Here is a 57,671-nt window from a genome sequence, read left to right on the forward strand (position 1 = left end):
GATTGGCGTTGGAAAATATCGCTGATCTTTGGGAAAAAGCATTGTCCGTGATTGAAAAAAAGATCAGTAAACCCAGCTTTGACACCTGGCTGAAATCGACGAAGGCATACTCGCTCAAAAACGATACGTTTGTCATTTCCGTGCCGAATGAATTTGCCAGGGATTGGCTGGAGGGCCATTATATTCCGCTCATCACAACGGTCTTGTACGACATAACCGGAGAAGAGCTTGAAATTAAATTCGTTATTCCGCAACAGCAGGACAGTGATGAACCGGAACTGTTCCCGTCCCCGAAAAAATCAGCGGAAAAATTGAATGATACCCGCGACTATCAGAGTATGTTGATTCCAAAGTATACATTCGATACCTTTGTCATTGGTTCCGGTAACCGTTTTGCACACGCTGCTTCCCTTGCCGTTGCCGAAGCGCCGGCAAAAGCCTATAACCCGTTGTTCATATACGGCGGGGTGGGCCTTGGAAAAACGCATTTAATGCATGCGATCGGCCACTATGTACTAGAGCATAATCCAAAAGCCAAAGTGGTGTATTTGTCTTCTGAAAAATTCACGAATGAATTCATCAATTCCATCCGGGACAATAAAGGAGGCGAATTCCGGAACAAATACCGGAATGTGGATATCCTTCTGATAGATGATATTCAGTTTCTCGCCGGAAAAGAATCCACGCAGGAAGAATTTTTCCATACATTTAATGCGCTGCATGAGGAGAGCAAGCAAATCGTCATTTCAAGCGACCGGCCCCCGAAAGAAATCCCGACGCTTGAAGAAAGGCTGCGTTCGCGGTTTGAGTGGGGATTAATCACAGACATCACACCGCCTGACCTTGAGACGCGCATCGCCATTTTGCGAAAAAAGGCGAAAGCGGACGGTTTGGATATTCCGAACGAAGTGATGCTTTACATCGCGAATCAAATTGACACGAACATCCGTGAACTGGAAGGCGCATTGATCCGTGTTGTCGCCTATTCTTCGCTGATCAATAAGGATATCAATGCCGACCTTGCCGCAGAAGCACTGAAAGATATCATCCCAAGCGCCAAGCCAAAAACGATTACGATCGAGGACATTCAAAAAGTTGTCGGGGAAGAATACCATGTGAAAATGGAAGATTTTAAAGCGAAAAAGCGCACGAAATCCGTTGCATTTCCGCGCCAGATTGCCATGTATTTATCAAGGGAACTGACGGATTTTTCGCTGCCGAAAATCGGGGAGGAGTTCGGCGGGAGAGATCATACAACCGTGATCCATGCCCATGAGAAAATTGCCAATTTGATTCAAACGGATGCGCAATTTCAAAAGAAAATTGAAGAACTGCAAAATTTGCTGAAAAATGGGTAGCCCACGGTTCAAAAAGCGGGCTAGAGCATATTGTGCATAACAACGGATAATGTATGAACAGTCTGTCCACATGTGGATAGACTGTATTTCATTGCACCGGCAACGTTATCCACATGTTCACAACCCCTATTACTAGTACTACTGTTTTTTAAAAAAAGATTAAGTATAAGTATATGCGTCACACGATGGAGGAATAACCATGAAATTTTCTATTTTGCGGAACCGCCTAATCGAAAGTGTCCAAGATGTGTCAAAAGCCATTACGTCCAGAACCACGATTCCGATTTTAACCGGCATTAAAATTACCGCTTCAGAAGAAGGGATCACGTTTACAGGCAGTGATTCCGATATTTCAATTGAGTCATTTGTGCCAAAAGAAGAAGACGGGGATGAAATTGCTGTCATTCAGCAAACAGGCGGCATTGTGCTGCAGGCAAAAATTTTTGGGGAACTGGTCAAAAAGCTGCCAATGGATATTGTGGAGATAGAAGTGGCCAATCAATTCCAGACCATCATCCGTTCAGGCAAATCCAACTTTAATTTAAACGGGCTTGATGCGGAAGAGTACCCGCATTTGCCGCAAATTACGGAAGACAAAGTGATCCGAATTCCGGCAGATATTTTAAAAAATCTGATCCGGCAAACGGTATTTGCCGTTTCCACCGCGGAAACCCGCCCGATCTTGACAGGTGTAAACTGGAGCATTAAAGGCAGCAGGTTGAACTGTATTGCAACAGACAGCCACCGCCTGGCGCAAAGGACAGCGGAAATCGAAACGGCCGCAGATGCCGAGTATAATATTGTAATTCCGGGGAAAAGTTTAAATGAGTTGAATAAAATTTTGCCGGATTCGAATGAACCGGTGGGAATTGTCATAACGGATAATCAGGTTTTATTTAAAGCAAAGCATTTATTGTTTTTCTCTCGTCTGCTGGAAGGAAATTACCCGGATACATCACGGCTGATCCCGACAGATGGAAAAACGGAAATCGTTGTGAATACAAAAGAGTTTCTGCAAGCCATTGACAGGGCATCGTTACTCGCAAAAGAGGGGCAAAACGCAAATGTCGTGAAACTTTCATCCGTTACGGATATCCCGGGCACGATTGAAATCACATCCAATTCGCCGGAAATCGGGAAAGTGACGGACAGGGTAAACTGTAAATCCATTGAAGGGGAAGAATTAAAAATCTCGTTTAGTTCCAAATATATGATGGACGCGTTAAGAGCGCTCGAGGGAACGGAAATCACCATCCGTTTTACCGGTGCGATGAGGCCATTTATCATCCGGCCGGTAAATGATGATACGACATTGCAGCTGATTTTGCCGGTAAGGACGTATTGATGAAAAATGCCTGTTGAAAAACAGGCTTTTTTCATCTCCGTTGCATGAGAAAAATAGCGGGCGGCAACGGGAATTCCTTGTTATGCTTTGTGTTTCTGCCTGATTTTTAGTAAAATAATATGTTAGTGAGTACATGAAAAGAGTGAAGAAATGGCAAAAAATGTAAAAATCTCAACAGATACCATTACGCTTGGCCAATTTTTAAAATTTGCGGATATCATTCAAAGCGGCGGAATGGCAAAATGGTTTTTAACCGAACATGAAGTGCTCGTCAATGGAGAACCGGAGCAAAGAAGAGGGCGGAAACTGAAAGAGGCGGACCGGGTTGAAATTGGCGGAATCGGTATGTTTCAAATTATCCGCGGTTGACCGGCGCTTTTTCCGCATAAAGGATGTTGGCATATGTACCTGCAGGAACTGGAACTTCACAATTACCGCAACTATGAAACATTAACCATTCCGTTTGAAAACAAAGTCAATGTGATCCTCGGGGAAAACGCCCAGGGAAAAACCAACCTGATGGAAGCCATTTATGTTTTGGCATTGGCGAAATCCCACCGGACGTCAAATGATAAAGAACTCATCCGCTGGGACGCAGAATATGCTAAAATAAAAGGGAGACTTCACAAAACGCATGGTTCTGTCCCCCTTGAATTGACCATCTCCAAAAAAGGCAAAAAAGCAAAGTACAATCATATTGAGCAAAAAAAACTAAGCCGGTATATCGGCAATATGAATGTGGTCATGTTTGCGCCCGAAGACTTGAATCTTGTAAAGGGGAGCCCGCAGGTCAGGCGCCGCTTTATCGATATGGAGATCGGGCAAATTTCGCCGGTTTATCTGTATGATATGAGCCGGTTTCAAAAAATATTGCAGCAACGGAACCATTATTTGAAGCAGCTGCAAATGAAAAAACAGACAGACCAGACGATGCTCGATATTTTAACCGAACAGTTGATTGAACAAGCCGCTAAAATTGTCATGCGGCGGTTTGAATTTGTGCGGATGCTCGAAGAATGGGCACGCCCGATCCACCATTCGATTTCCCGCGGCTTGGAACAACTTGAGATCCAATATAAACCCTCTGTGAATGTATCAGAAGAGCTCAATTGGTCAAAAATGATAAAATCATACGAAAATAAATTTGCTGAAATAAGGGAGCGGGAAATTGACAGGGGCGTGACGATGGCCGGCCCGCATCGCGATGATTTGGCTTTTGTCGTGAACGGCAGAGATGTCCATACATTCGGATCGCAGGGGCAGCAGCGGACAGCCGCATTATCTGTTAAGTTGGCTGAAATTGAACTGATTTATTCGGAAATCCGGGAATATCCGATCCTGCTACTGGATGACGTACTGTCGGAGCTGGATGACTACCGCCAGTCCCATCTGCTGAATGCGATTCAGGGAAGGGTGCAGACATTTGTGACAACGACAAGCGTGGATGGGGTTGATCATCAAACGTTACGGGAGGCATCCATGTATACAGTGAAGGCAGGACAAATTGTCAGGTGAGGTGTGCCTATGTATCTCCATCTCGCAGAAGATGTCATGATTCGAAGTGATGACATTATCGCTATTATGGACGAGAGATCGCTCAATAGCTCCGGGATCAACAAAGCTTATTTGCAGGCTTTCAAAAAAGCCACAGTCAATTTGGCAAAGGGCAGCTTTAAATCGGCCGTGATTACCCAAAATGCGGTCTATTTATCGCCTTTTTCCCCCGGCATTCTGTTCAAACGGGCAATCGGCCTTTCTCCGGCCGGGTTTATAACCGAACATTTTACCGGAAAACCGGTTTAACATAAGAGAATGTTGCTTACTCAACCGGTGCTTGCTTGTAACACCCGTTACAGGTTGAACCGGCTTTATGCAAGGCGTGTTTTTTGGCACGTCTGTTTCCGGCTAACCGCAAAAAGTGGCGGGTGCAATCTGCCGGGATAACCAGTAGGTGCTAAAGTATCCGCAAATCCCGCAACATCCATCGTGAGCGGTTCAATTTAAGAGAGTGCAGGTGGTATAATTGGAACAAGAACAATTACAGAAGCAGTCTTATGATGCCGAGCAAATCCAGGTTCTTGAAGGGCTGGAAGCGGTGCGCAAACGTCCGGGGATGTATATTGGCTCGACAAGTGCGAGAGGTCTTCACCATCTTGTCTGGGAAATTGTCGACAACAGCATTGACGAGGCACTGGCCGGTTTTTGCGATGAAATCAATGTTTTTATTGAAAAAGACAACAGCATTACCGTGAAGGACAACGGACGCGGCATCCCGGTCGGCATCCAGGAAAAAGTGGGCAGGCCTGCCGTTGAAGTCATCATGACCATTTTGCACGCCGGCGGGAAATTTGGCGGTGGCGGATATAAGGTGTCCGGCGGTCTGCACGGGGTTGGTGCGTCTGTTGTGAATGCCCTGTCTACAGAGCTCGATGTCTATGTCCACCGCGACGGGCATATTTACTACCAAAAATACCGCCGCGGCAAACCTGCCTTTGACTTAAAAATCATTGGCGAAACGGATCGTACCGGCACAACGACTCACTTCAAGCCGGATCCGGAAATTTTTACGGAAACGACCGAGTTCGACTTTGATATTCTTACAACCCGGCTCCGTGAACTTGCCTTTTTAAATAAAGGGATCAAAATCACCATTGAGGACAAACGCGAAAAAAATCCGCGCAAACAAGAATACCATTACGAAGGCGGGATCAAATCGTACGTGGAGCATTTGAACCGCTCGAAAGAAGTGCTCCATAAGGAACCGATTTATGTAGAAGGCGAAAAAGACGGCATAACCGTTGAAGTATCCCTTCAATACAATGACGGGTTTGCCAGCAATATCTATTCTTTTGCCAATAATATTCACACCTACGAAGGCGGCACACATGAGTCCGGTTTTAAAACGGCTTTAACGCGCGTCATCAATGATTATGCCCGGAAAAACAATCTGATCAAAGAAAATGAAGCCAATTTAACGGGCGAAGATGTCCGGGAAGGCCTCACTGCGATTGTTTCCATCAAACACCCGGATCCGCAGTTTGAAGGACAAACGAAAACGAAGCTTGGAAATACAGAAGCAAGAACGATTACAGATGCGGTATTTTCCGAGACGTTTGAGAAGTTTATGATGGAAAATCCTCAAGTGGCGCGGAAAATTGTCGAAAAAGGGCTGATGGCTGCCCGGGCAAGGATGGCTGCGAAAAAAGCGCGCGAACTGACACGGAGAAAAAGCGCGCTCGAATCGACAAGCCTACCGGGCAAACTTGCAGACTGCACATCACGCGACCCGGCTGAGAGCGAGCTCTACATTGTCGAAGGAGACTCGGCCGGCGGTTCTGCCAAGCAGGGAAGGGACCGGATGTTTCAGGCGATCCTGCCTTTAAGAGGGAAAATTTTAAACGTAGAGAAAGCGCGTTTGGATAAAATTTTGTCAAATGCGGAAATCCGGACCATTATTACCGCGCTTGGCACAGGTGTCGGAGAAGATTTTGACATCTCGAAGGCGCGTTATCATAAAGTCGTGATTATGACGGATGCGGATGTCGACGGTGCCCATATCCGCACGTTATTATTAACGTTTTTCTACCGCTATATGCGTCCATTAATCGATGCAGGCTATATCTATATCGCCCAGCCGCCGCTTTATAAAGTGCAGCAGGGAAAAAGGGTCGAATATGTATACAGCGACCGCGGTCTTGAGGAATTGCTTAATACGCTACCCGCCCAGCCGAAGCCCGCTATCCAGCGTTATAAAGGTCTCGGCGAAATGAACCCGGAACAGCTTTGGGAGACGACGATGGAACCTGCCAACCGGACGATGCTGCAAGTGAGCCTTGACGATGCGATTGAAGCGGACGGCACATTTGAAATGCTGATGGGCGATAAAGTGGAACCGCGGCGGAATTTTATCGAAGAAAATGCCATTTACGTGAAAAACCTGGACATTTAAAGAAAAGGAGGTTGCATAAATGGCTGACACACCTGAATCGAAAATTGTGGAAGTAAACTTAACCCAGGAGATGCGCACATCTTTTCTTGACTATGCGATGAGCGTCATCGTATCCCGGGCTATTCCGGATGTACGGGACGGATTAAAGCCTGTGCACCGGAGAATTTTATATGCGATGCACGATCTCGGGATGACCCCTGATAAAGCGTATAAAAAATCGGCGCGTATCGTCGGGGAAGTCATCGGGAAATACCACCCGCACGGCGATTCGGCCGTGTATGAAACCATGGTGCGGATGGCGCAGGATTTTAGCTACCGCTATATGCTGGTTGACGGGCACGGCAACTTCGGGTCTGTTGACGGCGACCCGGCTGCTGCCATGCGTTACACGGAAGCGCGCATGTCAAAAATTTCCCTTGAACTGCTGCGCGATATTAACAAAGATACGATTGATTTTCAGGACAACTACGATGGTTCGGAAAAAGAGCCGGCTGTCCTGCCATCCCGTTTTCCGAATCTGTTGGTGAACGGTTCCTCCGGGATTGCGGTCGGCATGGCAACGAACATTCCGCCGCATCAGCTCGGTGAAGTCATCGACGCGATTCTTGCTTTAAGCAAAGACCCGGATATTACGATTCAGGAATTGATGGAATATATCCCCGGGCCGGATTTCCCTACGGCCGGTTTAATTGTCGGAAGAAGCGGCATCCGCCGTGCTTATGAAACGGGAAGAGGCTCTATCACACTCCGGGCAAAGGTGGAAATTGAACAAAAATCAAATGGCAAAGAATCCATCATTGTGACCGAACTGCCTTACCAGGTCAACAAAGCCAAATTGATCGAACGGATTGCAGAACTCGTGCATGAAAAGCGGATCGATGGCATTACCGATCTGCGTGACGAGTCCGACCGCAACGGCATGCGGATGGTGATTGAAGTCCGCCGTGATGCAAATGCGAATGTGATTTTGAACAATTTGTACAAGCATACCGCCATGCAGACGACATTCGGCATCAACCTGCTGGCACTTGTTGCAGGCCAGCCAAAAGTGCTGAATTTAAAACAGGCGCTTAAGTTTTACCTTGACCATCAGGAAGAAGTGATCCGCCGCAGAACGGCTTTTGAACTGAAAAAAGCGGAAGCGCGCGCCCATATTTTGGAAGGTCTGCGCATTGCACTCGACCATATTGATGCGATTATCCAGCTGATCCGTTCCTCGCAAACAACGGATATTGCCCGCAACGGCTTAATGGAGCAATTTTCCCTGTCCGAAAAGCAGGCACAGGCAATTCTCGATATGCGGCTGCAACGTTTGACCGGACTGGAACGCGAAAAAATTGAAGAAGAATACCAGGGTTTGATCCAACTGATTGCAGAACTGAAAGCCGTTTTGGCAGACGAAGAAAAAGTGCTTGAAATCATCCGTGAAGAGCTGCTCGAAATTAAAGAACGGTTTAATGATGAACGGCGCACGGAAATAATTGCAGCAAGCGTTGACCAGATTGAGGACGAGGATTTGATCCCGCAGGAAAGCATCGCCATCACCCTGACCCATAACGGCTATATCAAACGCCTGCCGATTTCGACGTACCGGAGTCAGAAACGCGGCGGCCGCGGCGTGCAGGGGATGGGCACGAATGAAGACGATTTTGTTGAACATCTCTTAACGACATCAACACATGATACGATCCTTTTCTTCACAAATAAAGGAAAAGTCTATAAGAAGAAAGGATACGAAATCCCGGAATACGGCAGAACGGCAAAAGGCATTCCGATTGTCAACCTGCTTGAAATTGACAGGGATGAATGGATCAATACGATGATCCGTGTGGAAGATTTCGTAGAAGACTGGTTTTTATTTTTTACCACAAAAAAAGGCATTTCAAAACGCACGCCTGTAACTGAATTTGCCAATATCCGGACGAACGGCCTGATTGCCATTCATCTGAAAGAAGAAGATGAGCTGATTTCCGTAAAACTGACGGACGGCCATAAAGAAATCATTATCGGTACGAAGAACGGCATGCTGATCAGATTTCCCGAAACGGATGTCCGTTCAATGGGAAGGTCGGCAACAGGGGTAAAAGGCATTACCTTAAGCGGCGATGATGAAGTGGTCGGCATGGAGATTCTGGAAGAAAACGATGATGTGCTTATTGTGACCAAAAACGGCTATGGAAAACGGACAAAGGGAAGCGAGTACCGCATCCAGAGCCGGGGCGGAAAAGGTTTGAAAACCTGCAATATCACAAGCAAGAACGGCCCGCTTATTGCTGTGAAGACGGTAACGGGAGAAGAAGATGTCATGCTCATTACAGCGGGCGGCGTGCTGATCCGGATGGCTGTCGGGGATATTTCGGTGCTCGGCAGAAATACAATGGGCGTCAAACTGATCCGTCTTGGTGACGAAGAATATGTTGCCACAGTCGCAAAAGTGGAAAAAGATGAAGAAGAAAATCATGCTGATCCGGTGGAAGAAACCGGAGAGGAATAAGAAATCTCGGGAAGCATTGCACACAATGCTTCTTTTTTTTGATAAAATATGGGCAGCACAGTTGCTTGTTGACGGAGGGAGAAAAACTTGAAGATAAAAGTAGTCGATCTCGTCCCCGGCTATTGTTTGGCTGAGGATGTTATGGGGAAAACGGCTCACCCCATTATGCCAAAAGGAACCCTTTTAACGCAGAAAATGATTCATGTTTTGAAAGCATTCGGGATAGAAGAAGTGGATGTGGGCCGTTCCAATAGCCGTAAAGAGACGAAAGAGAGCACGAGGGAAGAAAGTCAGGAAACGGCAACAGTGCCAGAAGCATTCCGGGAGCAGTACACGGCTGCGGTTGGCAGTTACAAGAAAATGTTTCAAAGCTGGCAGTCCGGTTCCAAAGTCAGTGTAGGGGAAGTGAGGGATTTTTTTATTCCGCTTTTTGAATTGATCGAACAGGATCCCGGGAAAATCCGCATTATTCATCAATATGCAACAAAAGAGGAATACATCTATCATCATGCCGTCTCGGTCGGACTGTTAAGCGGCGCAATCGCCCAAAAACTGCAACTCGGGAAGGGAACTTGCTATCAGGCTGCATTGGCGGGCTGCCTCGCAGATGCCGGCATGGCAAAAATCCCTGCGCCTTTGCTGAGAAAATCAGCCTCCTTAACAGAAGAAGAATACGAAGAAATCAGGAACCATCCTGTATACGGGCTAAAAATGGTCCAGCACTCGCCCCTTTTGAAATCCGAAACGAAACTCGCAATTTTACAGCATCATGAACGTCTTGACAAAAGCGGCTATCCATTTGGTGAAAAACCGGACAGAATTCCGATCCTGTCAAGAATTGTTGCCGTTGCGGATGTATACCATGCCATCGTATGCGACCATATTTATAAAAAGAAGAAAATCCCGTTTCAGGCCATTGAAGAGCTGCTGGAGGATCACTTCGGAGAGTTCGATATTGCTGTGATCCATGCATTAATTAGCCTTGTTGCCCATTTAACGATTGGATCAAAGGTCTTTTTATCCAACAATGAAGAAGCAGAAGTGCTTTACATGAAACCGTCCGCTCCCATTAAACCGCTTGTAAAAATTTTAAGCAGCAATGAAATGGTGGATTTGGAAAGCCGGCCTGATTTGTTTATTACAGAATTAATCCGGTGAGGTTTGAAAAGCAGAAACCGGCCAAAATAGAAGCCTTATTATATTTTGTTTGGATAACCCTTAGACACCGATGCCGTATTTATTGTCGTACCAGCGGAAGCCTTCAGGAGAGATAAATTTATTACTTTATGTATTGCCAGAAACAATATCTATCCGGAGCATAATTGATTTTACGTAAAAACCTTAAGTTCAATTTATTTAGATTATGTGCATTGTATAGGATTTTGTTGCGCGAACCGAAAAAAGTACTTGCAATTTACTGCATAACGAGTATAATAGAAATTGTGCTTTTTATGGTTGCTTGTTGATTTGCTTTTTTTGTTGACACAAGCTGCCGGATATGTTATGATATAAAAGTCGTCACAAGATGTGATTGTTCCTTGAAAACTGGACAAAACGAAACGTCAAATTCTTTTTGAGCTTTTATCAAACATCTTTACTGAGAGTTTGATCCTGGCTCAGGACGAACGCTGGCGGCGTGCCTAATACATGCAAGTCGTGCGGACCTTTTAAAAGCTTGCTTTTAAAAGGTTAGCGGCGGACGGGTGAGTAACACGTGGGCAACCTGCCTGTAAGATCGGGATAACGCCGGGAAACCGGGGCTAATACCGGATAGTTTTTTCCTCCGCATGGAGGAAAAAGGAAAGACGGCTTTTGCTGTCACTTACAGATGGGCCCGCGGCGCATTAGCTAGTTGGTGGGGTAACGGCTCACCAAGGCAACGATGCGTAGCCGACCTGAGAGGGTGATCGGCCACATTGGGACTGAGACACGGCCCAAACTCCTACGGGAGGCAGCAGTAGGGAATCTTCCGCAATGGACGAAAGTCTGACGGAGCAACGCCGCGTGAGTGAAGAAGGCCTTCGGGTCGTAAAACTCTGTTGCCGGGGAAGAACAAGTGCCGTTCGAACAGGGCGGTGCCTTGACGGTACCCGGCCAGAAAGCCACGGCTAACTACGTGCCAGCAGCCGCGGTAATACGTAGGTGGCAAGCGTTGTCCGGAATTATTGGGCGTAAAGCGCGCGCAGGCGGTTTCTTAAGTCTGATGTGAAATCTTGCGGCTCAACCGCAAGCGGTCATTGGAAACTGGGAGGCTTGAGTGCAGAAGAGGAGAGTGGAATTCCACGTGTAGCGGTGAAATGCGTAGAGATGTGGAGGAACACCAGTGGCGAAGGCGGCTCTCTGGTCTGTAACTGACGCTGAGGCGCGAAAGCGTGGGGAGCAAACAGGATTAGATACCCTGGTAGTCCACGCCGTAAACGATGAGTGCTAAGTGTTAGAGGGTTTCCGCCCTTTAGTGCTGCAGCTAACGCATTAAGCACTCCGCCTGGGGAGTACGGCCGCAAGGCTGAAACTCAAAGGAATTGACGGGGGCCCGCACAAGCGGTGGAGCATGTGGTTTAATTCGAAGCAACGCGAAGAACCTTACCAGGTCTTGACATCCTCTGACCTCCCTGGAGACAGGGCCTTCCCCTTCGGGGGACAGAGTGACAGGTGGTGCATGGTTGTCGTCAGCTCGTGTCGTGAGATGTTGGGTTAAGTCCCGCAACGAGCGCAACCCTTGACCTTAGTTGCCAGCATTGAGTTGGGCACTCTAAGGTGACTGCCGGTGACAAACCGGAGGAAGGTGGGGATGACGTCAAATCATCATGCCCCTTATGACCTGGGCTACACACGTGCTACAATGGATGGTACAAAGGGCTGCGAGACCGCGAGGTTAAGCCAATCCCAGAAAACCATTCCCAGTTCGGATTGCAGGCTGCAACCCGCCTGCATGAAGCCGGAATCGCTAGTAATCGCGGATCAGCATGCCGCGGTGAATACGTTCCCGGGCCTTGTACACACCGCCCGTCACACCACGAGAGTTTGTAACACCCGAAGTCGGTGAGGTAACCTTTACGGAGCCAGCCGCCGAAGGTGGGACAGATGATTGGGGTGAAGTCGTAACAAGGTAGCCGTATCGGAAGGTGCGGCTGGATCACCTCCTTTCTAAGGAAATTAAGGAAAACTTCGTTTTCCAAAATTAAGTTTGATGTTTCCGTTTTGTTCAGTTTTGAAGGTTCAATCCTTCCTTATATTTCCTTTCATTAAGGGCCTGTAGCTCAGCTGGTTAGAGCGCACGCCTGATAAGCGTGAGGTCGATGGTTCAAGTCCATTCAGGCCCACCATTCCTTAATGATCGGGGCCTTAGCTCAGCTGGGAGAGCGCCTGCTTTGCACGCAGGAGGTCAGCGGTTCGATCCCGCTAGGCTCCACCTTTATAAATGTGTTCTTTGAAAACCGGATAGGAGAAACAAACCAAGTAAACCGAGAATCGCTTATTTTTGGATTTAAACCTTTTTATGGTTAAGTTAGAAAGGGCGCACGGTGAATGCCTTGGCACTAGGAGCCGATGAAGGACGGTACAAACACCGATATGCTCCGGGGAGCTGTACGTAAGCTTTGATCCGGAGATTTCCGAATGGGGAAACCCCCTGTCTTTAATCGGACAGGATTCCTGCCTGAATCCATAGGGCAGGAAGGGCACACCCGGGGAACTGAAACATCTCAGTACCCGGAGGAAGAGAAAGCAATTGCGATTTCCCAAGTAGCGGCGAGCGAACAGGAAACAGCCCAAACCGGAAGGCTTGCCTTCCGGGGTTGTAGGACACTCATATGGGAGTTACAAAAGAACAGGTTAAGTGAAGCGGCCTGGAAAGGCCTGCCGGAGAAGGTAAAAGCCCTGTAACTGACACTTCGTTCTCTCCCGAGTGGATCCTGAGTACGGCGGGACACGAGGAATCCCGCCGGAATCCGGGAGGACCATCTCCCAAGGCTAAATACTCCCTAGTGACCGATAGTGAACCAGTACCGTGAGGGAAAGGTGAAAAGCACCCCGGGAGGGGAGTGAAAGAGATCCTGAAACCGTGTGCCTACAAGTAGTCAGAGCCCGTTAACGGGTGATGGCGTGCCTTTTGTAGAATGAACCGGCGAGTTACGGTCTCATGCAAGGTTAAGCTGAAGAAGCGGAGCCGCAGCGAAAGCGAGTCTGAACAGGGCGAAAGAGTATGAGGCCGCAGACCCGAAACCAGGTGATCTACCCATGTCCAGGGTGAAGGCAAGGTAACACTTGCTGGAGGCCCGAACCCACGCACGTTGAAAAGTGCGGGGATGAGGTGTGGGTAGCGGAGAAATTCCAATCGAACTTGGAGATAGCTGGTTCTCTCCGAAATAGCTTTAGGGCTAGCCTCAAGCGAAGAGTTTTGGAGGTAGAGCACTGTTTGGACGAGGGGCCCTCATCGGGTTACCGAATTCAGACAAACTCCGAATGCCAAAAACTTATGCTTGGGAGTCAGACTGTGAGTGATAAGATCCATGGTCGAAAGGGAAACAGCCCGGACCGCCAGCTAAGGTCCCAAAGTATACGTTAAGTGGAAAAGGATGTGGCGTTGCTTAGACAACCAGGATGTTGGCTTAGAAGCAGCCATCATTTAAAGAGTGCGTAATAGCTCACTGGTCGAGTGACGCTGCGCCGAAAATGTACCGGGGCTAAACGTATCACCGAAGCTGCGGATGGACACCGTTTGGTGTCCGTGGTAGGAGAGCGTTCTAAGGGCGTTGAAGCCGGACCGGAAGGACCGGTGGAGCGCTTAGAAGTGAGAATGCCGGTATGAGTAGCGAAAGAAGGGTGAGAATCCCTTCCACCGAATGCCTGAGGTTTCCTGAGGAAGGCTCGTCCGCTCAGGGTTAGTCGGGGCCTAAGCCGAGGCCGAAAGGCGTAGGCGATGGACAACAGGTTGATATTCCTGTACCGCCTCTTCACCGTTTGAACGATGGGGGGACGCAGGAGGATAGGGCAAGCGCGACACTGGTTGATCGCGTCCAAGCAGTTAGGCCGGTGCGGAGGCAAATCCTTCGCGCCAAGGCGGAGCTGTGATGGCGAGGGAAATTTTAGTACCGAAGTTCCTGATTCCACACTGCCAAGAAAAGCCTCTAGTGAGGTGAAAGGCGCCCGTACCGCAAACCGACACAGGTAGGCGAGGAGAGAATCCTAAGGTGAGCGAGAGAACTCTCGTTAAGGAACTCGGCAAAATGACCCCGTAACTTCGGGAGAAGGGGTGCTTTTTGGGGTGTATGCCCCGGGAAGCCGCAGTGAATAGGCCCAGGCGACTGTTTAGCAAAAACACAGGTCTCTGCGAAGCCGCAAGGCGAAGTATAGGGGCTGACACCTGCCCGGTGCTGGAAGGTTAAGGAGAGGGGTTAGCCGTAAGGCGAAGCTCTGAACTGAAGCCCCAGTAAACGGCGGCCGTAACTATAACGGTCCTAAGGTAGCGAAATTCCTTGTCAGGTAAGTTCTGACCCGCACGAAAGGTGTAACGATCTGGGCACTGTCTCAACGAGAGACTCGGTGAAATTATAGTACCTGTGAAGATGCAGGTTACCCGCGACAGGACGGAAAGACCCCATGGAGCTTTACTGCAGCCTGATATTGAATTTTGGTACAGCTTGTACAGGATAGGTAGGAGCCTTGGAAACCGGAGCGCCAGCTTCGGCGGAGGCATCGGTGGGATACTACCCTGGCTGTATTGAAATTCTAACCCGCACCCCTTACCGGGGTGGGAGACAGTGTCAGGCAGGCAGTTTGACTGGGGCGGTCGCCTCCTAAAAGGTAACGGAGGCGCCCAAAGGTTCCCTCAGAATGGTTGGAAATCATTCGCAGAGTGTAAAGGCATAAGGGAGCTTGACTGCGAGACTTACAAGTCGAGCAGGGACGAAAGTCGGGCTTAGTGATCCGGTGGTTCCGCATGGAAGGGCCATCGCTCAACGGATAAAAGCTACCCTGGGGATAACAGGCTGATCTCCCCCAAGAGTCCACATCGACGGGGAGGTTTGGCACCTCGATGTCGGCTCATCGCATCCTGGGGCTGTAGTCGGTCCCAAGGGTTGGGCTGTTCGCCCATTAAAGCGGTACGCGAGCTGGGTTCAGAACGTCGTGAGACAGTTCGGTCCCTATCCGTCGCGGGCGCAGGAAATTTGAGAGGAGCTGTCCTTAGTACGAGAGGACCGGGATGGACGCACCGCTGGTGTACCAGTTGTCTTGCCAAAGGCATCGCTGGGTAGCTATGTGCGGAAGGGATAAGTGCTGAAAGCATCTAAGCATGAAGCCCCCCTCAAGATGAGATTTCCCACAGTTTATACTGGTAAGATCCCTGAAAGATGATCAGGTTGATAGGTCCGGGGTGGAAGCGCGGCGACGCGTGGAGCTGACGGATACTAATCGATCGAGGACTTAACCAAATAGAAAAGCGAAGGGCGCCTTGAAAAAGGTGCACTGGAGCTAGACAATTCTCAAAGTTAGAAACGCGTTCTCCGTTTACAGTTTTTTCTCCCATCCGGTTTTCAGGGAACACATCCCAAAAATTATACAGGTCCGGTGATGATGGCGGAAAGGTCACACCCGTTCCCATCCCGAACACGGAAGTTAAGCTTTCCAGCGCCGATGGTAGTTGGGGGTTTCCCCCTGCGAGAGTAGGACGTTGCCGGGCCAAAAGAGAACCGCAGACAAATGGTCTGTGGTTTTTTTATTTCTTTTACCATCCTCGCTTCAATCGTATGAAGGACGTAGCCCAACGATAAGGGAAGATAAATGCCGAGTATATGTAAAATTTTACTCGGAGGGGCAGATAAGTGAAAAAATGGGAAGACACTCTATTATCTAAATGTACACCTTGAAATGAACATCTAGAGAGAGGTTTCCCATGGATATGATATTACGTACAGGAACGGGAATTTTTAGAGTAACGAAAGGAATTAAGAAAACATCTCAAAAAGTGCAAAAAGTAAATTGAACATAGAGCCCGTCTACGTTAAGGAAGCGTCGAAAAACGAAGGCCTTTCTTTACATAGAGCCCCTCTATGTTAAGGAAGCAAACAAAAACGAAGGTCTTCCTTCACATAGAGTGTGTCTACGTTAAGAAAGCGCGGAAAAACGAAGGTCTTTCTTTACCTAGAGCGCGTCTACGTTAAGGAAGCAAACAAAAACGAAGATCTTCCTTCACTTAGAGCGCATCTACGTTAAGGAAGCGCGGAAAAAAGGCGGTCTTTCTTTACCTAGAGCGCGTCTACGTTAAGGAAGCAAGCAAAAACAAAGGTCTTCCTTAACATAGGGCGCATCTACATTAAGGAAGCGCGGAAAAAAGGCGGTCTTTCTTTACCTAGAGCGCGTCTACGTTAAGGAAGCAAGCAAAAACAAAGGTCTTCCTTAACATAGGGCGCATCTACATTAAGGAAGCGCGGAAAAAAGGCGGTCTTTCTTTACCTAGAGCGCGTCTATGTTAAGGAATCAAACAAAAACAAAGGTCTTCCTTAACATAGGGCGCGTCTACGTTAAGGAAGCGCGGAAAATTGAGGGCCCTCCTTCACATAGAGCGCGTCTATGTTAAGAAAGCAAGCAAAAAAGACGGCCTTCCTTCACATAAAGCCCGTCTACGTCAAGGAAGCAAACAAAAACGAGTCTCTTCCTTCACATAAAGCCCGTCTTCGTTAAGGTTTGCTGAACGAATCCGATTCTGAGTTTGTACCCAATTTGTCAGCAAGCTCTTTCTTATCGCGTTCTTTTGAGACATACACACACCTGAAAAACCGGCATACGATACCATACATCATTTCGCTTTCTCGTTGCAACATTTGAAAAAATCTCTTTGATTGTGAATAGTCCGCGGAAATGATGGCAATTATAATGAGCAGGGGGTGGAGCAGATGGATCGGAGTGCCCTGAGACATGAACCGGAAATGTGCATTGTTTGTGAGAAATTGAAACATAACGGCATCCATCTTTATACATCATTTATCTGCAGTGACTGCGAAAAGGAAATGGTCCGTACCGATACGGGAGATCCGCGTTATTCCTATTTTGTCCGACAGTTGAAAGCAGTTCAAAGCCCAAAATGTATACATGACCAAGCATATTAAAACAGGCTTGGTTATTTTTTTGTTCTGCCCGTGTAAATGCTACTCTATGAAAAGATACTCGGACAATCGGAAAAACTTCAATCACCCATTTCCTGCCCGCTTTTACCCGTTTATAGTAAAATAGAATAAGTAAACTCGGGGCCGGTTTTTACAGGCGGCTCCGTATGATAAGGGGTACGGAGATGGATCAAAATCGAATGCCATTATTTGAAGCGCTATGCCGCTATCAACATAAAAATCCCGTTTCGTTCCACGTGCCGGGGCATAAAAACGGCTTGTTGATTGAGCCGTTGTTAAAAGAAAGCGCGTCTTTTTTACAATATGATGCAACAGAATTGTCCGGGCTGGATGATTTGCACCATGCTGAAGGAGCCATTCAAGAAGCACAGGATTTGCTGGCTGCTTATTACGGCAGTGAAAAGAGCTATTTTCTCGTAAACGGAAGCACCGTTGGCAACCTCGCCATGATCCTTTCTGTATGCCGGCCGGGGGATCGTGTGCTTGTGGACCGGAACTGCCATCAATCGGTTTTGCATGCCCTCAGGCTTGCCAGGGCAAATCCGGTTTTTGTTTTTCCTGAAATCGATAAGGAACGCCAAATGCCGGCAGGATTTTCAGAAAGATTATTTGTACAGGCGTTCAGGAAATACCGGGACGTGAAAGCGTGTATTTTGACTTATCCGACTTATTATGGCATCACCTACGATTTGCGGGCTGTGGCTGACATCGCACATCAAAACGGCGCTTATGTGTTGGTGGATGAAGCCCATGGTGCGCATTTTCAGATTGGCTCCCCGTTTCCGGAGACGGCGCTTCACCAGGGGGCAGATGCCGCTGTCCAGTCTGCCCATAAGATGCTGCCGGCTATGACAATGGGGTCTTTTTTACATATCCGTGCGCCGCATTTTCCGTTTGAAAGACTTGGATTCTATTTATCGGCACTGCAATCGAGCAGCCCGTCGTATCCCATTATGATGTCGCTCGATTACGCAAGGTGGTATGCCGCCAATTTCAGCCGTGAAGATATCTGCTATACCCTGACACAAAGGGAGCAATTTTCCGCGCGGCTCAGCAAGATGTTAAAATGGGAGAAAAAGGAGGGGCAGGATCCGCTGAAATTGCTGGCGACATTTCCCGGCCTCTCCGGGTTCAAACTTCAGTCCGTGCTTGAAGGTGCCGGTGTGTACACAGAAATGGCGGATTTACAACGGGTTGTCTTTGTGCTGCCGCTTTTAAAAAACGGTATGCCTTTTCCGTATGAGGATGCTGCCGGGCGGATCGAAGCAGCACTGTCCGGAGTATCTCCACAAGCCGAGAATGAATCCCTGCTGAAACGGGTGGAGCAAAAACAGGCGTCCGGATATAGCCGGATGGAAACAGCAGGCTTGGACGTCCTGCATGGGTTAACGGAACTCCACCTTGCTTATGATGAAATGGAAGAAAAAGAGGTAGAATGGGTATCATTTGCAGAAGCGAAGGGGCGGATTGCGGCAAAAATGGTTACGCCGTATCCGCCCGGTGTGCCGCTTCTTGTGCCGGGTGAACAGGTTAGAGACGCCCATATTTACCAAATCCAACAACTGCGCGCTTGCGGGGCAAGGTTTCACGCGGATGCTCCGTTTTTTGAAAACAGGCTGGCAGTTTATAAATAGAGAGGGAGAGAACATGAAAGGAATTTTTATTACAGCAGAAGGACCGGAGGGTGCGGGGAAAACGACCATTACCGGGATGATTGCCGCACACTTAAAGGAAAACGGCTATCCCGTTGTGTTGACGCGGGAACCCGGGGGCATTAAAATTGCCGAGCAGATTCGGCACATCATTTTGAACCCGGAAAATACGGAAATGGATGCGCGGACGGAAGCTTTGCTGTATGCGGCAAGCCGTCGCCAGCATCTTGCAGAGAAGGTCTTGCCGGCACTAGAACAGGGGCGCATTGTCCTGTGTGACCGGTTTATTGACAGTTCGCTCGCGTACCAGGGCTATGCGCGAGGAATCGGGATAGAGGAAGTATACCGGATCAATCAGTTTGCAACGGGCGGGCTGCTGCCGGATTTGACGCTCTATTTTGATGTAGAAGCAGAGACAGGCCTCAGCCGGATTGCCAAAAATCACAACCGTGAAGTAAACCGCCTTGATCTGGAAGCCATCGACTTCCATAGAAAGGTAAGAGAAGGGTTCCAAATATTGTTAAAACGGTTTCCGGAGAGAATACATGCCATTGATGCCAATAAAGAGGTAGAATATATATATCATACCGCTTTGCAAAAAGTGCTGGACGCCATTTTCCGACATTACGGGAAAAATTTCCCCGGATAAAAGGAAATTCACATACAGGAGCAGAATTTCATATATAACGGTAAATGGAAGATGATATAATGAGGGATAAATATACGGTTGAAAATTCAGGAGGGGAAAAAATGAAACTGATCGTCGCAGTCGTACAGGACCAGGACAGCAACCGGTTGATGAAAGCCATGGTTGATCATAATTTTCGTGTGACAAAACTTGCATCAACAGGCGGGTTTTTAAAATCAGGCAATACGACTTTTCTGATTGGGACGGAAGAAATTCGTGTCAATAAAGCGCTGCAGGTCATTAAGGAAAATTGCAAATCGAGGGAACAGTTTATTACCCCGGTTTCACCGATGGGCGGAAATGCCGACAGCTACATCCCGTATCCGGTCGAAATCGAAGTGGGGGGCGCGACAGTATTTGTCCTGCCAGTAGATGAATTTCACCAGTTTTAACGGGGGAATAAGGGATTGAAAATACAACAGGATTTGCGTATTGGTTTGGACAAAACGGCCCGCGAAGCAAAAAGCATGGTAACGGGCACAACAAATTTTGCCGAAATGATGGACACAAGCAGGGAAAAGCTGCAAATGAATGAATTTCACCAGCTATTGTCGCAAATTGACGAAGCCGGCAGCCGACTTGCCCGTTCGCGCAATCTTAAAGATTTGTCCAAATTCAAGTCGCTTGTAAAACAATTTGTGAAGCAAACTGTCGAATACGGGATGAAAAATAAACAGTCACAAAGCTTCGACCGGTTCGGGGAAAGCCGCAAATTGAATATAGTGGAAACCATAGACAAAAAACTGGCGGATCTTACCGACGCCTGTCTCAGAAAAGAGCAGCCCGCTCTCGATATACTGGGGAAAATCGGCGAGGTAAAAGGTTTGCTGATTAATTTATATACTTAAGAGAGTGGAAGAAGCCATGACATGGGAAGCATTTGAAAGTATTCAGCCTGTTGCAGCAACTTTGCTGAAACACAGCATCAGGCGCAGCCGGATGGCGCATGCTTATTTATTTGAAGGCGGACGCGGCACAGGGAAAAAAGAAGCTGCACAGCTACTGGCGAAAACATTATTTTGCCTGCAGCCTGTGGATGATTTTTTCCCATGCGAAAGCTGTTCGAATTGCTTAAGAATCAGCCACGGCACCCATCCTGACGTTCATCTGGTTGAACCGGACGGCCTTTCGATCAAGAAGGAGCAGATTAAAGCGTTGCAGCAGGAGTTTTCCAAACGGGCAGTGGAGTCGAAACGGAAACTGTATATGATTGTAGACGCTGAAAAAATGTCAACAGGCGCCGCCAACAGCCTGCTGAAGTTTCTGGAAGAGCCGAATCCTGGTACGACGGCTGTGCTGATGACAACCCAGCTGCACCGGATCCTGCCGACCATTTTATCCCGCTGCCAGGTTGTTTCATTCAAGCCGGTCCCACCCGCCATACTGAAAAAACAGCTGATTGAAAACGGGGTCAGCCCCGATTTGGCCCCGCTTCTTTCCCATATGACAAGCCACTTGGAAGAAGCGCTTGATTTAAGCAAAGATGAGTGGTTTGCACAAGCCCGAAAAATCGTGTTAAAATTGTATACAACCCTTTCAAAATCACCTTCCCACGCAATGGTTTTTTTGCAGGAAGCGTGGTTTGGGCATTTTAAAGAAAAAAATCAACTGGATCTCGGGTTGGATCTGTTGATATGGATTTATAAAGATCTTCTTTCCATCCATCTGGGAAAACAGGAAGATGTCGTTTATCCCGATCAGCTAAACCGTCTTTCTGCAGATATTCTTTCCTGCTCCCCGCGTTCTCTGGCTGAAAAACTGGCAGCCATTCTTGATGCAAAAAAGAAATTGGGTGCCAATGTCAATCAACAGCTGCTCATGGAACAGCTTGTTTTAAATTTGCAGGGGGGAACGGCCTTTGTTTAACGTAGTAGGAATCCGGTTTAAAAAAGCCGGCAAAGTATATTATTTCGACCCAGGCGATTTTCCCGTTAAAAAAAATGATGCCGTCATCGTCGAAACTGCGCGCGGCATTGAGTATGGCTTTGTTGTGACAAATCCCAAAGTTGTCGGGGAACATGATGTCGTGTTGCCGCTGAAAAAAATCATCCGGATTGCCGACCAGAAAGATCATATGACAGTGGATGAAAATAAAGCGGCAGCAAAAGAAGCATATGGGATTTGCATGAAAAAAATTGCGGAACACCAGCTTGAGATGAAGCTGGTGGATGTGGAGTATACATTTGACCGGAATAAGATTATTTTTTATTTTACCGCTGACGGGCGTGTCGATTTCCGGGAGCTCGTAAAAGATTTGGCGTCCATTTTCCGGACAAGGATCGAACTCCGCCAAATCGGGGTGCGGGATGAAGCCAAAATGCTTGGCGGCATCGGTCCTTGCGGCAGGATGCTGTGCTGTTCCACGTTTTTGGGTGATTTTGAGCCGGTATCGATCAAAATGGCAAAAGACCAGAATTTGTCATTAAATCCGGCGAAAATTTCTGGGCTTTGCGGACGTCTCATGTGCTGCCTGAAATATGAGAATGATGAATATGAAGCGGTAAAAGAAGCGTTTCCGGATGTCGGGGAAATGGTGAAAACGCCTTACGGAACCGGAAAAGTGACCGGCCTGAACATTTTGGAACGCGTTTTGCAAATTGAATTACAAAGCCAGGGGCGTACGATTGAGTATACGATGGAAGAATTTTTAAGTGCGGATGTTGTGTCAATTCAATCCACGGATTAATGAGGTGGAGAACTGATGGATAGGAAAGAATTATTTGAGGCGATACAGCAAATGGAAGTGCAGATCGGGGCGCTCCAGGAAAAGTTGGGGGAACTGAAACGGGATTTAACGGAAGTCATTGAAGAAAACAGCATTTTGAAAATCCAGAATGACTATTTCAGGCGCCAGTTGCAGCCCGAATCCGGCGGGGAAGGCACAGATTCGCATGAGGAACCGGCCGAGATTGTCCGGAAAATCAAGGAAAAGGGCGTGCCGCAGACGCTTCTTGATATCGGCGAAGGGTACGACAATCTGGCCCGCCTTTATCAGGAAGGCTTCCATATTTGCAATGTCCATTTCGGCAGCCCACGCAACGGGGAAGATTGCCTGTTCTGCCTTTCCTTTTTGAACAAGAAGTAACGAACGGTCCAAGATGAAAAGCCTTCCTTTTACCGGGAAGGCTGTTTTATGCAGCCGTTGTTTTTGGAGGCTACAGGGTATGGTGACATTATCAGGAGACGAACGATTGGATTATTTGCTTGCGGAAAATTTAAGGATTGTGCAAAGCCCGTCCGTGTTTGCTTTTTCATTGGATGCGGTGCTTCTGGCAAAGTTTGCATGGCTGCCGATCCAAAAAGGGAAAGTGCTTGATTTGTGCACGGGGAACGGGGTAATCCCGCTTTTATTAAGCAACCGTACGAAAGCGGAGATTACCGGGGTCGAAATTCAGGAACGCCTCTCGGATATGGCAAAAAGAAGCGTCGCTTATAACGGGCTTGAGGACAGGATCCGGATCATTCACGGCGATTTGAAGGAGATGCCGGATGTGCTCGGCTGCAGCAAATTTGACGTGGTAACGTGCAATCCGCCTTATTTTCCTTCGCAGACGAAGAATATTCAAAATGAAAATGAGCATTTTGCGATTGCCCGCCATGAAATTTTTTGTACATTGGAAGATGTCGTAAAAGTCAGCAGCAGGATGCTCAAGCAGGGCGGCAAAGCGGCGTTTGTGCACCGCCCGGGACGTCTGGTCGACTTGATTACGTTGATGAAAAAACACCGTCTCGAACCAAAACGGCTCCGGTTTGTTTATCCGAAAGCAGGCAAAGAAGCGAATACGATTCTGGTGGAAGGCATAAAAGACGGAAAACCGGATTTAAAGATTCTCCCACCGTTGTTCGTGTACGGGCAGGATGGCGAATATACGGAAGAAGTGAAAGAATTGCTGTATGGAAACAAAAACTAAATCATATTTTTACGTGCTTCTATGCTGTGACGGCAGTTTTTACGGCGGGTATACCGTTGATTAAAACGGCGCTTCCGCGAACACAGCGAGGGCCGGGGCGCCAAGTATACGCGAACGCGGACACCGGTCAAGCTTTTGTATTTTCAGGAATATGCGACAAAAAGCGAGGCCATGAAAGCGGAATATGCTTTTAAAAAGCTTTCACGCCGGGAAAAAGAGCGATTTTTGGAGAAGGCAGGTGTCGACCTTGCACAGGCAGCAAAGTTTCCAGGATGAAAAAAATAAAGGGATTCTCTATTTGGTCCCGACCCCGATTGGCAATCTGGAAGATATGACATTCCGGGCGGTGCGCATTTTAAAAGAAGCCGATTTGATTGCTGCTGAAGATACGCGAAACAGCAAAAAGTTGTGCAGCTACTTCGATATTCACACGCCGCTTGTAAGTCATCACGAACATAATAAAGAAGCGAGCACACGCGATTTAATCATGAGGCTCACGCGCGGCGAAAAGATTGCCCTTGTAAGCGACGCAGGCATGCCGTGCATTTCGGATCCGGGTTATGAGCTTGCCACTGCCTGCATTCGCGAAGGGATCCCTGTTGTGCCGCTTCCAGGCGCAAACGCGGCGCTTACGGCGTTAATTGCTTCTGGGATTGCACCGCAGCCGTTTACGTTTTACGGTTTTCTGCCACGGGAAAAGCAGGAAAAGCGGGCGGCACTGGAACGGCTCGCAAAAATTCCGTCCACTTTCATTTTGTATGAAGCACCGCACCGGCTGAAACATACGCTGCAAATGATGGCGGAAGTGCTGGGTGAGCGACAAATTTCCATCAGCCGTGAGCTGACGAAAAAATTTGAGGAATTTTTGCGGGGGACGATTCAAGAAGCGGTGGAATGGGTCGAAAACAATGAAGTGCGCGGCGAGTTCTGCCTGGTTGTGGAAGGTAGCCCTGAAACAGGGGAAGAAGACGACGATTTCTGGTGGACGGCGCTATCCGTTAAGGAGCATGTGGAAGCCTATATGCAGCAAAAACAGCTGCCGGCAAAAGAAGCGATCAAGCTTGCGGCAAAAGACCGGAAACTGCCAAAAAGGGAAGTCTACCAAATCTATCACGAACTGTGAATCAAAAACCTAAGGAGGATATTTGGCAACAAAGATCTGTCCAAGGCTTAAAAAAAACCCCCGCGTTTCAGCGGGGTTCCGGTTCCGGCTCAGGTTTGGATGCGAATGGATCTGCTTCGTCTTTTGCCTGTTCATTTTCAGCCGGTTGATCTTCCAAATGAAAATTTTCTTTAATTTCTTTCATCAGCAATTCTGCGCCTTCACGGCTTAAAACAATTTTTCCGCCTGCCAGCCGGAGATTGTCATCCGAGACTTCCCCGGTAACGAGACAGGTCATATTGGGCTTGTACTTTTTCAAAATGATCTTGTCATCATCGACATAAATCTCCAATGCATCTTTTTCAGCAATGCCAAGATTTCTCCGCAATTCAATTGGAATGACAACACGGCCGAGCTCGTCGACTTTCCGTACAATGCCTGTTGATTTCATTAACGCTTTCCTCCCTTAAAGTAAATGTGAACCTGTACAAAACCCTGATACCAAACCCGGTTGCACAAATGCTGACCTTCTATATCTATCGAAAACTGGCGAATACCCCTGAATCTTCAAAAACTATACAACCTATCTAATTGTATTATAGAAGATAAATTGGAATAAAAAAACAAATTTGTTTAAAATATTTTTCGACAAGGATAAAAGTCACGGCCCTTGCACCGGTTAAACCGGCGGAATGCCGTCTATAATGGATAATGCGCTGTACCGGGCGCCATGAAGATGCAATGCATCCTTTTGATGCGGTATACTGAACATATGGGCCTTTTTTTCAAAAATCCACGTTTTTGCTTATTTTCACGAAAAGTTTTATACTTATTGTTTAGAAGTTCTAAGCAGCGCGCGAAATGTGCAAAAGAAATGTCTAATGTTATCGAAAGGTGGAGGCTGGTTTGGAAGAGAAACGGAAAACTTTTTATATCACAACGCCGATCTATTATCCGAGCGGAAATTTACATATCGGCCATGCCTATACAACCGTTGCAGGCGATGCGATGGCCCGTTATAAAAGGCTGCGCGGGTTTGACGTCATGTTCCTGACCGGCACGGATGAGCACGGCCAGAAAATCCAACGCAAAGCAAAGGAAAAAGGCGTGACACCGCAGCAATATGTCGATGAAATTGTCGCCGGCATCCAGGATCTATGGAAAAAACTCGAAATATCCAATGATGATTTTATCCGCACGACCCAGGACCGCCACAAAAAGGCAGTGGAAAAGATTTTCAAGAAGCTGCTTGACCAGGGCGATATTTATTTGGGAGAGTATGAGGGCTGGTACTGTACGCCTTGTGAATCCTTCTTCACGGAACGCCAGCTTGTGGACGGCAAATGCCCGGACTGCGGCAGGCCAGTAGAAAAAGTAAAAGAGGAATCGTACTTTTTCAAAATGGGGAAATATGTCGACCGGCTTTTGCAATACTATGAGGAAAATCCGGATTTCATTCAGCCGGAAAGCAGGAAAAATGAAATGATCAATAACTTCATCAAACCGGGGCTTGAGGATCTTGCTGTATCGCGGACAACGTTTGACTGGGGGATAAAAGTGCCCGGGGATCCGAAACATGTCATCTATGTCTGGATTGATGCCCTGACTAACTATATTACAGCACTCGGTTACGGTAGCGATGACGATTCGAACTACCGGAAATACTGGCCGGCTGACGTCCATCTTGTTGGCAAGGAAATCGTTCGTTTCCATACGATTTACTGGCCGATTATGCTGATGGCGCTTGGCCTTCCGCTGCCGAAAAAAGTATTTGCACACGGCTGGCTCCTTATGAAAGACGGAAAAATGTCGAAATCAAAAGGGAATGTCATTGACCCGGTTACTTTGATTGACCGGTACGGGCTCGACGCACTCCGCTATTACTTGCTGCGTGAAGTGCCGTTTGGGGCGGATGGCATTTTTACGCCGGAAGGGTTTGTGGAACGGATCAATTTTGACCTCGCCAATGATCTGGGCAATCTGCTGAACCGTACGATTGCGATGATGAACCAGTATTTTGACGGTGTCATTCCGGCCTTTTCCGGTTCGCACAACCCGTTTTCCATCCAGCTTGTGACCGCTTATAAAGAGGCGGTGAAAAAGTACGAAGATGCGATGGAAAACATGCAGTTCTCCGTTGCGCTCACGTCGTTGTGGGATTTTGTCAGCCGCACGAACAAATATATTGATGAAACAACCCCGTGGACACTGGCAAAAGATGAAGCAAAGCAGGCAGAACTTGCCGAAGTGATGGTCCATCTGGCGGAGTCGCTGCGCCATATCGCCGTCCTGTTACAGCCGTTTTTGACATCTACGCCAAAGAAGATCTTTGACCAGCTGAACTTAACGGATGAGCACTTGCATACATGGGAAAGCCTGTCCTTATTCGGCAGCATTCCAGAAGGCACAAAAGTTGTGAAAAAAGGAAAGCCGATTTTCCCTCGTCTCGATATCGAAAAAGAAATTCAGTTTATCAAGTCGCAAATGCAAGGCCCGGAACCGAAAAAAGAAGAAGCGAAAGAAGAAAAACCGAAAGCGGCAGACACAAAAGCCGAGATTACGATCGATGATTTCGCAAAAATGGATTTGCGTGTCGCGAAAGTAACTGCTTGTGAGCCGGTAAAAAAAGCCGATAAACTGTTGAAACTGCAGCTTGACCTTGGCGATGAACAGCGCCAGGTTGTTTCCGGCATTGCGGAATATTATAAACCGGAAGAACTGGTTGGGCGCAGAGTCATTGTCGTGGCCAATCTGAAACCTGTAAAATTGCGCGGTGAATGGTCACAAGGCATGATTCTCGCAGGCGAAAAAGACGGCATATTGTCATTGGCAACCATTGATGAAAGCCTGCCGCTCGGCGCGATTGTCAAATAAAGGGACCAGATGAGATGAAAAACATAGAGATGTTTCACGTGGAACAAATTTCGACGGATCTCTCTATGTTTTTCTTTTACTTTTCAGGAAAAATAGATGTTTTTCCCGATCATATGTGAAAACAAACGTGAAGAATTTGAGGTGAAAAAGATGTTATTTGATACCCATGTGCATATCAATGATGAAGCGTTCAAAGAGGATTTGGAAGCCACCATCGCACGTGCGCGGGCGGCCGGGGTGGAAAAGATGATAGTCGTCGGGTTTGACAGGCCGACCATCCAAAAAGCGATGGCGCTGATTGACCAATACCCGTTTCTGTATGCAGCGATCGGCTGGCACCCGGTTGATGCGATTGACATGAAAGATGAAGACCTGGACTGGATTGAATCTCTTGCCCATCATCCGAAAGTGGTGGCGATCGGCGAAATCGGGCTGGACTATCATTGGGATAAATCGCCGAAAGAGGTACAGCAGGAAGTGTTCAGGCGGCAAATCCGGCTCGCCAAAAAGCTTGATTTGCCCATTATTATCCATAACCGGGAAGCGACAGAAGACTGTGTGCAAATTTTAAAAGAGGAAAATGCACAGGAAGCAGGCGGCATTATGCACTGTTTCAGCGGCAGCCCGGAAACGGCGAAAGAATGCATCAAAATGAATTTCTACATTTCACTTGGCGGCCCGGTGACGTTTAAAAATGCAAAAAAACCGAAAGAAGTAGCTGCCGAGGTCCCGCTTGAAAAGCTTTTGGTTGAGACGGACTGCCCTTATCTTGCCCCGCATCCGTACCGCGGGAAACGCAATGAGCCGGCATATGTGAAACTGGTCGCTGAGCAGATTGCGGAAATTAAAGGCATTCCTTTTGAAAAAGTTGCCGAACAGACGATGTTAAATGCAGAAAAATTGTTTAGAATAAAAGATCATGCATAGAAAGCGAGTTTTATCCGCATGGCAAAATTAAAAGAGGTTATTGTCGTGGAAGGCAAAGACGACACAGCGGCCATTAAGCGGGCGCTCGATGCCGACACGATTGAAACAAACGGGTCGGCCATTTCGGAAAGTACGATTGAAAAAATCCGCCTTGCCCAGGAAAAAAGGGGCGCCATCATTTTCACCGATCCTGATTTTCCCGGCGAAAAAATCCGCAAAACGATCGCGGAAAAAGTGCCCGGCTGCAAACACGCATTTTTGGCCAAACAGGAGGCACGGGCGCCCGAGGACCGGGGAATCGGGGTTGAACATGCCCACCCTGCGGCGATCCGGCAAGCGCTACGGGAGGCGCATCAAATGGAGGAAGCCGTGCCGGAAGTCATCACAAGGGATGATTTAATGGCTGCCGGTCTGATTGCCGGCCCGCTGGCGAAACAAAGAAGGGCAAGAATCGGGGAACTTTTAAAAATCGGATACACGAACGGCAAGCAGCTCCATAAGCGGCTGATGGTGTTCCAAATCGATAAAGAAACGTTCCGGGATGCTCTGATGAAAGTGTTACAGGAGGAATCAACTTGCAAAAAGACATTGCCACCCCCATCCGGACAAAAGCGATTTTAAACCGGTACGGATTTTCGTTTAAAAAAAGCCTGGGCCAAAATTTTTTAATTGACCCGAACATTCTGCGGAATATTACGGATACGGCGGATTTAACGGAAGAGTCCGGCGTTGTTGAAATCGGTCCCGGCATTGGTGCGCTCACGGAACATCTCGCCCGCCGCAGCAAAAAAGTCGTGGCCTTTGAAATCGACAAAAGGCTTGCCCCGATCCTGAAAGATACGCTGGCGCCGTACCCGAATGTAAACGTGATCTATGAAGACGTGTTAAAGGCCGATGTTGGAAAAGTGCTGGAAACGGAATTTGCCGGCATAAACGATATCATGGTTGTCGCCAATCTGCCGTATTACGTGACGACCCCGATCATATTAAAATTTGTCACCGGCCTGTATCCGATCCGCGGCATGGTCGTGATGCTGCAAAAAGAAGTGGCCGACCGGATTTCGGCGGTTCCCGGCACGAAAAACTACGGCACGCTTTCCATTGCCATCCAGTATTATATGACGGCGGAAGTGGCGATGATTGTGCCGAAAACGGTTTTTATGCCGCAGCCGAATGTGGATTCCGCCGTGGTAAAGCTTGTGAAAAGGGACAAACCGAAAGTCGAGGTTAAAGATGAAGCGTTCTTTTTTCAGGTGGCAAAAGCTTCCTTTGCCCAGCGGCGGAAAACCTTGATCAATAATTTGACTGCTGGCCTTCCCGGCGGAAAAGACAAGAAAGAGACACTCCTTTCCGTACTCGAGCAGCTTAAAATTGAACCGTCAAGAAGGGGGGAAACGCTCAGCCTCGAGGAATTTGCCGCATTAAGCAATGCCTTGTTTCCCATTTTTCACACATCATCCTAAATGTCGCATCAGCCGGGGGAGCGCTTCCCCCGGCTTTTTCACCATTTCCGAAGGCAGTGCATATATAGTGTTATGCAGGCGAGAGATGGATACAAATGGAGTTGACGGCAATGGAAGCAAGGCTCAACGCAATTGTTGGAAGGAAGTCTTACAATTGTGATATTTTATTCCGGGTCATTGATATACAGGAGCAGAACGGGCGGAAAGTGGCTGTTTTGTACGGGGAGGACGTCCGGCTGATCGCGGATGCCCCGTTTGAAGACCTAGTCACCCTTGGCCCTGCGGAAAGATCGAAAATTACGCAGGCATTTCGTTCGTTGGAAGAACAGTCATTCGAACTGTTTAAACAAGATATCGAACTGATGAAGGAAAAACGCGAGTACGAGGCCACCCATGGCTATAAAGAGGAACTGAGTTATTTCCAGCTACCGGGAAGGGTTTTGCATTTGGACGGCGATCCCCATTATTTAAAAAAATGCATGAACTTGTATGAAAAAATCGGCGTGACAGTTTACGGTGTCCATTGTTACGAAAAAGAAATGCCGGTTCGCATCCATGCGCTGCTTGACCAATACCGGCCGAATATTCTGGTGATTACCGGCCATGATGCCTATTCCAAATCAAAGGGGAAAAAAGCAGATTTAAATGCATACCGTCATTCAAAATCTTTTGTCAGAACCGTGATGGAGGCAAGAAAAAAGGTGCCGAATTTGGATCAGCTCGTCATTTTTGCAGGCGCATGCCAGTCCCATTTTGAATCGCTCATCCAGGCCGGCGCCAATTTTGCCAGTTCTCCGCTCCGGGTGAATATTCATGCGCTTGATCCGGTCTATATTGTGGCCAAGATCTGTTACACCTCGTTTATGGAACAAGTGAATGTTTGGGATGTGCTCCGCAATACACTGACAGGGCAAAAAGGACTGGGAGGCGTGGAAACAAAGGGCGTGCTGCGGACCGGGATGCCGTATAAGCCAATGGATGAGGACTGACGGGGCCCCATCCCGGTTCCTTAAAAATGGGCCGGGCTGCAGAATTTTACATAATTCGATTGCATTTGGCATATCCTATTGATAAGAATATGGGCCTGGATCAGTGGTACATTTCCCCAAGGCAGCCCCATACACTGAACATGCAAACCTTCACCTTGGAAAAACGGCAGGGAAGCAATGAAAAATGGTTGACAGACCGGCTTGATCACTGATAAAATATATGTTTTATTTGACCGGAAGCGCAAGCTGTGTTATAATTGAGACTAGTGAGGTGGAGCGAAATGCCAAAAACGTTAACAGACATTAAAAGATCCTTGGATTCAAACTTGGGAAAAAGATTAATGTTAAGAGCCAATGGTGGCAGGAGAAAGACGATTGAACGTTCCGGTGTTTTGGCAGAAACTTACCCAGCGGTTTTTGTCATCGAATTAGACCAGGAGGAAAATGCTTTTGAACGTGTTTCCTACAGCTATGCAGATGTCCTGACAGAAACAGTACAGCTTGTTTTTATGGATAAACAACAAGAGGTTTGATGAGCGGCAGCAGACATATGTTTGCTGTTTTCTATTTTATAGGCGGTAGCGGGAATGATCCTGCTGCTGCTTTTTTCATATTCTAACCTTGTTTCGTACATACTACAAAGAGGCGCATGCAGGGATATAACAACCAAATGAAAGGGAAGGCGGGGATTTTTTTGTCTTTCCCGTCAAAGGGGGAAATTTATCTAATGGGCCGAAGAAGAGGGATTATGTCTGAACGTTTTAAAGAAGAACTGGCGAAAGACCTCGGCTTTTATGATGTCGTCCAAGAAGAAGGTTGGGGCGGCATCAAAGCCCGGGATGCCGGGAATATGGTAAAGCGTGCCATTGAACTGGCTGAAGAGCACCTTGCTTCGGAAAAACAATCGGGCAACTCCTGACAATCTTTGCGACTGCTGCATGGCGCCGGGCCGGGGAATTTCCCCGGCTTTTTGCATATTCGAATGTTCGTCCTTTGAACAAGTTGGCGGCTTTACCGCAATTTCCGCAGCTTTTGCATATTTTGGATGATGCATGAGGCAATTTTTCGATTTTTATTGTTCTACGAAATTTGCGTTTTGATGTAAATATTTGCCGGGCGTTATGTTAGAATAAGAAAAATGAAGCAGGAAATACGGCTGGATTGGATGTTGGAAGTAGGTGAAGGATTTGAAGTTGTTGGTCAAGGCACCGGCAAAAATTAATTTATCGCTCGATGTGCTTGGCAAACGGGAGGATGGCTATCATGAGGTGGAAATGGTCATGACAACCATTGACCTTGCAGATCATATCGAGCTCTCGGAGCGGCACGATCAGGAGATTAAAATTGTGTCGCAAAACCGGTTTGTGCCGGATGATGAGAGAAATTTGGCGTACCAGGCTGCAAGGCTTCTGAAAACGCGGTGCGGCGTCAGGCAGGGGGTCGAGATTGCGATTGACAAAGTCATTCCAGTGGCTGCCGGGCTGGCGGGGGGCAGCAGTGATGCGGCAGCTACTCTCCGCGGCCTGAATACGCTCTGGAATCTCGGCCTTTCCTTAGATGAACTTGCAACACTCGGCGCCGAAATCGGGTCGGATGTCTCGTTTTGCGTATACGGCGGCACTGCGCTCGCAAAAGGAAGGGGAGAAAATATTACAAAGCTGCCAGCACCGCCAAACTGCTGGGTCATTTTGGCGAAACCGTCCATCGGCGTGTCGACAGCAGAAATTTACCGCCAACTGGACTTAAATGAAGTGGTGCATCCAGATATTCCCGGCATGATCGCTGCCCTCTATACCCGTGATTATGCCGGCATATGCAAGCATGCGGGAAATGTGCTGGAAAGTGTCACATTAAAGGCGTACCCGCAAGTGGCGCAAATCAAAAAACAGATGCAGCGTTTCGGAGCGGATCTCGTTTTAATGAGCGGAAGCGGCCCGACAGTATTCGGGCTTGTGCGGCACGATTCGCGGCTGCAGCGGATTTATAACGGCCTCCGGGGATTTTGCGGCCAGGTATTTGCTGTCAGAATGATTGGAGAACGCGAACAATTTTAAATATAAAATAGTGATTGTACGGATTTTTGTTTTCAAAAAGAAAAAAATGCGGTATATTAATGTTATTGAATCCGTGTTTCCGGAGCCGCCGTGCGATTTGGTACGAAGAAGAGCGGGACCGGCATTTTTGACAGACCGGATTGTGACGGGGGTTTTTGACGTGAAATTTCGGCGAAGTGAACGTCTTGTAGATATGACACATTATTTGTTGGAAAAACCAAGGATTCTCGTTCCCCTCAGTTTTTTTGCCGATCGTTATCAGTCTGCAAAATCTTCCATCAGTGAAGATTTGACGATTATCAAAGAAACATTCGAGAAAAGGGGCATTGGGACTTTGCAGACGGTTCCCGGCGCGGCGGGTGGCGTTAAATTTATTTCGCGCACAGACAGGGCGGAAGCAAAAGAGGCCATCAGCGAACTTTGCACGCTGATGGAGAATCCGGACCGGCTTTTGCCGGGCGGTTATTTGTATATGACAGACCTGATCGGCAGCCCGCAGGTCGTCAGCAAAGTCGGGAAGCTTTTGGCAACCGCATTTGCGGACAGGGAGATTGACACGATTATGACGGTCGCGACAAAAGGAATCCCGATTGCAATGGCAACAGCGGCTTATTTAAATGTTCCGGTTGTGATTGTCCGCAATGACAGCAAGGTGACGGAAGGACCGACTGTCAGCATTAACTATGTTTCCGGATCGCAGAAACGGATCCAGACGATGGTCCTCTCGAAAAGGAGCCTGCGGGAAGGCGCAAACGTTTTAATTGTCGATGATTTTATGAAAGCAGGCGGAACGATTAACGGCATGATCAACTTGCTGAAAGAATTCGATGCTTCCGTTTCGGGCATCGGCGTTTTGGTTGAATCGGAAGACACGAAAGAACGGCTTGTCGATGATTATGTGTCGCTTGTGAAATTAAGGGATGTCGATGTCCGCAGTCAGCAGATCAAAGTAGTGGAAGGGAATTATTTTTCAAAAGTCAGCTTGTTCGGAGGGGATTAAAGGAATGAAAACCATCTCAACAAATCAGGCGCCTGCGGCAATCGGGCCGTATGCACAGGGCGTTGTAGCAGGAAATTTATTTTTCAGTTCGGGGCAGATTCCGCTAAGACCGGACGGCACGCTTGTGGAAGGCAGCATTGAAGCGCAGGCCCGCCAGGTAATGGAAAATTTAAAAGCGGTGCTTGAGGCAGCCGGGGCCTCTTTTGATACGGTTGTCAAAACGACAGTTTTTATTCAAAACATGGACGATTTTGCCAAAATAAACGATGTCTATGGCTCCTATTTTACGGACCATAAACCGGCGCGTTCCTGCGTTGAAGTGGCAAGGCTTCCGAAAAATGCCGGCGTCGAAATTGAAGTGATTGCGCTTATTCCGTGATCTTTATGCGCTTCCATTTTTTCACCTTATGAAAAATTTTAGAATTTTTTCCTGAAAAAGAAGGAAATTTTAAAAGGGTGTTGAATAATAAAGATGATCCTAAATCTTTTGAGGTGGTGAAAGAATGGAAGTGACGGATGTAAGGCTGCGCCGTGTCCATACGGAGGGCAGGATGAGGGCGATTGCATCAATTACCATGGACAACGAATTTGTCATTCACGATATCCGGGTGATTGATGGCAACAATGGCTTGTTTGTTGCAATGCCGAGCAAAAGGACGCCGGATGGCGAATTCAGAGACATTGCCCATCCCATTAATTCGGGTACGCGCAGTAAGATTCATGATGCAGTCTTGTCGGAATATCACCGTTTAGGGGAATTGGACCAAGTGGAATTTGAAGAAGCTGGCGCGTCCTGATAGATTTTTGCAACAAGAGCCTACTTCAACAGTAAGGCTCTTCTTTTTTGCCCTCGTTGACCTATTTGGCAGCCTTGGACGAATAGGATTTTTACATAACTGATTAAATATTTCCATATGTATGTTAATATGGTAGAAGGAGAGGCAGCCAAATGATAAATGAGCCTGTACGGGTTATTGTTCTGGTTGTGATGGACGGGTGCTTGATAACATTACAATCAGACTCTAAGCGTACACTGGACGGAGCCAGTCTGCAACAAGCCCTTCCCCGCAGCCTAAAGATCAAGCGCAACAAAAGGATAGATGAATCAGCTCGTACAACTTCGGGTTCAACAATGAATAGTTGGTATTTATTGCTACGGAGGGGTAGTTTTAAAAACGGTTAAATTTACGATCAGCTTCTTTCTGCTATTTACAGGCATGATGATCATTAGTGAAAGTCACGTCTTTTATCTGAATGATTTTTACACCCCATTTGATCATACGACCCTGTATTTGCAGCCGAACACAACAGAGAAAGAAATGATACACGATATCATCGATTCCGCCAACCGTAATCATGTTGAAGTGTTTACTTACACCAGTTCCCCTCGTACTACTTTTCTTACTGAATTTGATATTTACGGAACAACCGGCGTCCAGCCATACATAAAACGTCATCTCAACATATCTGAAAAAAATACAAAAGCCTATTTCTTGAAGATATGGTGTTCCATTTTCGCCATCTGAAAAATATCAACGGAATTGATCGTTTCAATCCATTTTATCTCATTGGAAGCAAAAAAAATATTAAGTAGTTTAAAATCGATTTAATTGACAAATATGCCGGCAACTTTCCCCAAGATGGTTTTAAAAGCAACGAATTAAGGAATGAAGCCCTGCTCATATGGTTGCTCGTGATCAGTGTGATATTATTGCTAACTTTTTATGACTGCATGTTGCAGAAAAAAGAAAATATCATCCGGTTTACTTTGGGAGAAAAAATAAGCAGTATGGTTTGGAAAAATATCGTGATAGATACATGTTTCTATATATTATTATTTCTGTTAGTTTACTTTGTTCTCTCCAAACTTACATGTGTTTTCTTTATGTTTCGCCTTTCCCTGTTCATGTTTATGATTTTACTTATATTGAATGCCCTGATTTATTTCAATTTATATTTTTTCAATTTAAAGGAAGCTTTTTCTAACGCCATGGGTCCGTAAAATTATTATCCATGAATTATGTCTTAAAATTAGCAACTACGGTCATGACAATCATTATCATTTCCAGCAATATTGCTGTGGTGTATGACGCTTATCAATATTACAAACAAAAACCATTTTTTGAGCGTCATCGTGACTATTATTACACCCAACTGGATTATAAAATTACTGATAACAATAGTTCTTCCGATAATACGCTGGAAAAAAGTGCGAGTGTACAATATAAGTTCTACAAACAATTTTATGATAAATTCAACGCAATTTTATTGGCAGATATTTCAAACTTTTTACATTACCCGGGAATTTTAGCCAACAGCAATGCTTTTCACTATTTATCAAGTCAAATTACAGAATTAAGAGACAAACCATTGAAAAAAGAAATTTATTTTATTGTCCCTGCAAAACGAACCTATCAATGGAAGAAGCTTTGGCGTTAGTCGGATTAAAAAATAAAATAAATCAAAAAGTCTTTACTTTATCTGGAGGAGAACAACAAAGGGTAGCTCTGGCACGATTAATGTTAAAAAAATGCGATATCATCCTTGCCGATGAGCCGACTGGTTCTCTTGATAAGAAAAATGCAGAAGCTGTATTAAACATTTTAAAGCAACTGAATAGACAGGGTAAAACCATTATACTTGTGACGCACGATGAAACATTAAAAAAACAAGGCAACAGGGTGGTGAATTTATGAAAAGGAAATTTCGATTAAAATATATTTTTATCATCGTCATTACATTGTTTGTATTATGGAATTTATGCTGGTTCACGATCACGACCATCCAATATCATAAATATGTTAAAGCCGTACCGAAAAATAAATGGGGGACGCACGCGATGCGGAAAGGCAACTATACGTACAGCGTGAAAAAGCCTAATTATTTAAGCTTCACTGGGAACCTGGCTGTTTCCCGTGAGGACCAAAAAGATAAAATGGAAGATTTGATCATTTGGCCAACCATGACAGGCGGTTATAAATACGGGGTTCGGTTGCAAGAAAATGGAGAAGCCTATGAAATTTATGTGAATGAAAAACTGGAACCTGTAGATAAAAGTGACGCGATAGCCAAGAAAGTCATTATGGAAAATAAGGAAGACTTGAAAACGTTATTTTCGAATGCAAACAAAGTATGGGATTTAAATGAATAGAAAGGGCTAACAATTCCCCCCGTCCTTGCTCCAACATTCCCAATAATTGTAATTTGCTGCCTTTCCTTGAAATATGCCCTTATTTACGATATATTTTTTTATGGATAATAAGGTTTATTGGGGGATCATAAATGACAAACAGATTCGCTGTAATCTTGGCTGCCGGCCAGGGTACTCGCATGAAGTCGAAATTGTACAAAGTGCTGCATCCTGTTTGCGGGAAACCCATGGTTGAACATGTTGCAGACCAAGTTTTACAGCTTGAAACGGATAAGATTGTGACGGTTATCGGGCATGGTGCAGAACAGGTCCGCTCCTGCCTGGAAGGAAAAACCGCTTTTGTCCTGCAAGAAGAACAGCTGGGCACAGGGCATGCCGTCCTGCAGGCAGAACCGGTTCTCGGCAACAAGGACGGGACTACCTTGGTGGTTTGCGGGGATACGCCGCTCCTTCAGGCGGAAACCTTAAAGGCTCTGTTTGAGGAACACGAACGGAAACAGGCAAAAGTGACCATTTTAACAGCAACGGCCCCCGACCCTGCCGGATACGGACGGATCATCCGCAATGCGGCAGGCTTCGTGGAAAAAATTGTCGAACATAAAGACGCGAGCCCCGAAGAACAGCAGGTAAAGGAAATCAATACAGGCGTTTACTGCTTTGACAATCGGGCGCTTTTTGAAGCATTGAAACATGTTTCAAACGACAATGCTCAAGGCGAATATTATCTTCCTGATGTCGTAGGCATTTTAAAATCGCAAGGGGAAACAGTTGTGGCTTACAAGACAGAAAGTATCGAAGAAACGTTAGGTGTCAATGATCGGGTGCAACTTTCGGAAGCGGAAAGGATCATGAGAAAGCGCATCAACGAACGCCATATGCGAAACGGCGTGACCATCCTCGACCCTCGGCAAACTTACATTGAAGCGGATGTTGAAATCGGGCAGGATACGGTGATCTACCCGGGGACAAAGCTGTCCGGCAAAACGGTCATCGGGGAAGACTGCAAAATCGGCCCGAATTCCGACATTACAGATTGCGTGATCGGAAACGGAACAGAAGTCAGGCAGTCTGTTGCGGAAAATAGTGAAATTGGCGCTTCTGTCCATGTCGGCCCGTACGCCCATATCCGGCCGGACTCCTCGATTTCCGATGAAGCGAAGATCGGCAATTTTGTGGAAGTGAAGAAATCAACCGTCGGCAAGGGCAGCAAAGCATCCCATTTGACGTACATCGGCGATGCGGAAGTCGGGGCAGGTGTCAATATCGGCTGCGGCACGATCACAGTGAATTATGACGGGAAACATAAATTTAAAACGGTTATTGAAGACGGCGCGTTTGTCGGGTGCAACTCCAATCTGATTGCGCCGGTTACGGTCGGGGAAAATGCTTATATTGCAGCAGGCTCGACCATTACAGACGATGTACCGGGCGAAGCATTGTCGATTGCGCGCGCACGCCAGGTGAACAAGGAAAATTATGTCCAGAAGTTAAAACATAAACAACAATAATTGGAGGTCCATCATGTCTAACCAGTATTTAGATCCGAATTTAAAGATTTTCACCCTGAACTCCAACCCGAAACTTGCCAGGGAAATTGCCAACGTTGTCGGAGTTGAACTTGGAAAATGTTCCGTTTCACAATTCAGCGATGGGGAAATCCAGATCAATATTGAAGAAAGCATCCGCGGTTGCGATGTTTATGTGATACAGTCGACAAGCGATCCTGTCAATGAACATATGATGGAACTTCTAATTATGGTTGATGCTTTAAAACGGGCGTCGGCGCGGACCATTAATCTTGTGATCCCTTACTACGGATATGCACGGCAGGACAGAAAAGCGCGTGCACGTGAACCGATTACCGCAAAACTGGTGGCGAACCTTCTCGAAACAGCGGGTGCAACAAGGGTCATTACCCTCGATCTGCACGCCCCGCAAATCCAAGGGTTTTTTGACATTCCGATTGACCACCTGATGGGCGTTCCAATTATTGCAAAGTATTTTGAAGATAAAGGATTTCAGGCGGAAGATATCGTGGTCGTCTCCCCTGACCATGGCGGTGTCACCCGTGCGCGCAAACTGGCTGAACGTTTAAAAACGCCGATCGCCATTATCGACAAACGCCGCCCGCGCCCGAATGTGGCCGAAGTGATGAATATTGTTGGAAATGTGGACGGGAAAATTTGCATCATTATTGATGATATTATTGACACGGCAGGCACGATTACGCTTGCGGCAAAAGCGTTGATTGAAAGCGGCGCAAAAGAAGTGTACGCCAGCTGCACACATCCGGTTTTATCCGGGCCGGCAATTGAACGGATTAACAATTCCCCGATTAAAGAACTGGTGGCGACCAATTCCATTAACATTCCGGAAGAAAGAAAAAGTGAAAAACTGGTTGAATTGTCTGTAGCTCCGCTTTTGGGTGAAGCGATTATCCGTGTGCATGAAGACCAGTCCGTAAGCCCGCTGTTCGATATTTGACAGCATTCCAGCGAAAATTATTTCAGAAAGCAGTCCAAGTATTCACAAGAAGAGCACGCAATCTGCAAATCGGGAAAAGCCTGCGTTATATCGGTAATTTTAAGCTATTTTTTCAAAACAGGTTTATAATGGATAATGACAGGGTAAAGATATATTTGATGTTTGCTTAAACATTAGGAGGTCAACATTTATGGCAGAGGTACTTGAAGCAAAAAAAAGAGAGGATAAACACCATTCTTCCAGCCGCCGGTTAAGAAGAAACGGCTACATACCGGGCGTTGTTTACGGCTACCAGACGGAAAATACACCGGTTTATGTCAATGACACTGAGTTTGAAAAATTATTGCGTGAAAACGGAAGAAATGCGGTGCTTTCCTTGAATGTGAACGGGACACAGCGGAATGTGATGGTCCATGAAGTACAAACCGATCCTTTGAAAAATAAAATCATTCATGTCGATTTTCTTGCCGTAAATATGTCGGAAGATGTCGATGCTACTGTGCGCGTCGTCCTTACGGAAGAAAGTGCCGGCGTAAAAGACGGTGGCGTGCTGCAGCAGGCACTGCATGAATTGTCGATTACGGCAAAACCGGATGAAATTCCTGATGCCATTACGGTGGATGTTTCCAATTTGCAAGTGAATGAAAACATTACGGTTGCGGACATCCGCGGAAAGTATGGATTTACCATCAATCATGAAGATACGGAAACGATTTGCTCCGTTCTGCCGCCTCGTCAGGAAGAAGAAATCAGCACTGGCGAACAGCAGGAGTCAGGGACGCCTGAAAATCTTGAAGGACGGGAAACAAGCGAAGCATAACATCCGGGTTTATGAAAAAAGGCGTATGAGGATACGCCTTTTTTTGCCGTTATGCCAAATCCTTTGCTAAGAAAGCAATGCACCCGACCTATTATGCATGAATTTTTAAAAAAGTTTGCCATTCCTTTAGCACAGCGCAAGCTTGCCGGGGGAAATGATTGGGGCACAAAAATGCGCCACTTGTTCCGTTCCTTTATTTTCAAGGGCATGGAAGATCATGTCTTGCATTGTTCCCGTCATTCCGGGAAAAACTTGTCATATGCCCGTAGTCCGGCCTGCTTGCACTTTTATCTGTCTTCGTGGATAATTAAAATAGGGTTTTTACGTATAGAGAAACCGGCACGAAGAAAACGGGCGCGCTTGTTTTTTGCCCGAAACGGATTGCCTGTTTGCTAAAAAGGCATCACGGTATACATGATGCCTGGTCTTGCTGTCCCTTAAAAACGCTACAGGTGGTTTTCCTCAGCAGCTTATTTCATTTCAGCAAGGAATGAATCAATCGGGGTGTGAATATGAAATGTATTGTCGGGCTTGGAAATCCGGGAGCCCAATATGAACATACAAGGCATAATATCGGTTTTGAAGTGGTCAATCTGCTTGCAGAACGGCTGCAGGCCCCTTTTAAACAGTCGAAATTCAAGGGGCTGTGTGCAGAAACAACTGTAAACAGCGGGAAAGTGCTGCTTTTAAAACCGATGACATATATGAATTTATCCGGTGAGTCGGTCAAAGCAGTCATGGATTATTACCGCCTTGGCACCGGAGATTTACTCGTCGTCTACGATGACCTTGATCTTCCGCCCGGCAAAATCCGCCTGCGGCAAAAAGGAAGCGCCGGCGGCCATAACGGAATCAAATCCATCATCCACCATCTTGGAACACAGGAATTTAACCGGATTCGCATCGGTATCGGGCGGCCGGACAGAGATGCCTATATGCCGGATTATGTGCTCGGCCGTTTTTCAAAAGAGGACCGGGAGAAAATGCAGCTGGCGGTTGAAAAAGGCGCCGATGCTTGCGAAGCCTGGTTGGAAAAGCCGTTCCCGGTCGTGATGAACCTTTATAATTGAGTCGTATCGATGCGGAATATGGGGAATCTGCGCGAAATTCCGCGGCCATTTCTTCCGTTTTTATAAAAAAACGAATAACCCCTTCCCGTTGCGCCCATACTATATAAGGACGATATGAAAAAGGGGGCCGGAAGATGGCCGTTCATTACTATTGCCGGCACTGCGGCACAAAAATTGGCACCATCACGGACATCGAAGCAGACCGGATGGGACTTTTCTTTTTGACGGATGAGGAGCGGCAGGAAATGGTACTTCCTCAAGAAGACGGGAGCGTCCGCATCCAGTCAATTTGCGAAGAATGCCAGGATTCATTTGAACGCGAACCCGCATTTCATCAATACGGCTATTTAATCCAATAATCCGCTTTGGAAGGAGTCCAAAGCATTTTTCTGTTTTGCTGCAGGAACATTTATGCTTTCTGCAGCCCCTTCCTGTTTAAATTTTACAAAACAGTGTGAATAGTAGAGAAAGGGAAATCGGATCAAGAGAGGAGTTGGCCCTTTTTGGACGGAATACAAAAAATGATCCTTGAACACAAGGAAGCAGAATCGGTCATAAGCGGTACAACGGCCGGCCTGAAAGAGCAGCTTGTTTCCGGGTTGTCCGGTTCCGCCCGTAGCGCTTTTATTGCTTCGGTCTATCAAAAAACGGAACAGCCGGCCATTGTGTTAACTTATAATCTATTACAGGCGCAAAAGTTGTATGATGATCTCCTGCAATTTGTGGATGAAAGCGCCTTATTTCTGTATCCCGCAAATGAACTGATTGCGGCCGAACTGGGTGTGGCAAGCCCCGAGCTGATGGCCCAGCGGATAGAGGTGCTGAATGCGTTGCTATCGGGGAAAAATTGCCTGATCGTTGTCCCGATGGCCGGATTGCGGAAAATTTTGCCGCCGAAAACGGTTTGGGAAAAGTACCAGCTGCACGTCGAAACAGGAAAAGAAATTGAGCTTGATCACGTATTGGAAATGCTTGTGGAAATGGGTTACACCCGGTCGGATATGGTCGATTCACCGGGAGATTTTAGTGTGCGCGGCGGGATTCTTGATATATACCCGCTGACAGAAGAAGACCCCGTCCGGATCGAATTATTTGATACGGAAGTAGACTCCATCCGGACGTTTTCCGCTGACGACCAGCGTTCCCGGGATAAACTTTCTGCTGTCTCCATCGGACCGGCGACGGAATATCCGGCAGACCGTCTTTCGCTTATGAAAGCGGCTGAAACGGTAAAAGAAGGGCTCAGCAAAACACTTGCAAAAATTAAAGATGATCAGGTAAAACAACTGCTTGCCCAAAATATTAGTTTTGACATTGAAAAGCTGAAAAACGGGGAAAAACCCGATCAAATCTTTAAATACTTATCGATTCTATATGACCAGCCTGCCAGTCTCTTAGACTATGTGGAAACAGCCGGCATTTTATTTTTGGATGAGTTCGGCCGGATTCAGGAAATGCAGGAGCGCCTCGATAAAGAAGAAGCTGAGTGGTATACGGCGATGGTGGAAGAAGGCAAAATGATTTATGATTTGGCCGTTTCCCACGCCTTAGATACACTGCTGTCGGGAAAAAAATGGAAGAAAATCTATTTGTCACTGTTTTTGCGTCATATCCAAAATACAAATCCGCAAAACATTGTGAATATCGCTTGCAAGCCGATGCAGTCGTTCCACGGGCAGATGCATGTGCTGAAAGCGGAAATCGAACGTTGGAAGAAAGGCCGTTTTACGGTAGTTTTCCTTGGTGCGGACAAAAACCGGGCTGAAAAAATCCAAAGTGTGCTGGAAGATTATGAGATTGAAGCTGCTTACGTGGCGGAAGATCTTATCCCGGGGCATATCCAGGTGGCGGAAGGGAACCTGAACACCGGTTTTGAGCTGCCAATGTGCAAGCTTGCCGTTATTACGGAAGAAGAACTTTTTAATAAAAAGGCGAAGAAAAAAACGCGCCGGCAAAAGTTGTCCAATGCTGAGCGGATTAAAAACTATTCCGAGCTGAATGTTGGGGACTATGTGGTTCATGTCAACCACGGGATCGGGAAATATTTAGGGATTGTGACGCTTGAAATCAACGGCGTCCATAAAGACTATCTCCATATTAAGTACCAGGGTTCGGATAAGCTGTATGTGCCGGTTGACCAGATCGACCTTGTCCAAAAATACGTCGGTTCGGAAGGAAAAGAGCCGAAACTTTATAAGCTGGGCGGCAGCGAATGGAAACGGGTCAAACGGAAAGTCCAGTCATCCATCCAGGATATCGCGGACGACCTTGTCAAATTGTATGCGGAGAGGGAAGCATCAAAAGGGTTTGCCTTTTCTCCGGATGGGGATATGCAGCGTGAATTCGAGGCGGCTTTTCCATATAAAGAAACGGAAGACCAGCTCCGGTCGATCCAGGAAATCAAGCGGGACATGGAAAAAGAGAAGCCGATGGACCGTCTGTTGTGCGGGGATGTCGGCTACGGCAAGACAGAAGTGGCGATCCGCGCCGCTTTTAAAGCAATGATGGACGGCAAGCAAGTGGCCATGCTTGTACCGACCACCATCCTTGCCCAGCAGCATTTTGAAACGGTCACGGAAAGGTTCCATGGCTATCCGATAAAAGTCGGGCTGTTGAGCCGTTTCCGGACGCGTAAAGAGCAGAATGAAACGATAAAAGGCTTGCGCAACGGGACAATTGATATGGTGATCGGGACGCACCGGCTGCTTTCAAAAGATATCCAGTTCCATGATCTGGGCCTTTTGATCATTGACGAAGAGCAGCGGTTCGGTGTCAGCCATAAGGAAAAAATCAAGAAATTAAAGACGAATGTCGACGTGCTGACCTTGACCGCAACACCAATCCCAAGGACGCTGCATATGTCCATGGTCGGCGTACGCGATTTGTCTGTAATTGAAACGCCGCCTGAGAACCGTTTCCCGGTACAAACTTACGTGCTGGAGTATAATGACCAGATGGTGCGGGAAGCGATCGAACGTGAACTGGCACGGGACGGGCAGGTTTACTTTTTGTATAACCGGATTGAAGATATTGAGCGGAAGGCGGAAGAAATTGCACGGCTTGTTCCCGATGCGCGCGTGGCGTATGCCCACGGCCGGATGACAGAATCTCAGCTCGAATCGGTCATTTTTGGTTTTCTTGAAGGCGAATACGATGTGCTTGTGACGACGACAATTATTGAGACGGGCGTGGACATCCCGAATGTCAACACCCTGATCGTCAATGATGCGGACCGGATGGGACTGTCGCAGTTATACCAGCTGCGCGGGCGTGTCGGGCGGTCCAACCGGGTGGCATATGCTTATTTTACGTACAGAAAAGACAAAGTGCTGGCGGAAGCGTCGGAAAAAAGGCTGCAGGCGATTAAAGAATTCACGGAACTCGGATCCGGCTTTAAAATTGCGATGCGCGATTTGTCCATCCGCGGCGCCGGCAACTTGCTGGGCGCACAACAGCACGGGTTCATCGATTCAGTCGGTTTCGATTTGTATTCGCAAATGTTGAAGGAAGCGATCGAAGCGCGGAAAGGGGCAGACGGCGAAGAGGAAAAATTGCCGCCATTTGAAGTCGAACTCGAAATTGATGCGTATATTCCGGATGCCTATATAAAAGACGGATACCAGAAAATTGAAATGTATAAACGTTTCAGGGGCATCGAGACGCTTGAAGATATCGAAGAATTAAAAGAAGAGATGATTGACCGTTTCGGCGATTATCCGCAGCAGGTAAGCGACCTGTTTACGATTGCGGAAATGAAAGTATACGCCAAAGAAGCGATGCTTTCATCGATTAAACAAAACAAACAACTGATCACGATTTTAATGTCCGAAAAAGGCTCGAAACAGGTAAACGGCCCGAAAGTCGTGGACATTGTAAGAAAATACGGGCGTTCGGCCGGATTCGGCATGGAAGGCAACCAGCTGAAAATTACGCTGGATATTAAAAAAAGCAAGGGCCATGAGTGGCTTTACACCTGCACGGAAATGATCCGGGAACTGCGGGGCGCCTTTCTAAGGGCCGAAACGACGAGCGCTTCCCGGTAAGATGCAAGCAAAAAACTAAAGGGCTGGCGGCTTGTTGGCAAAGGCCCGTTTGTAAAAGCACGGAACAATGGTTTCTTTTGTTCCGTGCTTTTTATGGTTCTTTAGGTTTGCCAGGGAAAATTTTTGGGAAAAAGATAGAGAAGAATTGGAAATCAATCCAATCGATAGCAATTGTACAAAAAACGTTCATGATGTATAGAACTTGCCAGATGAAAGATACTAATGTCAACGCAGGTAAAGGATTCAAGAGCCATCTGAGGATGGAAAAAAATCATCTGATGAAAGTGAGGGCAACTTTAGATGAAAGCAACTGGTATTGTTCGTCGTATTGATGATTTAGGCAGAGTTGTCATCCCGAAAGAGATACGAAGGACGCTTCGTATCCGTGAAGGGGATCCGCTTGAAATTTTTGTGGACCGCGACGGGGAAGTCATTTTGAAAAAATATTCGCCGATCAGTGAATTAAGTGATTTTGCCAAGGAGTATGCCGAAGCGCTGTATGACAGTTTAACGAGCCCTGTCCTGATCTGTGACCGGGATGCCGTGATTGCAGTCAGCGGCGGTTCAAAAAAAGAATATTTAAATAAAAGAAACGGTGAAGTGATCGAAAAAGTCATGGAGGACAGAATGCCGGTTTTATCAAAAGAAAAAGGAAAAACGGCGCTGGTGGACGGTGTGGAGGAGGAACTGGCTTCTTATACGATTGCTCCGATTGTCGCAAGCGGCGATCCGATCGGTGCTGTCGCCATTTTTTCAAAAGACCGTACGCTCGGGGAAGTGGAACAGAAATCGGCGGAAACGGCTGCCGGATTCCTGGCCCGCCAGATGGAACAATAAGGATTTTCTCCCGTTTTTTCCACGACTCTTTTGTCATCATTTATTTTCACGTACGCCAAAAAAAACGCAGGCAAAGGGTCTGCGTTTTTTGATCTGTTTTTTTGCAGGTTGTCTGTAAGGCGCGTCTTGTATCCCTTTTTATGGTATAATACATTCGATTTTATTCTACGTACGGTGTGGCGGCCGTGTGAAAGGCAGAAAAGACGTGCAGCAGGATCATGAGTCAAAAAAGCTTTTTCAAGGCATTCTGATTTTAACCTTGTCATCCGTCATTACAAAAATCCTCAGTGCAGTTTACCGCGTGCCGTTCCAAAATATTGTCGGCGACGTCGGTTTTTATATTTATCAGCAAGTGTACCCGATTTACGGGATTGTGATGGCACTCTCATCTTCCGGTTTTCCGGTTGCCGTTTCCAAAATGGTGGCGGAACGGGAAGCAGCGGGCGAAAACAGCCACCGCACATTTTTAAACGCGGTGTTCCTCATCCTCGGTTTATTCGGTTCCGGATTGTTTCTTGCCGTTTTTTTCACTGCAGGGAAGCTGGCGGCATGGATGGGGGATCCCCGTCTTTCTCCGCTTATCCGGACGGTTTCCTGTTCCTTTTTGCTGATGCCGTTGATTTCCGCGATCAGAGGTGTTTATCAGGGACAGGGAAGGATGGTGCCGACTGCGCTCAGCCAGGTACTCGAACAGACGGTCCGGGTTGCGGCCATTCTTCTTCTATCCTTTTGGCTGGTCCGCGGCGGTTTTTCGCTTTATGCAGCCGGGCAAGGGGCCGTGTTCGGCTCCGTGCTGGGAGGCGCGGTGTCTGCGGCAGTGCTTGTATTTTATCTGGTAAAGGGCGGCAGACAGGAAAAGGCAGCCCAGCTCCTTGAATGGAACGACGTAAAGCAGGCGGCCCGCTCCCTGTTTTGTAGCGGGATTGCGGTCTGTATCAGCAGCCTTGTCCTGGTTTTGTTCCAATTTGTCGATTCCCTCCATCTTTACGCGTTGTTAAAAGACGCCGGCTGGGGGGCGGAAGCGGCAAAAAAACTAAAAGGCATCTACGACCGCGGACAGCCGTTTTTGCAGCTTGGAACAGTGGCAGCGTCCTCCTTTGCCCTGAACCTTGTCCCGGTGATTGCGCTTGAATATAAGAAGGGCAGAAGAAAAAGCCTTGAAATACAGGTACAGGCTGCTTTAAAAATCAGCACGGCGATCGGCGCGGGCGCTGCAGTTGGACTGATTGGGATCATGCCGTTTGCCAATACGATGCTGTTTGAAAACAGCGAGGGAACAGCTGTGCTGTCTGTTTTTTCGGTTTCCATCTTATTCAGCACCTGGATTTTAACCTTTTCAGGAATCCTGCAGGGACTGGGGAAGGTGTACACCCCTGCAGTTGCCATTGCAGCAGGCGTCCTGTTGAAATATGGGTTAAACGAGGTTTGGGTTCCCCGTTTCGGGACCATGGGCGCTTCCGCTGCCACCGTCGCCGCTTTAGGGTTTATTTCGCTTATATTGATGATAAAATTGGGTAAAGCATATGTTAAAATGCTGCCGGCTCTATTTTTCGGCAAGCTCGCTCTCTCCCTTTTTGCCATGTCCGCTTGTTTGCAGCTTTGGCTCCGCCTTTTTGTCCACGGGTTTTCGGGCAGGGCAGCAAGCGTCCCGGCTGCTTTGGGGGGAACAGCGATCGGTGCGGCTGTTTTTCTATTTTGTGCCGCCCGGCTGCGTTTGCTGACGGATGAAGAATGGGGGCTTGTGCCTTTTGGAACAAAATTAGCCGGCCTGAAAGGAAAGAATTGGATTGGAAAACAAAAAACATAGCATCACCGTTGCCGGTCTCGGGGCCGGGGATATGGGCCAGCTTCCGCTCGGTGTATACAGGCAGCTGAAAGCAAACCGGAAAATTTTTCTGCGGACAAAAGAACATCCGGCCGTGTCGGAACTTGAGCGGGAAGGGATGAAGTATACGGCTTTTGATGACGTATACGAGCGCCACGATCAATTTGAAGCGGTATACGAAGAAATTGTGGAGATCCTTTTCCGGGAAGCGGAACAGGAGGATATTCTTTATGCCGTACCCGGCCATCCGTTTGTGGCGGAACGGACAGTCCAGCTTCTGCTCGAACAAAGCGCGGCTAAACAGACGGAAATCAAAATCGCGGGCGGGCATAGTTTTATCGATGCGCTGTTTGCTTCTGTCAGGGTGGATCCGATTGAAGGCTTCCAGCTTGTGGATGGTATTGCTTTAAAACCGCACGACATCCGGACGAACCAGCATCTGGTAGTCGGGCAGGTGTATGATACTTTGACGGCTTCTGAAGTCAAGTTGGCCCTCATGGAAAAATATCCGGATGAACACCGGGTGGCAATCGTCCGCGCTGCCGGCAGTACGGATGAAGCTGTTAAATGGCTGAAGCTGTATGAACTGGACCGCGGATTTGAGCTCGATAATTTAACGAGCGTCTACGTTCCGCCGCTTAAAGAGCAGGATTTGCGGGATTTCGCCGAGCTGCGGCAAATCATTGCGGCTTTGCGTGCGCCGGATGGCTGTCCATGGAACCGGGCACAAACCCATCTTTCGCTGAAAAAATATTTGGTTGAAGAGTGCGGGGAAGTACTTTCAGCGATTGATAATGAAGATGAGGACAACCTCGTTGAAGAGCTTGGCGATGTGCTGCTCCAGGTTTTGCTGCATGCGCAAATTGGTGAAGAGGAAGGCATGTTTACGATAGAAGATGTGATAGAAGGGCTTGCTTCAAAAATGATCCGGCGCCATCCGCATGTGTTCGGCAATGTGAAAGCTGAAAGCGCTGAAGAAGTCGCGCAAAACTGGGAGCGGATAAAAGCTGCCGAAAAACAGGAAAAACGGGAGTGAGGGATGGATATGGAAAACACGACAATGCGTCTCGATAAATTTTTAAAAGTCTCACGGCTGATCAAACGGCGTACGCTTGCAAAAGAAGTTGCCGACCAGGGCAGAATCGAAATCAACGGCGTCCAGGCAAAAGCCAGTTCAAACGTGAAGACAGGGGATGAACTGACCATCCGTTTCGGCCAGAAAGTGGTCAAGGTGAAAGTGGAGAATTTAAGGGAGTCGACAAAAAAAGAAGACGCCGCTGGCATGTACACGATGATCAGTGAAACGCGGGTCAATGAATAAAAATGTTTCAGGGTGTCCGAAGCCATGAACCGGCTATGGACGCCTTTTTTATTTTTTTGGCAGAATGCGCGCCCTGGGGATGTGCGGGAGAGGATCACACCCGAAAAGTTCTAGAATGGAAGCTTTACGGGAAGGCGTTTCCGGAGGTCCGTGCGAATTCGTATGGCCGTGCTTTAGTTTCGTGTGCTGTTCCCTTTTGGTCTTTTTTTGTCCGGACGGGCATAGTATAGTACAAAGTTTGGACAAGGAAAGTGGGGATCAGGATGAGTGACTTTTATAATACACCGCAAGCAAGCAAACCGGTTCTCCAGGAACACGATGTGATAATGCGCGGCCGCAAGCTGCTGGATATTACCGGCGTGAAGCAGGTGGAAAGCTTTGACAATGAGGAGTTTTTGCTGGAAACGGTGATGGGCTTTCTCGCCATTCGCGGGCAGAATTTGCAAATGAAAAACTTGGATGTTGACAAAGGGGTCGTCTCGATAAAAGGAAAAGTGTTTGATCTTGTTTATTTGGATGACCATCACGGGGAGAAAGCTAAGGGACTCTTTAGCAAGCTGTTTAGATGAGCCTGAGCGTGCAATTTTATACGATGCTTGCCATGATCGCGATGGGAAGCTTTTTCGGCGGCACCCTTGATACGTATAACCGTTTCTTGCAAAGACGGAAAAGAAAGCGCTGGGTTGTCTTTGTCCATGATGTTCTTTTTTGGCTGTGCCAGAGCCTGCTGCTGTTTTATGTCCTGTTCCTGGTAAACGCTGGGGAAGTCCGGTTTTATATTTTTATCGCCCTCCTGTGCGGGTTTGCCGCTTACCAGGCATTATTCAAAAACGGGTACTTGAAGCTGTTGGAATGGTGCATCCAGGCAGCACGCCGCATCGGCCGGTTTACAGCCGGCATGTTCCGGCTTCTTGTTTTCCGCCCGGCCAAAGGATTTGTCCTTCTTTTGTTTGCCCTTTTTCTCGGCGCAGGGCGATTGCTTTATACGATTGTAAAAATGATGGTAAAAATGGTAATATGGATATTAAAGACCGGGCTTAAACCGTTTTCCGTACTGGGTGTTTTTTTATGGCGCATCAATCCGCTGCGCGCCTCTTTTGAACGTTTTTTTAAGAAAACGGCAGGATTATGGAAAACAATCCAGAATAAGTTTATCAAACTGAAAAACCGGATTGGCAGGTTTTTTAAAAGATAAGCCCGGTGGCTATACTTTCCGCTCTGCCTAGGGCTTTTTAGGAGGGAGTATGTTGGGACGCAATATTGCTTCAATGGACAATGCTTATATAAAACAGCAATCGGTCAAAGAAAAAGTACTGGTGAGAAGGCGTAAGCTGCTTTTCCGGCGATTGGCGCTTTTCGGTGTTATGGCAGTGCTTGTTTCCGCACTGCTCGTCTCCACCCTGGTCTCACGGAACGCACAGCTCGCGGCAAAAAAAGAACAAAAAGCAAAGCTAGTGCATCAAGTAAGGGACATTGACAAGCAGCAGGCGATGCTCAGAAGCGAGATTAAGAAACTGAAAGATGATGACTATATTGCAAAACTCGCCCGTAGCGAATATTTCCTTTCCAAAAAAGGGGAGATCATTTTTAATTTGCCTGATTCCAAAAAGAATACTCAAGAAGAAGACGTGTCTTATTGACACTCTTTTTTCATGTTCGTTATAATATGTTAAAGGTTGATTTTTTATCTTTTAAGGAGGAAAAATTTTTTTATGTCAATTGAAGCAGGCAGCAAGTTACAAGGTAAAGTAACAGGCATCACGCATTTCGGGGCTTTCGTCGAATTGCCGGACGGCTCAACCGGGCTGGTTCATATCAGTGAAGTTGCTGATAACTATGTAAAAGACATTCATGACCATTTAAAAGTCGGCGATATCGTTGAAGTAAAGGTGCTGAATGTCGAAAAAGACGGGAAAATCGGTTTGTCGATCCGCAAGGCGAAAGACCAGGCGCAGCAATCCCAATCCCAGTCCCATTCCCATCGGCCGCAAAGGCATGGCCGGGGAAATAACCGCGGAAAAGAAGATTTTGAATCCAAAATGGCGCGCTTTTTGAAAGACAGTGAAGATCGCCTGTCTTCGCTCAAACGAAATACAGAATCAAAACGCGGCGGCCGCGGCGCGAGAAGAGGCTAACTTGCTGTCTAGTTGACTCATATATCCGTATCATTTGCTTTAAATTGGAGGGCGGAACCGGTTCAAACAGAAATGTTTGTCGGATCCGCTTTTTCTTTTTGCTGTTTCGGACAAAAATCGCCGAATCACACGAAAAAAACCGGCCTTGAACGGGCCGGTTTTTTTTCAAAACAGATATAGCGGCGGAGGGGATCGAACCCCCGACCTCACGGGTATGAACCGTACGCTCTAGCCAGCTGAGCTACGCCGCCATGGCTTAAATGAAAAAGCACATTTTCTATAATAACGGCACCGCACCCATTTGTCAACTGCTCTTTTTGAAAAAAATTGTAAAATGCATCGCATATTTGTGGAAAAAGTCGAACTTTTCTTTTGGACTGCATTGGAATTTTGACAAACTTTTAAAACTTGTCCTTTTATAATTGCTTGTATCAAAGTGATGAGGGGGAGTTTATGATGAATTTGGGGAAAGTTGAGCGCGGGATGATGGAACAGGGGGGCCATGTGGATCTTGAGGAAACAAAAAAAGAGTTTGCAAAAGGATGGAAGCAGCTCCGGGGAAAATTTGAATCCCTGTTTATCCAAAAAGGGATCAGTCTTTTGATCATTGGCTTTTTATTGGGAAGGGCCCTTATCTTGTCGCACTTTACGCCGTTTGCATTGCCGTTTTTTGCAGCTGTCTATGTGATGAAGCGGGATAAGGCGCCCATCACGCTGCTCGGGCTCACTGCGGGCGGATTAACATTATCTGTTGCGAACGGGATGTACACGCTCGCATCGACCATCCTCTTTATTCTTGTATTCAGGTTGTTCGGCAAATACCATAAAGAGGAAACCCGGGTGCTGCCCTTTTACATCTTTGCTGTCTCGCTTGTTTCAAAATGCGCTTACCTTTATCTTCAGCAGCAGTTCCAGCTCTCTTTTTATGACGGCCTGATGGCGGGTGTGGAATCGTGCTTAACCTTTATCCTTACCATGATATTTATGCAAAGCATTCCAATCTTATCACAAACAAGACGAAAAAAAACATTAAAAACGGAGGAAGTCGTCAGTCTCATCATTGTGCTCGCGTCCGTTTTGACCGGGACAATCGGCTGGACGGTGAACGGGTTGTCCGTTGAGCATATTTTTTCGCGCTATCTTGTCCTCCTGTTTGCGTTTGTCGGCGGCGCGACGGTCGGTTCCACTGTCGGGGTTGTGACCGGTCTCATTTTCAGCCTTGCCAACGTGTCCAGCTTTTATCAAATGAGCCTGCTTGCGTTCGCAGGGCTCCTGTGCGGATTGTTAAAGGAAGGGAAGCGCGGGGGGGCGGCTGCCGGGATGCTTGTTGCGACCCTGCTGATTACGATGTACGGCGAGTCCGGGGCGTCTTTAAGCGCCGCGCTGTATGAAACATGCGTGAGCATTGCCCTTTTCTTTTTAACGCCGTCCCCGTTTACGGCAAAAATGGCGCGGCATATCCCGGGGACAGCCGAATATATGAAGGAGCAGCAGCAGTATTTAAGGAAAGTGCGCGATGTGACGGTTCACCGCGTGGAGCAGTTCTCGTCCGTTTTCCAGGCGCTTTCCAAAAGCTTTTCGCAGTATGACCATACGAAAGAAGAGGAGGACCGTGAGCGGGATCTGGATTATTTTTTCAGCAATGTCACGGAACGGACATGCCAGACCTGCTTCAAAAAAGAGCAGTGCTGGGCGAAAAACTTTGATAAGACGTATGATTTGATGAAAATGACGATGGAGGACCTGAGTGAAAGGGACGGCGCGGTTTCGAGGCGTGCTCATCGCGAATTGGAGAAACATTGTGTCAGGGCCCAAAAAGTGGAAGATGCGATCAACCAGGAATTGACATTTTACCAGGCCAATCAAAAATTCAAAAAAATGATCAAAGAAAGCCGGAAAATTGTCGCAGAACAGCTGCAGGGCGTTTCGGAAGTCATGGGAGATTTTGCAAAGGAAATTCAGCGGGAGCGCGAGAACCACCAGCTGCAGGAAGAAATGATCCTCGAGTCATTACAGGATTTCGGGCTCGATATTGACCAGGTCGAAATTTACAGCCTAGAGTCGGGCAATATTGACATTGATATCACCTTGCCGCAGTACAGTGGCTACGGCGAATGCGAAAAGATCATCGCGCCGATGCTTTCCGATATATTAGGAGAAACGATTGTTGTCCAGAAAGAAGAGTTCAGTTCGCAGTCGGGCGGGCTTGGCTATGTGACATTCCGTTCGGCCAGGGCATTTGTCGTCGACACCGGTGTGGCGCATGCCGCAAAAGGAGGCGGTTTTATATCCGGTGACAGTTATTCGATGATCGAGCTTGGCTCAAGAAAGTACGCCATTGCTATCAGCGACGGCATGGGAAACGGCGAGCGTGCCCATCATGAAAGCAATGAGACGCTCAGGCTCTTGCGGCAGATTTTAGAATCGGGCATAGAAGAAAAGATTGCCATCAAATCGGTGAACTCCATTCTGGCGCTAAGGACGCAGGAAGAAGTGTTTTCCACGCTTGATCTGGCGATGATCGACCTGCAGGATGCAAGCAGCAAATTTTTAAAAATTGGATCAACGCCGAGCTTTATTAAACGCGGCGATAAAGTGATCAAAATTGAATCTGGGAACTTGCCGATGGGCATGATCCAGGAATTTGATGTGGATGTCGTTTCCCGGCAGCTGAAAGCCGGTGATATTTTAATCATGATGAGTGACGGGATTTTGGAAGGCCCGCGTTACATTGAAAACCCGGAATTATGGATCAAGCGGAAAATCCGGGAGCTGGAAACGGAAAATCCCCAGGAAATTGCCGACCTGCTCATAGAAGAAGTGATCCGCTCGCGATCCGGTTTAATTGAAGATGATATGACGGTCGTCGTTGCAAAAATCAAACACAACACGCCGAAATGGGCGGCCATCCCCGTTAGCAAAGGGAAAAGAATGATCTCTTAAATGTCCGTGCCATATAGAAGAAGCGGAAGGCAACGGTATATATTTTCTCCCGATTGTCGATGATGGTAAAAACGAAGAAATGCCGTTAATGACAAGGAGGAGAAAAAATGAATGCAGGCACTTTAAAACAGATTTTGCTGATTACGGACGGATGTTCAAACCAGGGGGGTGATCCGGCTGCAGCTGCGGCATTGGCAAGAGAAGCAGGCATCACCATTAATGTAATTGGCGTCATGGAACGGGATATCATTGATGAAAAAGGGGCAGCGGAAATTCAAAATATCGCCATGTCGGGGGGTGGCGTCAGCCAGATCGTCTATACGAAACAATTATCGCAAACCGTGCAAATGGTCACTCGGAAAGCGATGACCCAGACGATTCAGGGAATCGTGAACAAGGAATTAAAACATATTTTGGGAAGTAACGGATCCATTGAAGCACTGCCGCCTGAAAAACGCGGCGATGTGTTGGAGGTGGTAGATGAACTGGGGGAAACAGTGGATTTGGACATTCTCGTGCTCGTCGATACAAGCGCAAGTATGAAACCGAAGCTCGAGACTGTAAAAGAAGCTTTGCTTGATTTGTCTTTAAGCCTGAATGCGCGAATGGGGAATAACCAATTTTCAGTTTTTATATTTCCTGGGAAAAGGAAAGAAACGGAGAAACTGCTTGACTGGACACCGAAACTGGAATCGCTCGCGGCCATATTTCCGAAACTGCAGACAGGCGGGATTACGCCGACAGGGCCGGCCATTCATGAGGCGATCCGCCATTTTGACCGGAAAAGGAAGCTGAGGGGATATCATACGCATGATGACGGACAATACTTTGAAGAATCCATTTAATGATCCGCCGGGTACGGTTGTGACGGGGAAATGGCATAAAAACCGGTACAGATTGCTAAAGCGCCTCGGGGCCGGTGCAAATGGCGCTGTTTATCTGGCGGAATCGGCGGCCGGTCCGGTTGCATTAAAAGTCGGTGTGAGCACTGCCCAGGTGGCATCCGAGTCCAGCGTACTAAAAACCATATCCAAGGCCCGGGGGCAGTCCCTCGGGCCTTCCTTTTTGGAAGCGGATGACTGGGAGCGCGGGCGGGAGATCATTCCTTTTTATGTCATGGAATATATAGACGGCCCGGATCTGCTTTCCTTTGTCACCGGGAAAGGTTTTTCCTGGGCGGCAGTGCTTGTGATCCAGCTTCTTTCCGATTTACAACATTTGCATGAACAGGGCTGGATTTTCGGAGATTTGAAGCCCGAAAACTTGCTGGTTGGAACCCCTGGAAACAGGATCTGCTGCATTGATCCGGGCGGGATGACAAAGATCGGACGTTCAGTAAAAGAATTTACGGAGTTTTTCGACAGAGGTTACTGGGGGTTGGGATCGCGGAAAGCCGAGCCTTCCTATGATTTGTTTTCCGTTGCAATGGTAATGATCAATCTTGCCTATCCGAACCGGTTTTTAAAAAAACAGGCAAATGGTTTCCCACAACTGATGGCGGCGGTCAGGCAACATGCCGGGCTGTGCAAATTTGAGGCGGTGCTGCGGAAAGCGCTGGGGGGAGGATATCGGACAGCTTTTGAGATGAGGCAGGACATGCTTATGCTGCTGACTTCGCATAGAGAAAAGAAGAAAGCCAAAACAACGCACAGGCCGGAAAAATCAAAACTCGGACAGTCGCGGGCAAAAAGACGGAGGTTTAGAAAATTTAAAAAGTTCATGGCTGCCATGATGATCATCTTGATGATCTCTGTGTTATACTGGTATTATACTTACGGACAAATCAGCATCCCTTTTTAAATATCCACAAATTTATGCCGGAAAAATGCGGCGGCCTCCTAATCCGGGATTACAGCATGGCCGAAAATAAGTGCGCAGCGACAACGAGCGCAGCACTGGCAAGGATGGCAAGTCTATGCTTTTTTCAGGACGGGCGCCTTTTTATAAAGAAAGCATAAATTTCCGGCCGTTTGCCTTATGATGAAAATGCTATATAAAATGAACAAAATATTGCCGCTCTGTTGCCTGCCGCAAAAAGTAGTTCTCGTAGAAATCGATGGTCGGGCTTGATGGAAAAACTGAAGTTCCTTTTTATAGCGCAAATTTTACGCAAACGTCCATGCAAGCAAAAGGATGGAAATGAATATTCAGGATAAATACACCGGCACAAATTCTTTAAAGCAGAATATGTTTAGAAATTTGGAAATGCCCATGTTACAATGGAAATAACAAAACGGTACCGAAAAGGACAGGTTTTATGCTCGCATTTGAGGACAATGTATTCCATTTTATCAGGAAACACAGGCTGATTGAGGCGGGAGACCATTTGCTCGTAGCGGTTTCCGGCGGGCCGGATTCACTTGCGCTCCTCCACTTTCTCACTTCGCGAAGGGAGCGCTTCCGTGTAAAGATAACAGCCGCTCATGTTAACCATATGCTAAGGGGGGAAGCGTCCTGTAAAGACCTTTTGTTTGTCAAAAGCTTTTGCGAATCTCACCGTATCGGTTGTGAAACGGCAGAAATCCCGGTGCTGGAAAAAGCGAAGGAAGAAGGCCTTGGCATTGAAGAAGCAGCGAGAAAATACCGGTATGCTTTTCTCGCTGAAGCAATGGAGAAAACCGGCGCCAATAAAGTTGTATTAGGCCACCACGGCGATGACCAGATGGAAACGGTACTGATGCGGCTTACAAGGGGCGCAGGCGGAAAGGGAAGGGCAGGCATTCCGTTTCGCCGGCCGTTTGCAAAGGGAGAAATCATCCGTCCGCTATTGGGCACGGCCAAAAAAGAAATCATAGATTACTGCGCCCATTATCATCTCGAACCACGCACCGATGAAAGCAACGCATCCCCCGACTTTGCAAGAAACCGGTTTCGTGCGTCCGTCCTGCCTTTTCTAAAGAAAGAAAACCCGCGGGCCCATTTGCATTTTCAAAGATTCAGCGAAGAGCTTTTGGAAGATGAAATCTATCTTTACGGGCTGGCGCAGGAAAAATTAAAGCAGATGGCGGAAACAGGGTCCGGAACTTGCACGCTCGATCTCCGGAAGTTCAAAGGGATGCCTATGCCTTTACAAAGGCGGGTGATTCATCTAATATTAAAATATCTTTACA

Annotated in this window: 51 protein-coding genes, 3 tRNA genes, 3 rRNA genes and 1 pseudogene (1 of these 58 running past the window's edge); 56 read left to right on the forward strand and 2 right to left on the reverse strand. The window is 47.3% G+C overall.

The genetic code is table 11. The annotated features are described in order from the left end of the window. The first annotated feature begins 8 nt into the window (after window positions 1-8). The 24 genes and pseudogenes from dnaA to rsmI all read left to right on the forward strand — a co-directional run bounded on the left by dnaA (window position 9) and on the right by rsmI (window position 24,646). On the forward strand, window positions 9-1,358 hold the full coding sequence (gene dnaA / locus OF158_RS00005) for a chromosomal replication initiator protein DnaA (RefSeq protein ID WP_014096603.1): 1,350 nt from the start codon (window positions 9-11) through the stop codon (window positions 1,356-1,358). A 199-nt stretch (window positions 1,359-1,557) separates the two neighbouring features. Next, complete coding sequence (gene dnaN, locus OF158_RS00010) at window positions 1,558-2,703, forward strand: DNA polymerase III subunit beta (RefSeq protein ID WP_035183064.1); 1,146 nt, start codon at window positions 1,558-1,560, stop codon at window positions 2,701-2,703. Between the two features lie 150 nt (window positions 2,704-2,853). Next, on the forward strand, window positions 2,854-3,072 hold the full coding sequence (gene yaaA, locus OF158_RS00015) for a S4 domain-containing protein YaaA (RefSeq protein WP_014096601.1): 219 nt from the start codon (window positions 2,854-2,856) through the stop codon (window positions 3,070-3,072). A gap of 33 nt (window positions 3,073-3,105) precedes the next feature. Continuing rightward, complete coding sequence (gene recF, locus OF158_RS00020) at window positions 3,106-4,218, forward strand: DNA replication/repair protein RecF (RefSeq protein WP_035183060.1); 1,113 nt, start codon at window positions 3,106-3,108, stop codon at window positions 4,216-4,218. Window positions 4,219-4,227: 9 nt separating this feature from the next. Beyond that, window positions 4,228-4,506 (forward strand): extracellular matrix regulator RemB, encoded by a 279-nt coding sequence (gene remB / locus OF158_RS00025; protein WP_014096599.1) that lies wholly within the window; start codon window positions 4,228-4,230, stop codon window positions 4,504-4,506. 220 nt (window positions 4,507-4,726) lie between these two features. Beyond that, entirely contained in the window at window positions 4,727-6,652 is a 1,926-nt protein-coding gene (gene gyrB, locus OF158_RS00030) for a DNA topoisomerase (ATP-hydrolyzing) subunit B (protein ID WP_035183056.1), read from the forward strand. Window positions 6,653-6,671: 19 nt separating this feature from the next. After that, window positions 6,672-9,146 (forward strand): DNA gyrase subunit A, encoded by a 2,475-nt coding sequence (gyrA, locus tag OF158_RS00035; RefSeq protein WP_035183052.1) that lies wholly within the window; start codon window positions 6,672-6,674, stop codon window positions 9,144-9,146. A gap of 87 nt (window positions 9,147-9,233) precedes the next feature. Beyond that, window positions 9,234-10,304, forward strand: a complete 1,071-nt coding sequence (locus OF158_RS00040) for an HD-GYP domain-containing protein (RefSeq protein ID WP_035183048.1) — start codon at window positions 9,234-9,236, stop codon at window positions 10,302-10,304. A 435-nt stretch (window positions 10,305-10,739) separates the two neighbouring features. After that, window positions 10,740-12,293, forward strand: a 16S ribosomal RNA gene (locus OF158_RS00045). A 102-nt stretch (window positions 12,294-12,395) separates the two neighbouring features. Then, window positions 12,396-12,472 (forward strand) — tRNA-Ile (locus tag OF158_RS00050). A gap of 13 nt (window positions 12,473-12,485) precedes the next feature. Further along, window positions 12,486-12,558, forward strand: a tRNA-Ala gene (locus OF158_RS00055). An 89-nt stretch (window positions 12,559-12,647) separates the two neighbouring features. Further along, window positions 12,648-15,580, forward strand: a 23S ribosomal RNA gene (locus tag OF158_RS00060). A 132-nt stretch (window positions 15,581-15,712) separates the two neighbouring features. Then, window positions 15,713-15,828 (forward strand): 5S ribosomal RNA (gene rrf, locus OF158_RS00065). The 16S, 23S and 5S rRNA genes sit together here with 2 tRNA genes alongside, the layout of an rRNA operon. 1,213 nt (window positions 15,829-17,041) lie before the next feature. Then, on the forward strand, window positions 17,042-17,254 hold the full coding sequence (locus OF158_RS00070; RefSeq protein WP_014096595.1) for a sigma factor G inhibitor Gin: 213 nt from the start codon (window positions 17,042-17,044) through the stop codon (window positions 17,252-17,254). Window positions 17,255-17,436: 182 nt separating this feature from the next. Then, complete coding sequence (locus OF158_RS00075) at window positions 17,437-18,906, forward strand: aminotransferase class I/II-fold pyridoxal phosphate-dependent enzyme (protein WP_017550884.1); 1,470 nt, start codon at window positions 17,437-17,439, stop codon at window positions 18,904-18,906. A 13-nt stretch (window positions 18,907-18,919) separates the two neighbouring features. After that, on the forward strand, window positions 18,920-19,573 hold the full coding sequence (gene tmk / locus OF158_RS00080; protein WP_014096593.1) for a dTMP kinase: 654 nt from the start codon (window positions 18,920-18,922) through the stop codon (window positions 19,571-19,573). Between the two features lie 101 nt (window positions 19,574-19,674). Further along, window positions 19,675-20,004: a cyclic di-AMP receptor DarA gene (locus tag OF158_RS00085; protein ID WP_013857978.1), complete on the forward strand. Its 330-nt coding sequence runs from the start codon at window positions 19,675-19,677 to the stop codon at window positions 20,002-20,004. 15 nt (window positions 20,005-20,019) lie between these two features. Next, window positions 20,020-20,460 (forward strand): YaaR family protein, encoded by a 441-nt coding sequence (locus OF158_RS00090; protein WP_014096592.1) that lies wholly within the window; start codon window positions 20,020-20,022, stop codon window positions 20,458-20,460. Window positions 20,461-20,476: 16 nt separating this feature from the next. Then, window positions 20,477-21,478, forward strand: coding sequence for a DNA polymerase III subunit delta' (gene holB / locus OF158_RS00095; RefSeq protein WP_014096591.1), 1,002 nt, complete (start codon window positions 20,477-20,479; stop codon window positions 21,476-21,478). Next, complete coding sequence (locus OF158_RS00100; protein WP_013857981.1) at window positions 21,471-22,298, forward strand: PSP1 domain-containing protein; 828 nt, start codon at window positions 21,471-21,473, stop codon at window positions 22,296-22,298. Before holB ends, OF158_RS00100 begins: the two co-directional genes overlap by 8 nt. Window positions 22,299-22,313: 15 nt before the next feature. After that, entirely contained in the window at window positions 22,314-22,697 is a 384-nt protein-coding gene (yabA, locus tag OF158_RS00105; RefSeq protein WP_014096590.1) for a DNA replication initiation control protein YabA, read from the forward strand. 79 nt (window positions 22,698-22,776) lie between these two features. Then, window positions 22,777-23,523 (forward strand): tRNA1(Val) (adenine(37)-N6)-methyltransferase, encoded by a 747-nt coding sequence (locus OF158_RS00110; RefSeq protein ID WP_017550882.1) that lies wholly within the window; start codon window positions 22,777-22,779, stop codon window positions 23,521-23,523. Then, window positions 23,507-23,799: pseudogene (locus tag OF158_RS00115) on the forward strand (GIY-YIG nuclease family protein). The gene OF158_RS00110 and the pseudogene OF158_RS00115 overlap by 17 nt, the downstream one beginning before the upstream one ends. Then, window positions 23,762-24,646, forward strand: coding sequence for a 16S rRNA (cytidine(1402)-2'-O)-methyltransferase (gene rsmI, locus OF158_RS00120; protein WP_014096587.1), 885 nt, complete (start codon window positions 23,762-23,764; stop codon window positions 24,644-24,646). Before OF158_RS00115 ends, rsmI begins: the two are co-directional and overlap by 38 nt. 67 nt (window positions 24,647-24,713) lie before the next feature. Here rsmI and OF158_RS00125 read toward each other — a convergent pair whose 3' ends face one another. Beyond that, the gene (locus OF158_RS00125; protein WP_014096586.1) at window positions 24,714-25,076 is read right to left on the reverse strand and encodes an AbrB/MazE/SpoVT family DNA-binding domain-containing protein; all 363 of its coding nucleotides are present in this window, start codon (window positions 25,074-25,076) and stop codon (window positions 24,714-24,716) included. Between the two features lie 455 nt (window positions 25,077-25,531). On the opposite strand from OF158_RS00125, the gene metG reads away from it, so the two are divergent. The 28 genes from metG (at window position 25,532) to OF158_RS00265 (ending at window position 51,618) form a co-directional block, all read left to right on the forward strand. Further along, on the forward strand, window positions 25,532-27,499 hold the full coding sequence (gene metG / locus OF158_RS00130; RefSeq protein ID WP_035183027.1) for a methionine--tRNA ligase: 1,968 nt from the start codon (window positions 25,532-25,534) through the stop codon (window positions 27,497-27,499). A 150-nt stretch (window positions 27,500-27,649) separates the two neighbouring features. Continuing rightward, window positions 27,650-28,426 (forward strand): TatD family hydrolase, encoded by a 777-nt coding sequence (locus OF158_RS00135; RefSeq protein WP_172653420.1) that lies wholly within the window; start codon window positions 27,650-27,652, stop codon window positions 28,424-28,426. Between the two features lie 18 nt (window positions 28,427-28,444). Next, complete coding sequence (gene rnmV / locus OF158_RS00140; protein WP_014096583.1) at window positions 28,445-29,047, forward strand: ribonuclease M5; 603 nt, start codon at window positions 28,445-28,447, stop codon at window positions 29,045-29,047. Beyond that, on the forward strand, window positions 29,002-29,889 hold the full coding sequence (rsmA, locus tag OF158_RS00145; RefSeq protein ID WP_014096582.1) for a 16S rRNA (adenine(1518)-N(6)/adenine(1519)-N(6))-dimethyltransferase RsmA: 888 nt from the start codon (window positions 29,002-29,004) through the stop codon (window positions 29,887-29,889). Before rnmV ends, rsmA begins: the two co-directional genes overlap by 46 nt. Before the next feature lie 110 nt (window positions 29,890-29,999). After that, window positions 30,000-30,878, forward strand: a complete 879-nt coding sequence (gene yabG / locus OF158_RS00150; RefSeq protein WP_014096581.1) for a sporulation peptidase YabG — start codon at window positions 30,000-30,002, stop codon at window positions 30,876-30,878. Window positions 30,879-31,159: 281 nt separating this feature from the next. Next, a complete protein-coding gene (veg, locus tag OF158_RS00155; protein WP_013857992.1) occupies window positions 31,160-31,411 on the forward strand; it encodes a biofilm formation stimulator Veg in 252 nt (83 codons plus the stop codon). 194 nt (window positions 31,412-31,605) lie between these two features. Next, window positions 31,606-31,797, forward strand: a complete 192-nt coding sequence (locus OF158_RS00160; RefSeq protein ID WP_026104557.1) for a small, acid-soluble spore protein, alpha/beta type — start codon at window positions 31,606-31,608, stop codon at window positions 31,795-31,797. Window positions 31,798-32,065: 268 nt separating this feature from the next. Next, entirely contained in the window at window positions 32,066-32,932 is an 867-nt protein-coding gene (ispE, locus tag OF158_RS00165) for a 4-(cytidine 5'-diphospho)-2-C-methyl-D-erythritol kinase (protein WP_014096579.1), read from the forward strand. A gap of 160 nt (window positions 32,933-33,092) precedes the next feature. Beyond that, window positions 33,093-33,932 (forward strand): pur operon repressor, encoded by an 840-nt coding sequence (gene purR / locus OF158_RS00170; protein WP_035183040.1) that lies wholly within the window; start codon window positions 33,093-33,095, stop codon window positions 33,930-33,932. A gap of 4 nt (window positions 33,933-33,936) precedes the next feature. Further along, window positions 33,937-34,311, forward strand: a complete 375-nt coding sequence (locus tag OF158_RS00175) for a RidA family protein (protein WP_014096577.1) — start codon at window positions 33,937-33,939, stop codon at window positions 34,309-34,311. A 124-nt stretch (window positions 34,312-34,435) separates the two neighbouring features. Continuing rightward, complete coding sequence (gene spoVG / locus OF158_RS00180) at window positions 34,436-34,729, forward strand: septation regulator SpoVG (protein ID WP_014096576.1); 294 nt, start codon at window positions 34,436-34,438, stop codon at window positions 34,727-34,729. A gap of 1,249 nt (window positions 34,730-35,978) precedes the next feature. Next, window positions 35,979-36,371 (forward strand): hypothetical protein, encoded by a 393-nt coding sequence (locus OF158_RS00185; RefSeq protein ID WP_052042132.1) that lies wholly within the window; start codon window positions 35,979-35,981, stop codon window positions 36,369-36,371. Beyond that, the gene (locus OF158_RS00190) at window positions 36,302-36,628 is read left to right on the forward strand and encodes an ATP-binding cassette domain-containing protein (protein ID WP_074964139.1); all 327 of its coding nucleotides are present in this window, start codon (window positions 36,302-36,304) and stop codon (window positions 36,626-36,628) included. Before OF158_RS00185 ends, OF158_RS00190 begins: the two co-directional genes overlap by 70 nt. Beyond that, complete coding sequence (locus tag OF158_RS00195; RefSeq protein ID WP_014096572.1) at window positions 36,625-37,083, forward strand: hypothetical protein; 459 nt, start codon at window positions 36,625-36,627, stop codon at window positions 37,081-37,083. The genes OF158_RS00190 and OF158_RS00195 overlap by 4 nt, the downstream gene beginning before the upstream one ends. A gap of 131 nt (window positions 37,084-37,214) precedes the next feature. Further along, window positions 37,215-38,591 (forward strand): bifunctional UDP-N-acetylglucosamine diphosphorylase/glucosamine-1-phosphate N-acetyltransferase GlmU, encoded by a 1,377-nt coding sequence (gene glmU / locus OF158_RS00200; RefSeq protein ID WP_014096571.1) that lies wholly within the window; start codon window positions 37,215-37,217, stop codon window positions 38,589-38,591. Between the two features lie 13 nt (window positions 38,592-38,604). Continuing rightward, complete coding sequence (locus OF158_RS00205; RefSeq protein WP_014096570.1) at window positions 38,605-39,567, forward strand: ribose-phosphate diphosphokinase; 963 nt, start codon at window positions 38,605-38,607, stop codon at window positions 39,565-39,567. Window positions 39,568-39,757: 190 nt separating this feature from the next. Next, window positions 39,758-40,387: a 50S ribosomal protein L25/general stress protein Ctc gene (locus OF158_RS00210; RefSeq protein ID WP_014096569.1), complete on the forward strand. Its 630-nt coding sequence runs from the start codon at window positions 39,758-39,760 to the stop codon at window positions 40,385-40,387. A gap of 512 nt (window positions 40,388-40,899) precedes the next feature. Beyond that, complete coding sequence (gene pth, locus OF158_RS00215; protein ID WP_014096568.1) at window positions 40,900-41,457, forward strand: aminoacyl-tRNA hydrolase; 558 nt, start codon at window positions 40,900-40,902, stop codon at window positions 41,455-41,457. A 134-nt stretch (window positions 41,458-41,591) separates the two neighbouring features. Further along, the gene (locus OF158_RS00220) at window positions 41,592-41,816 is read left to right on the forward strand and encodes an anti-sigma-F factor Fin family protein (protein WP_014096567.1); all 225 of its coding nucleotides are present in this window, start codon (window positions 41,592-41,594) and stop codon (window positions 41,814-41,816) included. A gap of 144 nt (window positions 41,817-41,960) precedes the next feature. Continuing rightward, window positions 41,961-45,500: a transcription-repair coupling factor gene (gene mfd / locus OF158_RS00225; protein WP_035183018.1), complete on the forward strand. Its 3,540-nt coding sequence runs from the start codon at window positions 41,961-41,963 to the stop codon at window positions 45,498-45,500. Between the two features lie 300 nt (window positions 45,501-45,800). Beyond that, window positions 45,801-46,337, forward strand: coding sequence for a stage V sporulation protein T (gene spoVT, locus OF158_RS00230; RefSeq protein WP_014096565.1), 537 nt, complete (start codon window positions 45,801-45,803; stop codon window positions 46,335-46,337). A 187-nt stretch (window positions 46,338-46,524) separates the two neighbouring features. Beyond that, the gene (locus tag OF158_RS00235; protein ID WP_043052537.1) at window positions 46,525-48,144 is read left to right on the forward strand and encodes a putative polysaccharide biosynthesis protein; all 1,620 of its coding nucleotides are present in this window, start codon (window positions 46,525-46,527) and stop codon (window positions 48,142-48,144) included. After that, window positions 48,125-49,198 (forward strand): MazG family protein, encoded by a 1,074-nt coding sequence (locus tag OF158_RS00240; protein ID WP_035183015.1) that lies wholly within the window; start codon window positions 48,125-48,127, stop codon window positions 49,196-49,198. Before OF158_RS00235 ends, OF158_RS00240 begins: the two co-directional genes overlap by 20 nt. Before the next feature lie 24 nt (window positions 49,199-49,222). Then, window positions 49,223-49,483 (forward strand): RNA-binding S4 domain-containing protein, encoded by a 261-nt coding sequence (locus tag OF158_RS00245; protein ID WP_282098237.1) that lies wholly within the window; start codon window positions 49,223-49,225, stop codon window positions 49,481-49,483. Window positions 49,484-49,746: 263 nt separating this feature from the next. Continuing rightward, window positions 49,747-50,052, forward strand: a complete 306-nt coding sequence (gene yabP / locus OF158_RS00250; protein ID WP_014096561.1) for a sporulation protein YabP — start codon at window positions 49,747-49,749, stop codon at window positions 50,050-50,052. Beyond that, entirely contained in the window at window positions 50,049-50,678 is a 630-nt protein-coding gene (gene yabQ / locus OF158_RS00255) for a spore cortex biosynthesis protein YabQ (protein WP_035183013.1), read from the forward strand. Before yabP ends, yabQ begins: the two co-directional genes overlap by 4 nt. A gap of 49 nt (window positions 50,679-50,727) precedes the next feature. Then, window positions 50,728-51,123, forward strand: coding sequence for an FtsB family cell division protein (locus tag OF158_RS00260; protein ID WP_014096559.1), 396 nt, complete (start codon window positions 50,728-50,730; stop codon window positions 51,121-51,123). 72 nt (window positions 51,124-51,195) lie between these two features. After that, the gene (locus tag OF158_RS00265) at window positions 51,196-51,618 is read left to right on the forward strand and encodes a S1 domain-containing RNA-binding protein (RefSeq protein ID WP_014096558.1); all 423 of its coding nucleotides are present in this window, start codon (window positions 51,196-51,198) and stop codon (window positions 51,616-51,618) included. Window positions 51,619-51,795: 177 nt separating this feature from the next. On the opposite strand, the gene OF158_RS00270 is transcribed toward OF158_RS00265, so the two are convergent. Beyond that, window positions 51,796-51,869, reverse strand: a tRNA-Met gene (locus tag OF158_RS00270). Window positions 51,870-52,074: 205 nt separating this feature from the next. On the opposite strand from OF158_RS00270, the gene spoIIE reads away from it, so the two are divergent. The 4 genes from spoIIE to tilS all read left to right on the forward strand — a co-directional run. Next, window positions 52,075-54,561, forward strand: a complete 2,487-nt coding sequence (gene spoIIE / locus OF158_RS00275; RefSeq protein ID WP_264302930.1) for a stage II sporulation protein E — start codon at window positions 52,075-52,077, stop codon at window positions 54,559-54,561. A gap of 107 nt (window positions 54,562-54,668) precedes the next feature. Next, entirely contained in the window at window positions 54,669-55,406 is a 738-nt protein-coding gene (locus OF158_RS00280; RefSeq protein ID WP_013858018.1) for a VWA domain-containing protein, read from the forward strand. Continuing rightward, a complete protein-coding gene (locus tag OF158_RS00285) occupies window positions 55,372-56,361 on the forward strand; it encodes a serine/threonine protein kinase (RefSeq protein WP_264302931.1) in 990 nt (329 codons plus the stop codon). Before OF158_RS00280 ends, OF158_RS00285 begins: the two co-directional genes overlap by 35 nt. Before the next feature lie 457 nt (window positions 56,362-56,818). Beyond that, window positions 56,819-57,671, forward strand: partial view of a tRNA lysidine(34) synthetase TilS gene (gene tilS / locus OF158_RS00290; RefSeq protein WP_035183011.1) — the 5' portion only. 584 nt of this gene lie beyond the right edge of the window; the window shows 853 of its 1,437 coding nt (coding positions 1-853); its start codon is at window positions 56,819-56,821; its stop codon lies beyond the right edge, outside the window.

Origin of the sequence: Weizmannia sp. WK01 (assembly GCF_025905465.1) — a bacterium.
Taxonomy (GTDB): domain Bacteria; phylum Bacillota; class Bacilli; order Bacillales; family Bacillaceae_C; genus Weizmannia; species Weizmannia faecalis.

Coding starts and splice junctions, on each gene's coding strand:
- holB (WP_014096591.1), top strand. CDS start 20,477: ATGACATGGGAAGCATTTGAAAGTATTCAGCCTGTTGCAGCAACTTTG.
- yaaA (WP_014096601.1), top strand. CDS start 2,854: ATGGCAAAAAATGTAAAAATCTCAACAGATACCATTACGCTTGGCCAA.
- OF158_RS00085 (WP_013857978.1), top strand. CDS start 19,675: ATGAAACTGATCGTCGCAGTCGTACAGGACCAGGACAGCAACCGGTTG.
- pth (WP_014096568.1), top strand. CDS start 40,900: ATGAAATGTATTGTCGGGCTTGGAAATCCGGGAGCCCAATATGAACAT.
- tmk (WP_014096593.1), top strand. CDS start 18,920: ATGAAAGGAATTTTTATTACAGCAGAAGGACCGGAGGGTGCGGGGAAA.
- OF158_RS00125 (WP_014096586.1), bottom strand. CDS start 25,076: ATGAAATCAACAGGCATTGTACGGAAAGTCGACGAGCTCGGCCGTGTT.
- recF (WP_035183060.1), top strand. CDS start 3,106: ATGTACCTGCAGGAACTGGAACTTCACAATTACCGCAACTATGAAACA.
- yabA (WP_014096590.1), top strand. CDS start 22,314: ATGGATAGGAAAGAATTATTTGAGGCGATACAGCAAATGGAAGTGCAG.
- yabQ (WP_035183013.1), top strand. CDS start 50,049: ATGAGCCTGAGCGTGCAATTTTATACGATGCTTGCCATGATCGCGATG.
- OF158_RS00135 (WP_172653420.1), top strand. CDS start 27,650: ATGTTATTTGATACCCATGTGCATATCAATGATGAAGCGTTCAAAGAG.
- OF158_RS00195 (WP_014096572.1), top strand. CDS start 36,625: ATGAAAAGGAAATTTCGATTAAAATATATTTTTATCATCGTCATTACA.
- veg (WP_013857992.1), top strand. CDS start 31,160: ATGCCAAAAACGTTAACAGACATTAAAAGATCCTTGGATTCAAACTTG.
- OF158_RS00245 (WP_282098237.1), top strand. CDS start 49,223: ATGCGTCTCGATAAATTTTTAAAAGTCTCACGGCTGATCAAACGGCGT.
- OF158_RS00160 (WP_026104557.1), top strand. CDS start 31,606: ATGGGCCGAAGAAGAGGGATTATGTCTGAACGTTTTAAAGAAGAACTG.
- OF158_RS00260 (WP_014096559.1), top strand. CDS start 50,728: ATGTTGGGACGCAATATTGCTTCAATGGACAATGCTTATATAAAACAG.
- OF158_RS00205 (WP_014096570.1), top strand. CDS start 38,605: ATGTCTAACCAGTATTTAGATCCGAATTTAAAGATTTTCACCCTGAAC.
- gyrA (WP_035183052.1), top strand. CDS start 6,672: ATGGCTGACACACCTGAATCGAAAATTGTGGAAGTAAACTTAACCCAG.
- glmU (WP_014096571.1), top strand. CDS start 37,215: ATGACAAACAGATTCGCTGTAATCTTGGCTGCCGGCCAGGGTACTCGC.
- OF158_RS00185 (WP_052042132.1), top strand. CDS start 35,979: ATGACAATCATTATCATTTCCAGCAATATTGCTGTGGTGTATGACGCT.
- OF158_RS00280 (WP_013858018.1), top strand. CDS start 54,669: ATGAATGCAGGCACTTTAAAACAGATTTTGCTGATTACGGACGGATGT.
- OF158_RS00265 (WP_014096558.1), top strand. CDS start 51,196: ATGTCAATTGAAGCAGGCAGCAAGTTACAAGGTAAAGTAACAGGCATC.
- rnmV (WP_014096583.1), top strand. CDS start 28,445: ATGGCAAAATTAAAAGAGGTTATTGTCGTGGAAGGCAAAGACGACACA.
- OF158_RS00220 (WP_014096567.1), top strand. CDS start 41,592: ATGGCCGTTCATTACTATTGCCGGCACTGCGGCACAAAAATTGGCACC.
- OF158_RS00175 (WP_014096577.1), top strand. CDS start 33,937: ATGAAAACCATCTCAACAAATCAGGCGCCTGCGGCAATCGGGCCGTAT.
- OF158_RS00210 (WP_014096569.1), top strand. CDS start 39,758: ATGGCAGAGGTACTTGAAGCAAAAAAAAGAGAGGATAAACACCATTCT.
- OF158_RS00110 (WP_017550882.1), top strand. CDS start 22,777: ATGGTGACATTATCAGGAGACGAACGATTGGATTATTTGCTTGCGGAA.
- OF158_RS00285 (WP_264302931.1), top strand. CDS start 55,372: ATGATGACGGACAATACTTTGAAGAATCCATTTAATGATCCGCCGGGT.
- OF158_RS00075 (WP_017550884.1), top strand. CDS start 17,437: ATGGATCAAAATCGAATGCCATTATTTGAAGCGCTATGCCGCTATCAA.
- remB (WP_014096599.1), top strand. CDS start 4,228: ATGTATCTCCATCTCGCAGAAGATGTCATGATTCGAAGTGATGACATT.
- yabG (WP_014096581.1), top strand. CDS start 30,000: ATGGAAGCAAGGCTCAACGCAATTGTTGGAAGGAAGTCTTACAATTGT.
- spoVG (WP_014096576.1), top strand. CDS start 34,436: ATGGAAGTGACGGATGTAAGGCTGCGCCGTGTCCATACGGAGGGCAGG.
- spoIIE (WP_264302930.1), top strand. CDS start 52,075: ATGAATTTGGGGAAAGTTGAGCGCGGGATGATGGAACAGGGGGGCCAT.
- OF158_RS00070 (WP_014096595.1), top strand. CDS start 17,042: ATGGATCGGAGTGCCCTGAGACATGAACCGGAAATGTGCATTGTTTGT.
- dnaN (WP_035183064.1), top strand. CDS start 1,558: ATGAAATTTTCTATTTTGCGGAACCGCCTAATCGAAAGTGTCCAAGAT.
- spoVT (WP_014096565.1), top strand. CDS start 45,801: ATGAAAGCAACTGGTATTGTTCGTCGTATTGATGATTTAGGCAGAGTT.
- yabP (WP_014096561.1), top strand. CDS start 49,747: ATGAGTGACTTTTATAATACACCGCAAGCAAGCAAACCGGTTCTCCAG.